Source organism: Streptomyces sp. NPDC059668, assembly GCF_042734135.1.
In the GTDB taxonomy this organism is placed as follows: domain Bacteria; phylum Actinomycetota; class Actinomycetes; order Streptomycetales; family Streptomycetaceae; genus Streptomyces.
Map to the genome: position 1 here is coordinate 3,850 of NZ_JBHWEL010000001.1, position 56,133 is coordinate 59,982.

General features: G+C 71.6%; 42 protein-coding genes, 2 pseudogenes and 1 riboswitch. Of the genes and pseudogenes, 20 read left to right on the forward strand and 24 right to left on the reverse strand.

Going from position 1 to position 56,133, the window contains the following annotated elements; translation table 11 throughout:
* Nucleotides 1–200: 200 nt before the first annotated feature.
* Entirely contained in the window at nucleotides 201–1,391 is a 1,191-nt protein-coding gene (locus ACFV2J_RS00030; protein ID WP_385083219.1) for an acyl-CoA dehydrogenase family protein, read from the reverse strand.
* A 76-nt stretch (nucleotides 1,392–1,467) separates the two neighbouring features.
* On the opposite strand from ACFV2J_RS00030, the gene ACFV2J_RS00035 reads away from it, so the two are divergent.
* The gene (locus tag ACFV2J_RS00035) at nucleotides 1,468–2,619 is read left to right on the forward strand and encodes a CaiB/BaiF CoA transferase family protein (protein WP_385436700.1); all 1,152 of its coding nucleotides are present in this window, start codon (nucleotides 1,468–1,470) and stop codon (nucleotides 2,617–2,619) included.
* Here ACFV2J_RS00035 and ACFV2J_RS00040 read toward each other — a convergent pair.
* Nucleotides 2,611–3,183 carry a TetR/AcrR family transcriptional regulator gene (locus ACFV2J_RS00040; RefSeq protein WP_385083215.1) on the reverse strand — a complete coding sequence of 191 codons (573 nt, stop codon included), beginning with the start codon at nucleotides 3,181–3,183 and terminating at the stop codon, nucleotides 2,611–2,613. The two genes, ACFV2J_RS00035 and ACFV2J_RS00040, sit on opposite strands and share 9 nt — an antisense overlap.
* A gap of 183 nt (nucleotides 3,184–3,366) precedes the next feature.
* Nucleotides 3,367–3,930: a PadR family transcriptional regulator gene (locus ACFV2J_RS00045; protein WP_385436702.1), complete on the reverse strand. Its 564-nt coding sequence runs from the start codon at nucleotides 3,928–3,930 to the stop codon at nucleotides 3,367–3,369.
* Nucleotides 3,931–4,013: 83 nt separating this feature from the next.
* Between ACFV2J_RS00045 and ACFV2J_RS00050 the strand changes: the two genes are divergently transcribed.
* Together ACFV2J_RS00050 and ACFV2J_RS00055 are read left to right on the forward strand one after the other, a co-directional pair.
* Nucleotides 4,014–4,415, forward strand: coding sequence for a nuclear transport factor 2 family protein (locus ACFV2J_RS00050; RefSeq protein WP_385083211.1), 402 nt, complete (start codon nucleotides 4,014–4,016; stop codon nucleotides 4,413–4,415).
* A 57-nt stretch (nucleotides 4,416–4,472) separates the two neighbouring features.
* The gene (locus tag ACFV2J_RS00055; RefSeq protein ID WP_385083209.1) at nucleotides 4,473–4,889 is read left to right on the forward strand and encodes a four-helix bundle copper-binding protein; all 417 of its coding nucleotides are present in this window, start codon (nucleotides 4,473–4,475) and stop codon (nucleotides 4,887–4,889) included.
* Here ACFV2J_RS00055 and ACFV2J_RS00060 read toward each other — a convergent pair.
* On the reverse strand, nucleotides 4,878–5,477 hold the full coding sequence (locus ACFV2J_RS00060) for a histidine phosphatase family protein (protein ID WP_385083208.1): 600 nt from the start codon (nucleotides 5,475–5,477) through the stop codon (nucleotides 4,878–4,880). The two genes, ACFV2J_RS00055 and ACFV2J_RS00060, sit on opposite strands and share 12 nt — an antisense overlap.
* Nucleotides 5,478–5,619: 142 nt before the next feature.
* Nucleotides 5,620–5,762, forward strand: a riboswitch (cobalamin riboswitch).
* Between the two features lie 36 nt (nucleotides 5,763–5,798).
* Here ACFV2J_RS00060 and ACFV2J_RS00065 point away from each other — a divergent pair.
* The 4 genes from ACFV2J_RS00065 (at nucleotide 5,799) to ACFV2J_RS00080 (ending at nucleotide 11,871) form a co-directional block, all read left to right on the forward strand.
* On the forward strand, nucleotides 5,799–6,020 hold the full coding sequence (locus tag ACFV2J_RS00065; RefSeq protein WP_385083207.1) for a CbtB-domain containing protein: 222 nt from the start codon (nucleotides 5,799–5,801) through the stop codon (nucleotides 6,018–6,020).
* A 125-nt stretch (nucleotides 6,021–6,145) separates the two neighbouring features.
* Nucleotides 6,146–7,336: an acyl-CoA dehydrogenase family protein gene (locus ACFV2J_RS00070; RefSeq protein WP_385083206.1), complete on the forward strand. Its 1,191-nt coding sequence runs from the start codon at nucleotides 6,146–6,148 to the stop codon at nucleotides 7,334–7,336.
* 592 nt (nucleotides 7,337–7,928) lie between these two features.
* On the forward strand, nucleotides 7,929–10,214 hold the full coding sequence (locus ACFV2J_RS00075; RefSeq protein WP_385083205.1) for a tetratricopeptide repeat protein: 2,286 nt from the start codon (nucleotides 7,929–7,931) through the stop codon (nucleotides 10,212–10,214).
* A gap of 91 nt (nucleotides 10,215–10,305) precedes the next feature.
* Complete coding sequence (locus tag ACFV2J_RS00080) at nucleotides 10,306–11,871, forward strand: phytoene desaturase family protein (RefSeq protein ID WP_385436706.1); 1,566 nt, start codon at nucleotides 10,306–10,308, stop codon at nucleotides 11,869–11,871.
* Between the two features lie 436 nt (nucleotides 11,872–12,307).
* Here ACFV2J_RS00080 and ACFV2J_RS00085 read toward each other — a convergent pair.
* From ACFV2J_RS00085 to ACFV2J_RS00100, 4 genes and pseudogenes are all read right to left on the reverse strand, one after another.
* Nucleotides 12,308–13,058, reverse strand: a pseudogene (locus tag ACFV2J_RS00085) (transposase).
* A 73-nt stretch (nucleotides 13,059–13,131) separates the two neighbouring features.
* On the reverse strand, nucleotides 13,132–13,647 hold the full coding sequence (locus ACFV2J_RS00090; RefSeq protein WP_385436708.1) for a hypothetical protein: 516 nt from the start codon (nucleotides 13,645–13,647) through the stop codon (nucleotides 13,132–13,134).
* 217 nt (nucleotides 13,648–13,864) lie between these two features.
* Nucleotides 13,865–14,710 (reverse strand): hypothetical protein, encoded by an 846-nt coding sequence (locus tag ACFV2J_RS00095; protein ID WP_385083201.1) that lies wholly within the window; start codon nucleotides 14,708–14,710, stop codon nucleotides 13,865–13,867.
* A gap of 94 nt (nucleotides 14,711–14,804) precedes the next feature.
* The gene (locus ACFV2J_RS00100) at nucleotides 14,805–15,242 is read right to left on the reverse strand and encodes a peptidase inhibitor family I36 protein (protein WP_385436710.1); all 438 of its coding nucleotides are present in this window, start codon (nucleotides 15,240–15,242) and stop codon (nucleotides 14,805–14,807) included.
* A gap of 466 nt (nucleotides 15,243–15,708) precedes the next feature.
* On the opposite strand from ACFV2J_RS00100, the gene ACFV2J_RS00105 reads away from it, so the two are divergent.
* Nucleotides 15,709–16,821, forward strand: coding sequence for an NAD(P)H-dependent flavin oxidoreductase (locus tag ACFV2J_RS00105; RefSeq protein WP_385083198.1), 1,113 nt, complete (start codon nucleotides 15,709–15,711; stop codon nucleotides 16,819–16,821).
* Nucleotides 16,818–18,374, forward strand: a complete 1,557-nt coding sequence (locus ACFV2J_RS00110) for an acyl-CoA synthetase (protein WP_385083197.1) — start codon at nucleotides 16,818–16,820, stop codon at nucleotides 18,372–18,374. The genes ACFV2J_RS00105 and ACFV2J_RS00110 overlap by 4 nt, the downstream gene beginning before the upstream one ends.
* A 174-nt stretch (nucleotides 18,375–18,548) precedes the next feature.
* Here ACFV2J_RS00110 and ACFV2J_RS00115 read toward each other — a convergent pair whose 3' ends face one another.
* Nucleotides 18,549–21,047 (reverse strand): penicillin acylase family protein, encoded by a 2,499-nt coding sequence (locus ACFV2J_RS00115; protein ID WP_385083196.1) that lies wholly within the window; start codon nucleotides 21,045–21,047, stop codon nucleotides 18,549–18,551.
* A 185-nt stretch (nucleotides 21,048–21,232) separates the two neighbouring features.
* On the opposite strand from ACFV2J_RS00115, the gene ACFV2J_RS00120 reads away from it, so the two are divergent.
* Nucleotides 21,233–22,735, forward strand: a complete 1,503-nt coding sequence (locus ACFV2J_RS00120; protein ID WP_385083194.1) for an acyl-CoA synthetase — start codon at nucleotides 21,233–21,235, stop codon at nucleotides 22,733–22,735.
* Nucleotides 22,736–22,773: 38 nt separating this feature from the next.
* Here the strand turns inward: ACFV2J_RS00120 and paaK are convergent, their stop codons facing one another.
* Together paaK and ACFV2J_RS00130 are read right to left on the reverse strand one after the other, a co-directional pair.
* Nucleotides 22,774–24,078, reverse strand: coding sequence for a phenylacetate--CoA ligase PaaK (paaK, locus tag ACFV2J_RS00125; protein WP_385083193.1), 1,305 nt, complete (start codon nucleotides 24,076–24,078; stop codon nucleotides 22,774–22,776).
* Nucleotides 24,079–24,292: 214 nt separating this feature from the next.
* Nucleotides 24,293–25,966, reverse strand: coding sequence for an acyl-CoA synthetase (locus tag ACFV2J_RS00130; protein ID WP_385083192.1), 1,674 nt, complete (start codon nucleotides 25,964–25,966; stop codon nucleotides 24,293–24,295).
* Between the two features lie 177 nt (nucleotides 25,967–26,143).
* On the opposite strand from ACFV2J_RS00130, the gene ACFV2J_RS00135 reads away from it, so the two are divergent.
* The 5 genes from ACFV2J_RS00135 to ACFV2J_RS00155 all read left to right on the forward strand — a co-directional run bounded on the left by ACFV2J_RS00135 (nucleotide 26,144) and on the right by ACFV2J_RS00155 (nucleotide 30,481).
* On the forward strand, nucleotides 26,144–26,944 hold the full coding sequence (locus tag ACFV2J_RS00135; protein WP_385083190.1) for a crotonase/enoyl-CoA hydratase family protein: 801 nt from the start codon (nucleotides 26,144–26,146) through the stop codon (nucleotides 26,942–26,944).
* A 50-nt stretch (nucleotides 26,945–26,994) separates the two neighbouring features.
* Nucleotides 26,995–27,936, forward strand: coding sequence for a Zn-ribbon domain-containing OB-fold protein (locus ACFV2J_RS00140; RefSeq protein ID WP_385083189.1), 942 nt, complete (start codon nucleotides 26,995–26,997; stop codon nucleotides 27,934–27,936).
* Nucleotides 27,937–28,992, forward strand: coding sequence for a thiolase domain-containing protein (locus ACFV2J_RS00145; RefSeq protein WP_385083188.1), 1,056 nt, complete (start codon nucleotides 27,937–27,939; stop codon nucleotides 28,990–28,992).
* Nucleotides 28,989–30,155: a thiolase domain-containing protein gene (locus tag ACFV2J_RS00150; RefSeq protein WP_385083186.1), complete on the forward strand. Its 1,167-nt coding sequence runs from the start codon at nucleotides 28,989–28,991 to the stop codon at nucleotides 30,153–30,155. The genes ACFV2J_RS00145 and ACFV2J_RS00150 overlap by 4 nt, the downstream gene beginning before the upstream one ends.
* 83 nt (nucleotides 30,156–30,238) lie before the next feature.
* Complete coding sequence (locus tag ACFV2J_RS00155; RefSeq protein WP_168526326.1) at nucleotides 30,239–30,481, forward strand: DUF397 domain-containing protein; 243 nt, start codon at nucleotides 30,239–30,241, stop codon at nucleotides 30,479–30,481.
* Between the two features lie 316 nt (nucleotides 30,482–30,797).
* On the opposite strand, the gene ACFV2J_RS00160 is transcribed toward ACFV2J_RS00155, so the two are convergent.
* The 8 genes from ACFV2J_RS00160 to ACFV2J_RS00195 all read right to left on the reverse strand — a co-directional run bounded on the left by ACFV2J_RS00160 (nucleotide 30,798) and on the right by ACFV2J_RS00195 (nucleotide 39,631).
* The gene (locus tag ACFV2J_RS00160) at nucleotides 30,798–31,688 is read right to left on the reverse strand and encodes a DUF6282 family protein (protein WP_385083185.1); all 891 of its coding nucleotides are present in this window, start codon (nucleotides 31,686–31,688) and stop codon (nucleotides 30,798–30,800) included.
* Entirely contained in the window at nucleotides 31,675–32,373 is a 699-nt protein-coding gene (locus ACFV2J_RS00165; protein WP_385083184.1) for an RraA family protein, read from the reverse strand. The genes ACFV2J_RS00160 and ACFV2J_RS00165 overlap by 14 nt, the downstream gene beginning before the upstream one ends.
* A complete protein-coding gene (locus ACFV2J_RS00170) occupies nucleotides 32,370–34,589 on the reverse strand; it encodes an isocitrate/isopropylmalate family dehydrogenase (RefSeq protein ID WP_385083182.1) in 2,220 nt (739 codons plus the stop codon). The genes ACFV2J_RS00165 and ACFV2J_RS00170 overlap by 4 nt, the downstream gene beginning before the upstream one ends.
* A complete protein-coding gene (locus ACFV2J_RS00175; RefSeq protein ID WP_385436717.1) occupies nucleotides 34,586–35,437 on the reverse strand; it encodes a hypothetical protein in 852 nt (283 codons plus the stop codon). Before ACFV2J_RS00175 ends, ACFV2J_RS00170 begins: the two co-directional genes overlap by 4 nt.
* Nucleotides 35,434–36,366, reverse strand: coding sequence for a hypothetical protein (locus ACFV2J_RS00180; RefSeq protein ID WP_385436719.1), 933 nt, complete (start codon nucleotides 36,364–36,366; stop codon nucleotides 35,434–35,436). Before ACFV2J_RS00180 ends, ACFV2J_RS00175 begins: the two co-directional genes overlap by 4 nt.
* A 297-nt stretch (nucleotides 36,367–36,663) precedes the next feature.
* Nucleotides 36,664–37,566, reverse strand: coding sequence for a LysR family transcriptional regulator (locus ACFV2J_RS00185; RefSeq protein WP_385436721.1), 903 nt, complete (start codon nucleotides 37,564–37,566; stop codon nucleotides 36,664–36,666).
* 181 nt (nucleotides 37,567–37,747) lie between these two features.
* Nucleotides 37,748–39,031, reverse strand: a complete 1,284-nt coding sequence (locus ACFV2J_RS00190) for a multidrug effflux MFS transporter (RefSeq protein WP_385084179.1) — start codon at nucleotides 39,029–39,031, stop codon at nucleotides 37,748–37,750.
* 402 nt (nucleotides 39,032–39,433) lie between these two features.
* Entirely contained in the window at nucleotides 39,434–39,631 is a 198-nt protein-coding gene (locus ACFV2J_RS00195; protein ID WP_356803959.1) for a 4-oxalocrotonate tautomerase family protein, read from the reverse strand.
* 747 nt (nucleotides 39,632–40,378) lie between these two features.
* On the opposite strand from ACFV2J_RS00195, the gene ACFV2J_RS00200 reads away from it, so the two are divergent.
* Both ACFV2J_RS00200 and ACFV2J_RS00205 read left to right on the forward strand, forming a co-directional pair.
* Entirely contained in the window at nucleotides 40,379–43,270 is a 2,892-nt protein-coding gene (locus ACFV2J_RS00200) for an ATP-binding protein (protein WP_385436724.1), read from the forward strand.
* A gap of 58 nt (nucleotides 43,271–43,328) precedes the next feature.
* Nucleotides 43,329–43,826, forward strand: coding sequence for a hypothetical protein (locus ACFV2J_RS00205; RefSeq protein ID WP_385436726.1), 498 nt, complete (start codon nucleotides 43,329–43,331; stop codon nucleotides 43,824–43,826).
* A 10-nt stretch (nucleotides 43,827–43,836) separates the two neighbouring features.
* On the opposite strand, the gene ACFV2J_RS00210 is transcribed toward ACFV2J_RS00205, so the two are convergent.
* The 3 genes from ACFV2J_RS00210 to ACFV2J_RS00220 all read right to left on the reverse strand — a co-directional run bounded on the left by ACFV2J_RS00210 (nucleotide 43,837) and on the right by ACFV2J_RS00220 (nucleotide 48,632).
* A complete protein-coding gene (locus tag ACFV2J_RS00210; protein WP_385095973.1) occupies nucleotides 43,837–44,856 on the reverse strand; it encodes an LLM class flavin-dependent oxidoreductase in 1,020 nt (339 codons plus the stop codon).
* Nucleotides 44,857–45,040: 184 nt separating this feature from the next.
* Complete coding sequence (locus ACFV2J_RS00215; RefSeq protein WP_385095976.1) at nucleotides 45,041–47,020, reverse strand: N-acetylmuramoyl-L-alanine amidase; 1,980 nt, start codon at nucleotides 47,018–47,020, stop codon at nucleotides 45,041–45,043.
* Between the two features lie 472 nt (nucleotides 47,021–47,492).
* On the reverse strand, nucleotides 47,493–48,632 hold the full coding sequence (locus ACFV2J_RS00220) for an aminoglycoside phosphotransferase family protein (RefSeq protein WP_385093130.1): 1,140 nt from the start codon (nucleotides 48,630–48,632) through the stop codon (nucleotides 47,493–47,495).
* Nucleotides 48,633–48,864: 232 nt separating this feature from the next.
* Here ACFV2J_RS00220 and ACFV2J_RS00225 point away from each other — a divergent pair, with 232 nt between their 5' ends.
* Nucleotides 48,865–50,364 carry a hypothetical protein gene (locus tag ACFV2J_RS00225; RefSeq protein WP_385093134.1) on the forward strand — a complete coding sequence of 500 codons (1,500 nt, stop codon included), beginning with the start codon at nucleotides 48,865–48,867 and terminating at the stop codon, nucleotides 50,362–50,364.
* A 75-nt stretch (nucleotides 50,365–50,439) separates the two neighbouring features.
* On the opposite strand, the gene ACFV2J_RS00230 is transcribed toward ACFV2J_RS00225, so the two are convergent.
* Entirely contained in the window at nucleotides 50,440–51,843 is a 1,404-nt protein-coding gene (locus ACFV2J_RS00230; RefSeq protein WP_385436729.1) for a PP2C family protein-serine/threonine phosphatase, read from the reverse strand.
* Nucleotides 51,844–52,137: 294 nt separating this feature from the next.
* The gene (locus tag ACFV2J_RS00235) at nucleotides 52,138–52,818 is read right to left on the reverse strand and encodes a TetR/AcrR family transcriptional regulator (protein ID WP_385093139.1); all 681 of its coding nucleotides are present in this window, start codon (nucleotides 52,816–52,818) and stop codon (nucleotides 52,138–52,140) included.
* Nucleotides 52,819–52,952: 134 nt separating this feature from the next.
* On the opposite strand from ACFV2J_RS00235, the gene ACFV2J_RS00240 reads away from it, so the two are divergent.
* On the forward strand, nucleotides 52,953–54,017 hold the full coding sequence (locus tag ACFV2J_RS00240) for a medium chain dehydrogenase/reductase family protein (RefSeq protein WP_385093142.1): 1,065 nt from the start codon (nucleotides 52,953–52,955) through the stop codon (nucleotides 54,015–54,017).
* Between the two features lie 191 nt (nucleotides 54,018–54,208).
* Nucleotides 54,209–56,133: pseudogene (locus ACFV2J_RS00245) on the forward strand (phosphocholine-specific phospholipase C); the annotation flags it as partial.

Sequence of the window (56,133 nt, forward strand, 5' to 3'; positions counted from 1 at the left end):
CAGAGAATGTCGCGCGGCCCGCCCCGCCCTGCTTGGCCCCCACCAAAAACCCGCAAACAGCACCGGCCCCCCCCGCCCCCCCCCCCCCCGGGGGGCCCCCCCCCCCCCCGCGGCCCCCCCCCCTGCGCGAGATCCTGCCGTGGCTGAAGGAGCGGGGGTACGCCTTCGGTTTCCCCGTGCGCTGACCGCGGGGCCCCCTGTCAGGGCCGGTGCGTCTCCTGGTCCTGGACCCTGAGGGTTCCCCGGTCGTTCTCCCGCAGTGACCGGCCGATGATCAGACGCTGGATCTGGTTGGTGCCCTCGAAGATCTGCATGACCTTGGCCTCGCGCATGTACCGCTCGACCGGGAAGTCGCGGGTGTAGCCGGCGCCCCCCAGTACCTGGACGGCGTCGGTGGTGACCTTCATGGCGTTGTCGGTGGCGATCAGCTTGGCGACGGACGCCTCGCAGCTGAACGGGAGCCCCTGGTCCTTGAGGCGCGCGGCGGCGAGCGTGGTGGCGCGAGAGGCCTGCACGGCCGCGGCCATGTCCGCGAGGACGAAGGCCAGCCCCTGGTGTTCGATGATGGGGCGGCCGAAGGTCTCCCGCTCGCGGGAGTAGCGCAGCGCGTGGTCCAGCGCTCCCTGGGCCAGGCCCGTGGCCACCGCCGCGATGCCCAGCCGGCCGCAGTCCAGACCGGCGAAGGCGATCGCGAGGCCCTGTCCCTCCTCGCCGATCCGGTACTCCACGGGAACGCGGGCGTTCTCGAAGCGCACGGTCGCGGTGGCCGAACCGGTCAGGCCCATCTTGTGCTCGGGCGGATCGGCGATGACACCGGGGGTGTCGGCCGGGACGAGGAAGCAGGAAATGGCCCGCGAGCCCGATTCGGACGTCCGCGCCATCACCGTGTAGAAGTCCGCGTGCCCGCCGTGCGTGGTCCACGCCTTGGCGCCGTCGAGCACATAGTGGTCGCCGTCCCTGACGGCCCGCGTGCGCATCGCCGCGGGGTCGGAGCCGGCGTGGGCCTCGGACAGGCAGTAGGCGCCGAGCAGCTCCCCGCCGAGCATGCCCGGCAGCCACTTGTCCTTCTGCTCCTCGGTGCCGAACGCGGCGAGAGCGAAGCAGGACAGCGCGTGCACCGAGACGCCGACCGCGACGCTGGCCCACACGGCGCCGATCTCCTCGACGACCTGGAGGTAGACCTCGTACGGCTGGCCGCCGCCGCCGTACCGCTCGTCGTACGGCAGGCTCAGCAGGCCGGCCCGGCCGAGGGTGCGGAAGACCTCGCGGGGGAACTTCTCCTCGGCCTCGGCCTCGGCCACCCGGGGGGCGAGCTCCTTCTCGGCGAGCTCGCGGGTCAGGCCGATCAGGTCGACGGCTTCCGGGGAGGGCAGCGTTCGGGTGGCTGGCATGGTGATTCCTCGGTCGCTCGGAGAATTATTGATACGGCGATCGATACAACAGTATCGTTTTTGGTACCGTATGGCCATGCAGTCCAGAGATGGATCCGCCGGCCCGCTCGCGGGCCTGCGCGTCCTGGAACTCGCGGGACTCGGGCCGGCTCCGCACGCGGCCATGGTGCTGGCCGACCTGGGCGCCGACGTGGTGCGGGTCGAGCGGCCGTCCGGCCGGGCGCTCAGTCTGGGCCCCGCCGGCGCGACCGACGCCGTCCAGCGCGGCCGCCGGTCGGTCTTCGCCGACCTCAAGAAACCCGCGGGACGGGCGCTGGTGCGAGGCCTCGCGGCGCGGGCCGACGTCCTCGTCGAGGGCCTGCGGCCGGGAGTCGCCGAGCGGCTCGGGGTCGGCCCGGACGACTGCCGTGGCGCGAACCCGCGGCTCGTCTACGCCCGGATCACCGGCTGGGGTCAGGACGGGCCGCTCGCCCGGGACCCCGGGCACGACCTGAACTACATCGGTCTCACCGGCGTCCTGCACGCGATGGGCCGGGGCGACGGGCCGCCGGCCCCGCCACTGAACCTCGTGGGGGACTTCGGCGGCGGGTCCATGCTGCTGGTCGTGGGTGTTCTGGCGGCACTCTGGGAGCGCACCCGGTCGGGCGCCGGGCAGGTCGTCGACGCCGCCATGGTCGACGGGACGGCGCTGCTGGGCCAGATGGCGTACGCGCTGCGCGGCATGGGGGAGTGGTCGGACGAGCGTTGTTCGAATCTGCTCGACGGGGCCGCGCCCTTCTACGACACCTATGCGTGCGGCGACGGCAAGTACGTGGCCGTCGCCGCCCTCGAACCGCAGTTCTTCGCGGCCCTGCTCGACGGGCTGGATCTCGTCCCCGCCGAGCTGCCCGCGCAGGGCGACCGGGACGGGTGGCCGGTGCTGCGGTCCCGGTTCGCGGGCAGGTTCGCCTCCCGCACGCGCGACGAGTGGGCGGACCACTTCACCGGGACGGACGCGTGCGTGACGCCCGTGCTCACCTTCGCCGAGGCGGGAGCGCACCCGCACATGGTGGCCCGGCGCACCCTGGTCGAGGTCGACGGCATCCTGCAGGCCGCCCCCGCGCCGCGTTTCTCCCGCACCCCCAGCAGACAGCCCTCGGCGCCCCGCGCGGCGGGCGCGGACACCGAGTCGGTGCTCCGTGACTGGGGCGTCGTGCTCTCGCCGCCGCCGGCGGTCCGGTCAGGGTGAGACGGCGTGCACGATGAGCGAGGCCAGCTCCGCGTAGGCCTCCGCGTCGCTCAGCCCGGTCCGGGCGGTCACCTCGCCACGCTGGATCTCCTGCATGGTGGCGGCCACGACCTCGCCCACGAACGCGGCGTGGACGTCACGGAACGCGCCCGCGGCGACGCCGTCCGCGATCAAGTGCCTGATCCGGCCGGCGGCGAGGCGTGTGTTGGCCTCGTACACCTCGCGGGCCGGTTCGAACTGCGCCATGTCGTCGAGGAATCGCCGGGACAGCGGTCGCAACTGCTCCGCGACCGCGTTCAGGTAGACCACCACGCGGTCGGCCGGCGCGGAGGTGTCCGCCACCTGCTTCTCGATGGTGCCGGCCGCCTCCCGGAAGTAGTGCTTCACCGCCTCCCGGACCAACTCCTGCTTACTGCCCGCGAGTTGGTAGAGCGTCGTCTTCGAACAGCGCAGCCGCTCGGTCAGCTCGTCGAGCGTGAACGAAGCGAACCCCTCCGCCGCCAGCAAGGCGACGAGCCGTTCGAGGAGGTCTGTCTGGCGCGCTGTTCGACGTGTGGACGGCATGACCTCAGCGTAACCGTTCGCCTCCGCGGGGCCGGATCCCGGCAGGCGGCCCCCGAACCGTCGCGCCACCCACGGGGCGGGAGGGCTCCTTCAGCGGCCCCGGCGGCCCCCGCGGTCCGACAGCCGCCGGCCCGGCGGCTCGCACCACTCCGCACCGCCGGCGCCCGATCCGGACCGCCTCACCTAGGGCCGCACCGCCGCCCGCCGTTCCAGGATGTCCAGGGCCCGCTCGGCCCACCGGATGTTCTCCTCCTCGAAGGAGCGCCCGCGCATCAGGGTGAGGTAGGGGCCCACACGTTCCGCACGGGTCAGGAACTCGTCCTCGGTGCGTCCGTCCAGCAGCCGTGCGCGCAGTCGTTCGTAGCGGGCGAGCTTGGCGCGGGCCCACTCCAGCCGTTCGGCGATCGCCGCCCGTACCGCCGTGTCGTCGCCCGCGTCGACGGACTGCACCTTCACCAGCAGTTCGTCGCGGATGGCGGTGGGTTTCGGAGGCTCCGCGGTGAACGCGCGCAGGGCGACGCGGCCCGCCGCGGTGAGGGAGAAGACCCGCTTGTTCGGACGCCGCTCCTGTCGCACCAGCCGAGCCTCGATGAGCCCCTCGGCCGCCATCCGCTCGAGTTCCCGGTAGAGCTGTTGCGGGGTCGCCATCCAGAAGTTGGCCACCGAGGCGTCGAACTCCTTGGCCAGGTCGTATCCCGACGCCTCACCCTCCAGGAGCGCGGCGAGGACCGCGTTGCGCAATGCCATGGGCCAAGGCTAGACGGCGTACACCCCCGCGACTAATCTGTTGCGCACCTATTCAATTAATTGACTATGAGAGCGGGACCCCGATGCACCCCTTCCGCAAGGCCGTGGAGGCCGGAGACCTCGCCGCGGTCGAGGAGCTGCTGGCCGACGACGTCGTGTTCACCAGCCCCGTCGCCTTCAAGCCCTACCCGGGCAAGGCCATCACCGCGGCCATCCTGCGCGGCGTCACCCGCGTCTTCACCGACTTCCGCTACGTACGGGAGATCGCGGGCGCGGACGGCCGCGACCACGCGCTGGTCTTCACGGCGAAGGTGGGCGACAAGGAGATCAACGGCTGCGACTTCCTGCACTTCGACGAGGACGGCAGGATCGACGACCTGATGGTCATGGTCCGCCCGCTCTCGGCTGCCCACGCGCTCTCCGAGGCGATGGGCGCGCAGTTCGAGCAGATCTCACGCGAGGCGGCGGAGGCGGCGGGCCGGTGACCCCGGGCCCGGCCGTCCGCGGGGTTTGACGCGCCCTCCGGGGGCTACCCGCGCCGGGTGACCACGACGAGGGCGAAGACGAAGGCGGGGCGGGCGACCGCACCGGCACCCGAGCAGGAACCGATCCGCTTCCTGGAGGACCGGTTCGACTGCGCGCAGGCCTGCGCCGAGTGCGCCCGCGCCTGTGCGCTGCGGGCGAGCTGCATCGATCCCGACGGGCCCGGGGTGCGGCAACTCGCCCGGCGCATGGGCCTGATGTGCGCCGAGGTGTGCGACGCGACCTGCCTGGTCCTGGACGGGCAGCACCACCGGGGCGAGGCCGGCATCCGTGTCCAGGTCGAGTGGTGCCGGTCCGTCTGCCGTGAGTGCGCGGACGTCTTCGACCGGTGTCCCGGTGCGCAGGCGAGTGCGCGGGCCTGCCGCGCGTGCGCCCAGGCCTGCACCGACTTCCTCGCGACGCTGCTACCCGCCTGAACCGCCCGCTTCCGCCGACGGGGCGAGCGGCCGTCCGACCCGTACGTTCCAGCGCCCCGAGCGGCCGCTGAACTCGGTGGCGGTCAGGGGCGGTACGTCGATCCGCCAGAACGACGACTCCGGCGCGCCCAACACCCGTACCACCAGGGCCCGTACGACCTCCGGCTCCACCACCGCGACGGTCCGGCCGGTCAACTCCGCGGCCTTGTCGAGGAAGCCCGCCACCCGGTCGCAGAACGCCCGCACCGACTCCCCGCCGTGCGGTGCCGCGCCGGGATCGGCCAGCCACTCGGCCACCGCCGCCGGTTCCTTAGAGCTCACCTCCTCCAGCGTCGCGCCGCGCCACCGGCCCACGTCGAGACCGGCCAGCGCGGGTACGTCCAGCACCGTGTCCAGGCCCAGCGCGTCGGCGGTCTCGCGGCACCGCACGCTGGGGGAGACCCACTGCCGCTCCGCCCCGGGGACCGCGCCCGCGGCGGCTCGTGCGAGCCGCAGGCCCGCGGCATCCACCCGGCCCCCTTCGTCGAAGCGGGCCTCCCGCAGCGCCGCGCCGATCGCGGCTGAGATCAAGATCACTCGGCTCGTCATACGTTCACTCTCGTGCGCTGTCGTGGTCGCCCGTGCCCAAGGCCCCTGCCGGAACAGGGAATCCGCGGCACTCCACCCGCCCCGCGGCGCAACCGCGGCCCTGTCAGGCGCCCTTGGCCGGGCGCCGGCCTCGCGGTACGGTCAGGATGATATTGACGACGGTTCGGCGGAAGTCCGGTGGGAGTCCGGCACGGTCGCGCCACTGTATGCCCAGCGCACGCCACCCCTCCCGGGGCGGCGGAGGTCGAGCAAGTCAGACCCGCGGCCGTCGTCCTGTGCATCACCGAGACGGGACGCGAGTTCCCCAGGAGGTACTGCCCCATGGCGCAGTCCGTCGCCCAGCCGACCGCCACCCCCACCGCCGTTCCCGCCAAGCTGCCGATCGGTGCGATCGCCCCCTGGGCGGCCTTCTTCGGCATCCTGATGCTGGTCCTGCTCTACTTCGTCGGCGCCGAACAGGGCGCCACCTCCGTCGTGTCCGGTGAGAACGTCCACGAGTGGGTGCACGACGCCCGCCACCTCCTCGGATTCCCCTGCCACTGACGGCTCGGACGGAAGGGGGCGCCCGCCGGGGCGCCCCCTTCCGCATGTCACCGCCATTCCCTATTTCTGGAACACGTTCTACGGTGTGCGCCGTCAGGTCCCGCCTTGGGGAGCCAGGAGGCGCCGTGCATCTCGAATACACGCCGGAGCAGCAGCGGTTGCGGACCGAACTGCGTGAGTACTTCGCCGAGCTGGTGCCCGACAACGCCTATGCCCGGTACGGCGATCCGGCGGCGCAGAAGCGGTTCTACCGTGACACGATCCGCCGCCTCGGCACGGACGGCCGGCTCGGGGCGGGCTGGCCCGAGGAGTACGGCGGCAGCGGGCTCACGCCCATGGAACAGTTCATCTTCTTCGACGAGGCCGCCCAGGCGGGTGTACCGCTGCCGCTGATGGCGCTGAACACCGTCGGCCCGACGATCATGCAGTTCGGCACGGAGGAACAGAAGGGGTACTTCCTGCCCAGGATCCTCTCCGGAGAGATCGACTTCGCGATCGGCTACAGCGAGCCCGACGCGGGCACCGATCTGGCGGCGCTGAAGACCCGGGCGGTACGCGAGGGCGACGAGACCACCGGCCACTACACGGTCAACGGGCAGAAGATCTGGACGACGAACGGCGACACCGCCGACTGGGTGTGGCTCGCCGTCCGCACCGACCCGGACGCCCCGCCCCACAAGGGCATCACCATGCTCCTCGTACCGACGTCGGACCCCGGTTACTCCTGCACCCTCATCAACACCCTCGCCTCGCACGACACCACCGCCAGCTACTACGAGAACATCCGCGTCCCCGCCTCCCGCCGGGTCGGTGAGGAGAACAAGGGCTGGCGGCTGATCACCAACCAGCTCAACCACGAGCGCGTCACCCTCGCCGCCCACGGCACGATGGCGATCCGCGCCCTGCACGACGTCCAGCACTGGGCGATGGAGACCAAGCTCGCCGACGGCCGCAGGGTGGTCGACCTCCCCTGGGTGCGCCGCAGGCTCGCGCAGACCCACACCAGGCTCGACGCCATGAAGCTCCTGAACTGGCGGATGGTGAACGCCGTCCAGGAAGGCACCCTCACCCCGCAGGACGCCTCCGCGGTCAAGGTGTACGGCTCGGAGGCGCGCCGGGACGCGTACGCCTGGCTCATGGAGATCGTCGCCGCACCGGGTGCCCTGAAGGAGGGCTCGGCGGGCGCGGTCCTGCACGGCGAACTGGAGCGCGGCTACCGGTCGGCGGTGATCTTCACCTTCGGGGGCGGGAACAACGAGATCCAGCGCGAGATCATCTCGTGGATCGGACTGGGGATGCCGCGGGTGCGGCGCTGACCTGCCGACGTGGAAGCCCGGCCCCGTACAGCGACCACCAGCGGGACGGGAGCGGAACGGGAGCGGAACGGGAGCGGAACGGGAGCGGGTCGGCCGGCTGAACGCGCCGAGCCGAACCAAGCCGCGCCGACCCGAGCCAAGCCGCGCCGAGCCAAGCCGAGACGTGTCGTGTCGTGTCGCGCCGCGCCGCGCCGGACAGGGCTTCCCGGCTGCCGGCTGCCGGTCCGTCGTCGATCCGCGGCCGGGCGGGCCGCTCCCGTCAGGACGCTCCGGTGCACGTCACCGGCGTGCGCCGGGCCCGGCCGGCGCGTGGTGCGGTCGGTGTACGCCGCTCTGCCGCCGTACGTCCACGAGAGGTACGGCGGACCGGCCCCGTCGCGCCTCGTGGTGACCCGGCGGCCGTGCGCCGGGGACACCGTCCCGCGCTGTGTTCCCGTACGTCCTCGCCGGTCACTCCTGTCCGCACACGTTCCGCGCGCTCGGGCACGGGCCCGTCCCGGCCCCGCCCGGCGTCGTACAAAGTCGGCAGATGACTCGCCATACTGGACGAGCCAGGGTGGGGGGCGAGCAGCGACGGGGGCGATCGCACGAGATGGCGGAGACCAGGCTGGTCCAGAGCCGGTACCGACTGCTCGATCTGATCGGGCGGGGAGGCATGGGCGAGGTGTGGCGGGCCCGCGACGAGTCGTTGGGGCGGCAGGTCGCCGTGAAGTGCCTCAAGCCCCTCGGCCCGCACCACGACCCGTCCTTCTCCGGCGTCCTGCGGGAGAGGTTCCGGCGCGAGGCCCGGGTGGCCGCCGCGCTTCAGCACCGCGGGGTGACCGTGGTGCACGACTTCGGCGAGTCCGACGGCGTGCTGTACCTGGTCATGGAACTTCTGGAGGGGTACAACCTCGGTCAGCTGCTGGAGGACAACAAGCAGCATCCGCTGCCGGTCGCCGATGTCGTCGACATCGCCGACCAGGTGTCGGCCGCACTCGCGTACACCCATCAGCAGGGCATCGTGCACCGGGACCTGAAACCTGCGAACATCATGCGGCTCGCCGACGGCACCGTGAAGATCTGCGACTTCGGCATCGCCAGGCTCGGCCACGACATCGGCTTCACGGCCCGGCTGACCGGGACCGGTATCGCGATGGGCACCCCGCACTACATGTCGCCGGAGCAGATCAGCGGTGCCGAGGTCGACCGGCGCAGCGATCTCTACTCCTTCGGATGTGTGCTCTACGAGATCGCCACCGGGGCACCGCCGTTCGACCTCGACGACGCGTGGGCGGTCCTCATCAGCCACCGCGACACCTCTCCCGAGCCTCCCCGCAGACACCGGGCAGAGCTGCCCGAGTACGTCGAGCGGATCATCCTGGACCTGCTGGCCAAGGAACCGGAGCGGCGGCCGCAGGACGCCCGTGAGCTCGGCCGCCGGATCAGCGAGGGCCGTACGACGCCCGTGCACGTGCCGACGGTCGTGTCCCCGGCCCTGCGCGGACCGGCGCCCGACCAGCGGAACCCGACACCCTTGCCGCAGCCGACACCCCAGCCCCAGTCGCAGCCTCCCCACGATCCGGTACTGCCCGCCTGGACACGGGGCATGACCACCGGCCGCAGGGCGACCGGTGCCGGGCTGCGCGTCACTTCGCCGGACGCGACGGCGGGACTGACCGGCGAGTGGACCGTACGCCCGGCGACGGCGGATTCCGGGCCGCCGTACCGCGCCGGACTCCCCACGCCGTCACCGGAGTTGCTCACCACCCTGGCGGGGCGGCACAACGCGGGACTCAGCCTGGGCCGGCTCGGCCGGTGGACCGAGGCGGGCGAGGTGCACCGCGCCGTCGCCGCCGAGCGGGAGCACCTCCTCGGACCCGACCACCCCGACACGCTCGCCAGCCGGTACGAGGTCGGCTTCACCCTCAGCCGCACCGGCCGGGCCGCCGACGCGCTCCAGGCGTACGCGCACGTCGCCGAGGCCAGGGAACGGGTCCTCGGACGCGACCACCCGGAGACCCTGGCCGCCCGACAGGAAACGGCCTACGTGCTGGGACAGTTGGGCCGCCACTTCGAGGCGCACCAGGCCTACACCTCCGTGCTCGCCGCCCGGGAACGCGCCATGGGCCCCGACCATCCGGACACCCTGCGCTGCCGCCACAATCTCGCCTTCAACCTGAGCAGGCTGGGCCGTCCCGAGGACTCGTACCGGATGGCGAGCGAGGTCGCGGAGGCCCGCACGCGGGTGCTCGGTCCGGCCCATCCCGACACCTTGCTCACCCGCTACGAAGTCGCCTACGCGCTGGGGCAGCTGTGCCGCTGGCCGGAGGCGCTGCGCACCTACCAGGAGGTGGCCGAGGCGCGGGCGCGGGCGCTGGGCCCCGACCACCCGGACACGCTGTCCGCCCGCTACGAGGTGGGCATCAGTCTCGGCCGGCTCGGTCGCAGCGAGCAGGCACTGGAGCTGTACCGCGAACTGATCGACGACCGCACCAGGGTGCACGGCCCCGCCCACCCCGAGACCCTGCGCGCCCGGCACGGACTCGGCGTGAACCTGGGCCGCATGGGGCGCTGGGAGGAGGCGCTCGCCGAGTCCCGCGACGTGGGCGCGATCCGCGAACGGGTCCTCGGCCCCGGCCACCCGGACACCCTCGTCAGCCGCCGCGAGGTCGCCGTCGGCCTCGGCTGGCTCGGCCGCTGGGCCGACGCCCTCACCGAGTACCGTGCCGTCGCCGTCGCCCGCGAACACGTCCTCGGCGAGAACCACCCCGACACCCTGGCCAGCCGGACCGACGAGGCGCACTGCCTGGAGCAGCTGGGGCGCGCCCAGGAGGCGGTGCGGCTCTACCGAAGGGTCGCCGGGGCGCGGCAGCGGCGGGCGGCCGAGGGGCACTGAGCCTCCCGGGGCGTGCCCGGCCGCCATCCGGGCGCCCGCCGGCTGCCGCCCACCTCTGGCAGACCTAGATCATCGCGTGCTACCAAGAACCATGCCTGTACACGAGGGATATGACGCCGTGATCGTCGGCGGGGGCCACAACGGACTCGTCGCCGCCGCCTATCTGGCCCGCGCCGGACGCTCCGTCCTGGTGCTGGAGCGCCTGGGGAACACCGGCGGCGCCGCCGTGTCCACCCGGCCGTTCGCCGGGGTCGACGCGCGACTGTCGCGCTACTCGTACCTGGTCAGCCTGCTGCCCCGGAAGATCGTCCGTGATCTGGGCCTCGACTTCCGGGTCCGCGGGCGCACCGTGTCCTCGTACACGCCCGTCGAGCGCGACGGGCGGCCCACCGGACTGCTCGTCGGCGGCGGCGAGCGGCGCACCCGCGAGGCGTTCCGGCGGCTGACCGGATCGGACCGCGAGTACGAGGCCTGGCAGCGCTTCTACGGCATGACCGGCCGGGTCGCCCAGCGGGTGTTCCCGACCCTCACCGAACCGCTGCCCACCCGCGACGAGCTGCGTGGCCGGATCGACGACGAGGAGGCCTGGCGGGTGCTCTTCGAGGAACCGGTCGGCGTCGCCGTCGAGGAGAACTTCAGTGATGACCTGGTGCGCGGCGTCGTCCTCACCGACGCGCTCATCGGCACCTTCGCCGACGCCCACGACCCCTCCCTGCGGCAGAACCGCTGCTTCCTCTACCACGTGATCGGCGGCGGCACCGGCGCCTGGGACGTGCCGGTCGGCGGCATGGGCGCGCTCACGGACGCCATCGCCGGAGCGGCGCGCGGCGCGGGCGCGGTGATCGCGACCGGCCACGAGGCGATCCGCGTCGAGACCGACGGCCGGACCGCGGAGGTCACCTACCGGACCGCGGACGGCGAGGGCGTCGTCGCCGCCCGGCACGTCCTGGTGAACGCCTCGCCGCAGGAGCTGGCGACCCTCACGGGCGAGGCGGCGCCGGCCCCGGCCGAAGGCGCGCAGCTCAAGGTGAACATGCTGCTCAAGCGACTGCCGAAGCTGCGCGACACCTCCGTCGACCCCCGGGAGGCGTTCTCCGGGACCTTCCATGTGGCCGAGGGGTACGAGCAGTTGGCGACCGCTCACGCGCAGGCCGCAGCCGGCCGGCTGCCCGACGCCCCGCCCTCCGAGATCTACTGCCACTCGCTCACCGACCCCAGCATCCTCGGCCCGGAGCTGGTCGAGCAGGGCTACCAGACACTCACGCTCTTCGGCCTGCACACCCCCGCGCGGCTCTTCACGCACGACAACGACGCCGTGCGCGCGGAGCTGTTGAAGTCCACCTTGGCGCAGCTGGACGCCCAGCTCGCCGAACCGCTCGCGGACTGCCTGGCCACCGACGCGGACGGCCGCCCGTGCATCGAGGCGAAGACCCCGCTCGACCTGGAACGCGACCTGCGGCTGCCCGGCGGCAACATCTTCCACCGCGACCTCGCCTTCCCGTACGTCCAAGAGGGCACGGGCCGTTGGGGCGTCGAGACGGCGCACGCCAACGTCCTGCTGTGCGGCGCGGGCGCGGTGCGCGGCGGCGGGGTGAGCGGGGTGCCGGGGCACAACGCGGCGAAGGCGGTGTTGGAGTCGCTGGGCCAGGGAGGCTGAGGATTGTCCCGTGACTACCGGTCGCGGTGAGATGGTCTAGATGTTGCCGGTGTGATCGCGTCGTCGGAGCCGTCTCCGATGTCTGCGTTCACGCAACTGAAGTCGCATCAGTTCGGCAGCTTGGTCACTGCGTTGCGCCCGAGGGCGCGGACCCCGTCCGCAAGGGCCGGCCTTGATGCCTGCCGCTGCAGGACGGGGTCCAGTCGGCCGCCGCGGGCGGGTGGCCCGATCGGATCCTGTGCCGGCTCGCCTCGCTGTTCCGGCCGACGTTCGAAACATGCGCGGTCCGGCCCGAAGCCCGATGTGGCCTGGACCGGAACGGCGGGTGGTCCAGAGCAGGTGCAACCGCCCTCGATCCCGATGCCGTCTAAGGGCTGTCCCGTAAATGATCTCTGAGCGGTTTCGGTTGTGGTCGCCCGCCGTGCGGGCCACTCTCCTACCCGGCGAGTGCGAGGTTGTGCATCCGTGCGATGCCGAGCATGGCGTGGTGGACACCGTCGCCTTTGAGGCGGCAGTCGCGGAGGATCTTCCAGGTTTTCACCCGGGCGAAGACGTGCTCGACGCGGGCCCGGACCTGCTTGTGGGAACGGTTGTGCTTCTCTTTCCAATCCGGAAGTTCAGTCTGGCCGGGCGCCCGACGGTGAGGGATGACCAGCCCGGTGCCCTGGTAGCCGCCGTCGGCGATTGTGGTCGTGTTGCCGACGGCAGCCTTGGCGCCGGATTCCTCCCAGCCGCGGGAGTCGTGCCGGTTACCCGGCAGCGGCCGGCCGACCACCACAACGAGGCGGGTGACCGCGTCGATGACGACCTGGTGGGCGGTTGAGTAGCGGTAGTTCTTGGACTCGGCCACGGTGTGGTCGCGGGTGGGCACGAGAGTGCCGTCCACGATGAGCACAGTGTCCCTGGCGAAGCGCTTGCGGGGCTGGAGCGCGAGCATGGGTCCGAGGTGGTCGATGATGCGGTCCGCCGCCGACTTCGAGACCCCGAACAGCGGAGCAAGCTGACGCATCGTCAAGTTTGTGCGCCAGGGCCCGGTCCTCCAGCGGAAGGCTCCACGGCCGACCCTTGCGGACCGAATCCGCGCCTTCCCGCCGCAAGACGGTCAGTAGCTTGCCAAAGTTGCGCGGGCTCAGCCCGGTGAACGGGGCTATGCAAGACGGCTCCGACGCCGTGATCACACCAGCCACACCAAGATCATCTCACGTGACTGAGCACCCGAGTTGGCATCGCACGCCAACTGAGGCCGTTGTCGCTCGGTTCTCAGGGCTCCACGCCGCAGCGTCGCGCAATCGCCTTCAGGCGTTCGAGTTCCCGTCGTGCTGCTGTCGGATGGGCGAGGTCGAGAGCCATCCCGGCGCGGGCCGAGATGTAGAGGATGTCCTGGCGGGTGGCGGCGTCCAGGCCGGGGGCGGTCTGGAGGCGGCGGCCCGTGACGCTCAGGTAGATCCCGATGCCATCGAGATCCTCACGCAGGTGCACAGGAAGCACCTGCCGCAGTTCGTCCTTGGCGTAGTCGCGCGCCTGCCGATCCGCCGCGCAGGGACCAGGCGCCACGGGAGCCCAGGGAAGGCCAGCTTCTCGGGCGTCGTCGTACATCTCCGCCACCAAGGCGCGTGCAGACGCGGGATCGCCCTCGGCGGCTGCCCCGCGGGCCGACTGCAACGTGGAGCGCAGTCGTACACGGACCTGAGCATCCTCGCCAGTCCGGGCGTTCAGATAGCCGGACCACACGTCGAACGCCTTGCTCAACTCGGCATCCAGCATGATCTTGTACACGTCCGGCACTCCGCCGCTCCTCCGTCGGGCCAGTCCCGGCATGGACGGCAGCGGACAGGATAGGACGGGAGCTGGGCGGGACGCCTGCGAATTACCCGGTGCGGGGTGCAGGAGCCACGCGTCAACTGAGATGCGTACTGCTGCCACCCCAAGTGCGCAGGTGCCGACTGAGCGGCTCCGTCTCATCTCACCAGCGCCAAAAGTTACGGCACAGCTCTTAGCCGATCGACCGCGCGTATTCCGCTACCTTCTCGTGCTCCACGGAAAGCTGGGAAAGGCGCCCCTTGTTCACCTCGATAGCTGCTTGCTGAATTCGGGATTCGGCACCCGACCAGACTCTCAGCAGATTCGTCTTCTCCTTGCACGAAAGGTCCGCCACAGCAACCTTCCGTTCCTCGTCGGGTGCGGTAGGTGTATCCAGGTCGAAGTCATGCGGAGGTGTCAGGGGGGATGAGTAGGAGAACCCTTCTGCTTTCATGCAGGAGGCCCACTGCTGCGTGGCTTTCAGAACCGACGAGTCGGACAATGATTTACGAAAACTATTGACGGCGATTTCGCGCGCCACCTCCGCCGCTTTGGTGGCGGGCCGCTGCTTCTCCCACGCGCGGACCGCCTCGGCGCGACATCCCCCTTCCGGCACTTTCTTCCCGTCGAAAGTGGATACCACACCATAGAGGACTGGGTAGGACGGGTCGGTGGAACGTACCGGCACGATCCGCGGAGACGGGGCTAGATGGTAACCGTACCTCTCCGCCTCGCTCGGATCGGAGATCCCGTAACGGCGATCGGACGCAGTGGGGGTTTCGGTGGCATCGGCAGCTGCCGGGTGGTAGTCGAGGTTGAATTGCTGCATGCAAGCACGAGTAAGGCCGTCCTTCGCCCTTGCTATCAGGCGTTCCTGGGTGGCGCTGTATTCATATCTCGCGATCGGGAGGGCGTGGGTGAGGTCCTTGACATCTCCGCTGTGGCCCTCAGTTTTGGCCTCGCGGGACGTGGTGGCATCGCGTGCATCACCCTTGGTGATCCCGCTGTCACTCTGGGAGCATGCGCTGACGAGCAGCATGCTCGAAAATGCCACACCGACGAGAGCGTGAGCCCCTCGCATATGTCTCCTCGCAGAAAAAGAGCCCTGGCCGAATGTGGCCAGGGCTTATCCATCAGAAATCGTAGCAGTCGCTCCTGGTGTAATCCCAACGGAAGGATGCGTCATTGTTGTACGTGTAGTGCAACTTGTCGGATATCGCATAGGCCGACAGGGTGTCACAGGCCCCGACGTAGCCGCTGTTGTAATAGACGGTGACGATTCCCGGGCTGTCGTTGAGGGCGCTTGCGGCGTTGTTCTTCACTGAGACGCCCTTGCCGGTGCCCGAGGTGAGGAAGGTGTAACCGGCCAGATCCGAAACGTTTGCGTCGAAGTAGGTGCTCGAGCCCGCCCGGTTGCTGTTGTAGAACAGGCGAATGCACCCGTTGTGGGCTCCGCTGGTATTGCAGCCGGTGCCGGCAGTCGCCGATGCGGCACCTGCTGTCGGGACGATCAGCGCGATCGCGGCGGCCAGTGGGACTGCGGAAGTCGAAATAACTCGGCGGATGTTCAATTCTACTCCATTTCCGATTGCTTCGAATCGGTAATGTACCACCGCCAAGATCAAGAAGCCACTCCCGGATCGTTTCTGTTCGGAGGGTGTTTCGGAAGGCTTGCGTCAATCTCGTCAAGGAATACCGAATTGACCGGCGGCTTTGCGATCTGGCATGAATTGCGGTCTCTGGGATCGGTCCCGGGACGGCTCCCAGCCCTGTCGTCGCGATCCGCGCCGCGTCCGCGGGCCGGGCCCGCGCTCGACTCCACCGTCGACCCGGCGCGTGCTGGCTGCGCTACGTGGTCGGCCCTGAACACGGGTCGGACGGCCCGTTTCCCGGGCGACGGACGCGGCCTCGGCTCCGCTGCGTGTCGGCTGGGCGCGTACACAGACACGCTGTGGTGTCTCGGATGGGTCCTATGCAATCTGACGGAGTATCAGAAAAGGCCTTCCCTCGGTCGGACGACTGCGGCATCCTGCGGCCATGCAGACGGAGCTGAGCAAGCAACTGGGGATCGAGCACGCCATCTTCGGCTTCACGCCGTTTCCCGCCGTCGCCGCGGCCATCAGCCGCGCGGGCGGTCTCGGCGTGCTCGGCGCGGTCCGCTACACCGCCCCCGACGACCTCAAGCGCGACCTCGACTGGATCGAGGCGCACGTCGACGGCAGGCCCTACGGCCTGGACGTGGTGATGCCGGCCAAGAAGGTCGAGGGGGTCTCCGAGGCGGACGTCGAGGCGATGATCCCCGAAGGGCACCGGCGGTTCGTCGCGGACACCCTCGCCAAGTACGGCGTTCCCGGCCTCGCCGAGGGGGAGGCGGTGGGCTGGCGCATCACGGGCTGGATGGAAGAGGTCGCGCGCACCCAGCTCGACGTCGCCTTCGACCACCCGATCAGGCTGCTGGCCAACGCACTCGGCTCACCGCCCGCCGACGTCGTGCGGCGCGCCCACGAACAGGGGGTGCTCGTCGCGGCCCTCGCGGGCAGCGCCCGGCATGCCCGTAAACACGCCGAGGCGGGTATCGACGTCGTCGTCGCGCAGGGCTACGAGGCGGGCGGCCACACCGGGGAGATCGCCTCGATGGTGCTCACGCCGGAGGTCGTGGACGCCGTCGACCCGCTGCCCGTCCTCGCGGCGGGCGGCATCGGCAGCGGACAGCAGGTGGCCGCCGCGCTCAGCCTCGGCGCCCAGGGCGTATGGCTGGGCTCCCTGTGGCTGACCGTCACCGAGGCCGACCTGCACTCACCGGCCGTGACCCGCAAGCTGCTGGCCGCCGGGTCCGGCGACACCGTCCGCTCGCGCGCGCTGACCGGCAAACCGGCCCGCCAGCTGCGCACCGAGTGGACCGACGCCTGGGACGACCCGCACGGCCCCGGCACCCTGCCCATGCCCCTGCAGGGGCTGCTGGTGGCCGAGGCCGTCTCCCGCATCCAGAAGTACGAGGTGGAGCCGCTGCTCGGGACGCCCGTCGGGCAGATCGTCGGCCGCATGAACAGCGAACGGAGCGTCCAGGCCGTCTTCGACGACCTGACCCGCGGTTTCGAGCAGGCCGTCGACCGCATCAACCGGATCGCCGGAAGGAGCGCCCGACCGTGACCACGTCGACCTCACCGAACGGCTTCTGGGCCCAGGCCACCGCCGACCCCGGGCGGACGGTCCTCGTCACCCCGGACGGGGACGAGTGGACCGCCGGCCGGCTGCACACCGCGGCCAACCAACTGGTGCGCGGACTGCGCGCCGCCGGGCTCGCACGCGGCGACGCCTTCGCCGTCGTCCTGCCCAACGGCGTCGAGTTCCTCGTCGCCTACCTCGCCGCGTCGCAGTCCGGCCTCTACCTCGTCCCCGTCAACCACCACCTCGTCGGCCCCGAGATCGCCTGGATCGTCTCGGACTCGGGCGCCAAGGTGCTCATCGCCCACGAACGGTTCGCCGACGCCGCCCGCCACGCCGCCGACGAGGCGGGACTGGCGCCCGCCCGCCGCTACAGCGTCGGCCCGGTCGAGGGCTTCCGGCCGTACGCCGAACTCCTCGCCGGACAGGACGGATCGGCGCCCGCCGACCGCACCCTCGGCTGGGTCATGAACTACACCTCCGGCACCACGGGCCGCCCCCGCGGCATCCGGCGGCCGCTGCCCGGCAAACTCCCCGAGGAGACCTACCTCGGCGGCTTCCTCGGCATCTTCGGCATCAAGCCCTTCGACGACAACGTCCACCTCGTCTGCTCACCGCTCTACCACACGGCCGTCCTCCAGTTCGCCGGCGCCTCCCTGCACATCGGCCACCGGCTGGTGCTGATGGACAAGTGGACGCCCGAGGAGATGCTCCGGGTCGTCGACACCCACCGGTGCACCCACACCCACATGGTCCCGACCCAGTTCCACCGGCTGCTGGCGCTCCCCGAAGGGGTTCGGGCCCGCTACGACGTGTCGTCGATGCGGCACGCCATCCACGGCGCCGCGCCCTGCCCGGACCATGTGAAGCGGGCCATGATCGAGTGGTGGGGCCACAGTGTCGAGGAGTACTACGCGGCCAGCGAGGGCGGGGGCGCCTTCGCGACGGCCGAGGACTGGCTGAAGAAGCCCGGCACCGTCGGCAAGGCCTGGCCCATCAGTGAACTCGCCGTCTTCGACGACGACGGCAGGCGGCTGCCGCCCGGTGAACTCGGCACCGTCTACATGAAGATGAGCACCGGCGGGTTCTCGTACCACAAGGACGAGAGCAAGACGCGGAAGAACCGCATCGGCGACTTCTTCACCGTCGGGGACCTCGGCTGCCTCGACGAGGACGGCTACCTCTTCCTCCGCGACCGCAAGATCGACATGATCATCTCCGGCGGCGTCAACATCTACCCGGCCGAGATCGAGGCCGCCCTGCTCGCCCACCCCGCCGTCGCCGACGCGGCGGCCTTCGGCATCCCGCACGACGACTGGGGCGAGGAGGTCAAGGCCGTCGTCGAGCCCGCGCCCGGACACACGCCGGGAGCGGACCTCGCCGCGGACGTCCTGCGTCACTGCGCGGAGCGTCTCGCCGGGTACAAGCGTCCCAAGAGCGTCGACTTCATCGACGCGATGCCGCGCGACCCGAACGGGAAGCTGTACAAACGGCGGCTGCGTGACCCGTACTGGGAGGGGCGTACCCGAGCCGACTGACCCGGCTGCTCGTGGTCCCCGCCCCGGTCGGGCGGGGACCACTGCGCCGCCGTCGTCCCGTCCCGCTCGATCGGGTCGCTTTCCCGGCGAACCGGGTCCACGGGGTCTCACCCGATCCGGTCCACGCGGGTCAGCGGCGCGCGGACGACCGACGTCGAGGGGACAGGACGGCCGTCAGCGGTGCCCGCCCACACGGATCACCCGCAGACCGGGCGAGGACAGGATGTCCCTCTCGCAGAACCGGGAGGTGACCCACCGCTCGCCGGAGAACAGCAGCGTCTGGTCGCTGTGGTGCGGCGAGGTCGGGTCGGACGACTGGGAGTACGTCAGGAGCGTACGGGCGACCGGGCAGCGGCCCCCGTCCCAGCCGACCGCCTGGATGTACGAGGATCCGGTGGTGACCTCGGTGTAGCCGCCGCCCTCGGGATCCCACACCGGCTCGACCTTGTCCCACACCCCCAGCGACTCCGTGCCGCCCGGCACCGGGATGCGCCTGCCGTCCCGCACGACGAACTGGTGGGCGCCGAGCGGGGAGTCGAGCGGGATGCCCGCCGTGCGCAGCTCGGTCACCGTGTCGGCGAGGGCGGTGGCGAACCCAGGAGCACCGGTGTCGAGCGTGTTCGGGGTGTGCACGGGATCCGCCGCCGAGAACGGAACCTTCCAGAGCCGCGCGGCCGGCACCAGGGCGGTCAGCCTGCGCCAGAAGCGGTCGAAGAGGAGCGCGCCCCGGCTGCCGGTGTCCATGGTGTGGTCCCACGCCGCGAGCGCACGGCACGCGGCGCTCACGTCGACGGACCCGCCGTCACCGCCCGTCGCCCGCCGGCCCGGCAGCGCGGCGCACGCCCGGGCCGCGTCGGCCGCGGCGAGGTCACCCACGGGGGCGCGGTTGGTGAACTGCTGGGCCAGCAGGTCCCGTTCGGTGAGACCGCCCTTCGCCGCCATCGCCGTGACGTCGTCGATCGCACCCCGGGTACGGACCGAGCGCGCGGTGCCGATCGTCCCGAAGACCCGCTCGTACCCGGTCACCGGCCGGTCCGCGTTGGCCAGCCAGGCACTGTCGTTGGAGTTCTCCGCGTAGGGAGCGTCCCGCAGGATGGGCATCCTCCCGGGCCCGAAGATGCCCGGCTGCACGGCGTCCGGGTCACTGCCCAACGCGCAGTCGCCGCGCGAGCCGTCGAGGACCGCGACCCCGGACGCCGGATAGGTGACCCGGCCGAGCGGTGTCGAGCAGCGCAGGGCCAGGTCGTCGGTGATCCGGGGGAGCACCTGGGACTGGGTGAACAGTGAGTGACCGCCCGAGTCGGCGGCGATCGTGTTCACCCAGGGCAGTCCCTGGGTGGTCCTGAGGACCCTGAGCATGTCGGCCGTGCTGCGGGCCCTGCTGAAGCCGAGAGAGGTGTCCGAGATCCGCAGGTTGGACGCGTTGGGGTCGTTGAGCGCGTACGCCGTCGTGGTGGTCCAGGGGAGCGGGAGCTGAGCGCCGAGCGAGGTGACGACGGGACCGTAACGGGTCCACCACTGGGTACGGGTGACGGGCGTGCCGTCCTTCACCGCGACGGTGACCGCCCGTCTCGTCATCCGCTCCGGCACGCCGTCCACCAGGTACGTCGTCGGATCGGCCGGATCCAGGGTCAGCTGATGGAGGTTGAGGGTGACGCCCGTCGCGACCGTGTGGCTCCACGCCACCCGCGCGTTGAAGCCGATCGACATCGTCGCCGAGCCGAGCAGCGAGCCGCCCGAGACGTTCAGCTCGCCGGGGATCGTCTGCTGCGACTGCCAGAAGCGGCGCCCGCCCTGCCAGGGGTAGTGCGGATTGCCGAGCAGCAGACCGCGGCCGTTCGCCGTCGTGGCGCCGCTGAAGGCGACCGCGTTGGAACCCATGTCGGCGCCGTCGAAGGCCTCCCGCGCGGCGCGGGCGAAGCTCTTCGCGGCCACGGCGCCGCCCAGCGGGGACGAGCCCGCGGACGCGGTCGCGACGGAGGGCGCGGCGGCCCTGCCCGGCGGCGCGGGTGCGGGGGCCCCGGTGGCGGTCGCGGTCGCCGTCGGCGGTCGCGCGTCCGTGATGCCGTCCACCGCGCGGCCCTGGCCGCCGAGCACAGCCAGCGCGTAGGTGCGCGCGGCCACGTCCACCTGAGTCACGGGGCGGACCCAGGCGGCGCCCCGGCAGGCCGGATCGGTGACGCGGTTCTGGGCGAGCCAGGCGTTGTAGCCCGCGGCCCACCCGCGCATCAGGTCCCCGACCTGCCGGCTCGGTCCGCGTGGCGCGGGCCGAGCGAGCAGTTTCTCCACCGTGCCGGCCTCGCGCACACCGCGGAAGTACAGGTCGCTGGAGAGGTTCCCGGTCGCCGACGACAGCGAGCCGTCGGGTGCCGCGGCGGGGCCGAAGAAGCGGGAGCGTTCGCCGCGTACGGTCACGAAGCCGTCGGCGAGGGTGCACACCTGGTCGGCGGCCTGCGCCCAGCCGGTGCCGAAGCCGAGGTTCGTGTAGTCCTTGGCCAGGATGTGCGGAATGCCGTACTCGGTGTAGCGGATAACGGCGGACAGACCACCGGACGACGGACGGGACGGAGAGTGCTGCCGGCCCTGGCCGTCCGCGGCGGCGGCCGGCAGCGCGGCCGTGGCGACGAGCAGGGCGGCGGCCAGGACGGCGAACCGTCCGGGGCGGGTGCGCATGGTGCCTCCCGACATCAGTGAGGGAAGGGGCGGTTGAGCGTAACAACGGCCACAGACGTTTGACCGGGTGTCAGCGCGTCCCACGGCGGGGTGGAGCGTCTTCGCGTCAAACGCGCCGGACGCTTGACCGCGCTCACGGACCGGAACGAGGATCACGCCAGAGCAGGCGGACGAAGGAGCAGGTCATGACGGTGGGACGAAGCGTCACGGTCGACGGGGTGCTGCGACGCAGCGCCCGGCGGACCCCGGAGCGCGTCGCGGTCCACTACCGCGACCGCTCGTGGACCTACGCCGAACTCGACGAGGCCGTCTCCCGCGCGGCCCAGGTCCTGCGCTCCGCGGGACTGGCGGCCGGCGACCGCGTCGGCGCCTACGGTCACAACTCGGACGCGTACCTGATCGGGTTCCTGGCCTGCGCCCGGGCCGGACTGGTGCACGTACCGGTCAACCAGAACCTGACCGGTGACGACCTGGCGTACATCGTCGGCCAGGCCGGCTGCGGACTCGTCCTGGCCGATCCGGACCTGGCCGGAAACCTGCCCGAGGGAACACGCGTCCTGCCCCTGCGGGACGACGGCGACTCGCTGCTCGCGCGCCTGGCCGAGACCCCGCCCTACGACGGTCCGGAGCCGCGCGGCGAGGACCTGACGCAGCTGCTGTACACGTCGGGCACCACCGCGCTCCCCAAGGGCGCGATGATGACGCACCGCGCGCTGGTGCACGAGTACCTGAGCGCGATCGCCGCCCTCGACCTCCAGGCCGGCGACCTGCCCGTGCACGCGCTGCCGCTCTACCACTCGGCGCAGATGCACGTCTTCCTGCTGCCGTATCTCGCCGTGGGCGCCGTGAACGTGATCCTCGACGCGCCCGACGCCGACACGATCCTCGGCCTGGTCGAGGCGGGACGCGCGGACAGTCTGTTCGCCCCGCCCACCGTGTGGATCGGGCTGTCCAACCGGCCCGACTTCGCGACCCGGGACCTGAGCGGCCTGCGCAAGGCGTACTACGGGGCGTCGATCATGCCGGTACCCGTCCTGGAGCGGCTGCGGGAACGACTGCCGAAGCTGGCGTTCTACAACTGCTTCGGCCAGAGCGAGATCGGCCCGCTGGCGATGGTCCTCGGCCCCCAGGAGCACAAGGGCCGGATGGACTCCTGCGGACGGCCGGTGCTGTTCGTGGAGGCGCGGGTCGTCGACGAGTCGGGCAAGGAGGTGGCCGACGGGGAGCGGGGCGAGATCGTCTACCGCTCACCGCAGTTGTGCGAGGGCTACTGGGACAGGCCGGAGGAGACCGCCGAGGCCTTCCGCGACGGCTGGTTCCACTCCGGGGACCTCGCGGTCCAGGACGGTGACGGGTTCTTCACCGTCGTGGACCGGGTGAAGGACGTCATCAACTCCGGTGGCGTGCTGATCGCTTCACGTCAGGTGGAGGACGCGCTCTACACGCACGAGGCGGTCGCCGAGGTGGCCGTGATCGGCCTGCCCGACGAGCGGTGGATCGAGGCGGTCACGGCGGTCGTCGTCGCGCGCGGCGAGATCAGCGGGGATGAACTCGTCGCGCACGCACGGGAGAAGCTCGCCCACTTCAAGGCTCCCAAGCGGGTGCTGTTCGTGGACGAGCTGCCGCGCAACGCGAGCGGGAAGATCCTCAAGCGGGAACTGAGGGACCGGTTCGCGGCGGACTCGTAGACCGCGCCGGACGCCGCCCGCCCGACGGCGGACCCGGTTCAGCGCTCCCGCAGGTCGACGATCCGCCGGATCTTCCCCACGGACCGCTCCAGCGACTCCGGCTCGACGACCTCGACGGTGACCGACACCCCGATCCCGTCCTTCACGGCCGCCGTGATGGAGTGGGCGGCCGCTTCGCGGAGTTCGGGGGTGGCGCCGGGCCGTGCCTCGGCCCGTACGGTGAGCGCGTCCAGACGACCCTCGCGGGTCAGCCGGAGCTGGAAGTGCGGCGCGACGCCCGGTGTGCGCAGCACGATCTCCTCGATCTGGGTCGGGAAGAGGTTGACCCCGCGCAGGATCACCATGTCGTCGCTGCGGCCGGTGATCTTCTCCATCCGCCGGAAGACGCGGGCGGTGCCGGGCAGCAGCCGGGTCAGGTCCCGCGTCCGGTAGCGGATCACGGGCATGGCCTCCTTGGTGAGCGAGGTGAACACCAGCTCGCCCTCGGCGCCGTCCGGCAGCACCTCGCCGGTGATCGGGTCGACGACCTCCGGGTAGAAGTGGTCCTCCCAGATGTGCAGCCCGTCCTTGGTCTCCACGCACTCCTGGGCGACGCCCGGGCCCACCACCTCCGACAGGCCGTAGATGTCCACGGCGTCGATCGCGAACCGCTCCTCGATCTCGCGCCGCATCGCCTCCGTCCACGGCTCAGCGCCGAAGACGCCCACCCGGAGCGAGGTGCCACGCGGGTCGACACCCTGCCGCTCGAACTCGTCGAGCAGGGTGAGCATGTACGAGGGGGTCACCATGATGACGTCGGGGCGCAGGTCCTGGATGAGCTGGACCTGGCGTGCGGTCATGCCGCCGGACGCGGGGATGACCGTACAGCCGAGCCGTTCGGCGCCGTAGTGCGCGCCGAGACCGCCGGTGAACAGACCGTAGCCGTACGCCACATGCACCTTGTCGCCCGGCCGGCCGCCCGCCGCCCGGATCGAACGGGCGACCATGTCGGACCACATGGAGAGGTCGTTGTCCGTGTAGCCGACGACCGTGGGGCGCCCGGTGGTCCCGCTCGACGCGTGGAGGCGGCGGATCCGCTCCTGGGGCACGGCGAACATCCCGTACGGATAGTTCTCGCGCAGGTCCGCCTTCGTCGTGAACGGGAAACGCGCCAGGTCGGACAGGGAGCGGCAGTCGTCCGGCCGTACGCCCGCCTTGTCGAAGGACTCCCGGTAGAAGGGCACGTTCTCGTACGCGTGCCGCAACGACGCCCGCAGCCGCTCCTCCTGCAACGCCCGCAGCGCGTCGGCGTCCAGCCGCTCTCCCGCGTCCAGCAGGTCCTTCGACACCGTGGAATCCGCCATGGGGACTCCTCCCTCACCAACCGTACCAATCCGGGCGACCGATCATTCGGTCGAGCTGTTCGGGATCAGTAATTCAGGCTGGTCCGTCTCGTGCAAGGGGTCGGCGTCCAGTTTCTTGGAGAGTCCGAGCCCAGATCCGAGGCCGAGCCGGAGCCGAGTCGGAGCCGGGCCGGGGTCCGTGCGCGGCGTGCGGGAGGTGAGGGCGGTGCGGGGCTCAGCCCCCGGCCTCCGCCGCCACCGAGCGGGCCCAACGGTAGTCGGCCTTGCCGCTCGGGGACCGCTGGATGGTGTCCGTGATGACCAGCTGCCGGGGGATCTTGTAGCCGGCGAGGTGGTCCCGGACGTGGGCCTGGATGTCCTCCAGGGACGGCCGGCGCGCGCCCTCGCGCAGTTGCACGACCGCCGCGACGTGGTTGCCCCACTTCTCGTCCGGCACCCCGGCGACGAGGGCGTCGTACACGTCCGGATGGGACTTGAGGGCCTGCTCGACCTCCTCCGGGTAGACCTTCTCGCCCCCGGTGTTGATGCACTGGGAGCCGCGGCCGAGGACGGTGACGACGCCCTCCTCGTCGACGGTCGCCATGTCGCCGAGCAGGACCCATCGTTCGCCGTCCTTGTGGAAGAAGGTCTCGGCGGTCTTCCGGGGATCGTTGTAGTAGCCGAGCGGTACATGGCCGCGCTGTGCGATGCGTCCCGGCTCACCGGGGGTGACCGGTTCGTGGGTGGCCGGATCCACCACCTGGGTACGGGAGTTGACACGTACACGGAAGCCTCTGGCGGGCCCCGAGTCCGCGGTGGCCGTGCCGTTGAACCCGGACTCCGACGAGCCGAAGTTGTTGAGCAGCATCACGTTCGGGACCAGGGCCTGGAACTGCGCGCGCACCGTCTCCGACATGATGGCGCCCGAGGACGACACGCTGAACATCGAGGAGCAGTCCGTGCCCTTCATGGGCCCCTTCAGCGCGTCGATCAGCGGGCGCAGCATGGCGTCCCCGACCAGGGACACGCTGGTGACCCGCTCCCGCTCGATCGTCCGCAGGACCTCCTCGGGCACGAACTTGCGGTGGATCACCACCCGTTGGCCGAAGTTGAACCCGATGAAGGCGGTCAGCGTCGAGGTGCCGTGCATCAGCGGGGGAGTGGGGAAGAACGTGATGCCCTCGCCGCCCGCCGCGACCCGCTCGGCGAGCTCCTCCGGCTTCGCGACCGGCTCGCCCGTCGGGGCGCCGCCGCCCAGGCCCGCGAAGAACAGGTCTTCCTGCCGCCACATGACACCCTTGGGCATCCCGGTCGTGCCGCCGGTGTAGATGATGAACTGGTCGTCCGCCGAGCGCGGCGCGAATCCCCGCCCGGGGGACCCGGCGGCCTCCGCGTCCGTGAAGTCCACGACGGCGGGGGCGGGAGCCGAGGGGCCGGGACGGACGGGCGCGGGAGCGGCCGGCGCGTCACCCGTCGCGGAGCCGTGCGCGAGGGGGCCCACGCGCACGAGATGGCGCAGGGCGCGGGCCCGCGGGAGCGCCGCCGTCACCCGGTCGGCGAACTCCGCGTCGAAGACCAGGGCCACCAGATCCGCGTCCTGGTAGAGGTAGGCCAATTCCTCTTCCACGTAGCGGTAGTTGACGTTGACGGGCACGATCCGCGCCTTCAGGCAGGCCAGCACGGTCTGCACGTACTCGACGCCGTTGTACAGGTGCAGCCCGAGGTGCTCGCCGGGGCGTACGCCGCTGTCGATGAGGTGATGGGCGATGCGGTTCGCCGACGAGTCCAGTTGCGCGTACGTCAGCCGGCGCTCCGCGCCCGACCCGGGATGGTCGAGGTAGACCAGCGCCTCGCGGTCGGGGACCACGTCGACGACCGACTCGAACAGGTCGGCAAGGTTGTACTCCACCGCTCCTCCTGACGCCGAACGTCCGGGGCCGCCCCTCGGCTCGACGGTCATCAGAGCAAAGCCCGCCACAACAGGGAAGGGCCCGCGCAGAAGAAATCTGACTGTCTGTCAGAAAACCCTTGTACTGACTCCGCGCCTCCTGCAACCTGTTCTCGTTCCTGCGACGGGAGGACGGCAATGGGTGGGACGGAACACCTCACCGTGCGGCGCGAGGGCGCCACGCTGGTGCTCACGCTCGACAGGCCCGAGGCGAAGAACGCGCTCTCGCTGCCGATGCTGGTCGGCCTGTACGACGGCTGGACCGAGGCCGACGCGGACGACGGGATCCGCTCGATCGTCCTCACCGGTGCGGGCGGTGCCTTCTGCGCGGGCATGGACCTCAAGGCCCTGGCCGGAAAGGGCATGGCGGGCGAGCAGTACCGCGACCGGCTGAAAGCCGACCCCGATCTGCACTGGAAGGCGATGCTGCGCCACCACCGTCCCCGCAAACCGGTGATCGCCGCCGTCGAGGGAGCCTGCGTCGCGGGCGGCACCGAGATCCTCCAGGGCACCGACATCCGTGTCGCGGGGGAGTCGGCGCTCTTCGGCCTCTTCGAGGTCAGGCGCGGGCTGTTCCCGATCGGCGGCTCCACCGTCCGTCTGCCACGCCAGATCCCGCGCACACACGCCCTGGAGATGCTCCTGACCGGGCGCCCCTACTCGGCCGCGGAAGCCGCCCGCATCGGTCTCGTCGGCCGGGTCGTGCCGGACGGAACGGCGCTCACCGAGGCCCTGGAGATCGCCGAACGGGTCAACGCCTGCGGCCCCCTCGCCGTCGAGGCCGTCAAGGCGTCCGTGTACGAGACCGCCGGGATGACCGAGACCGAGGGCCTCGCCGCCGAACTCGCGCGCGGCTGGCCGATCTTCGACACCGCCGACGCCAAGGAGGGTTCCCGGGCCTTCACCGAGAAGCGCCCGCCCGTCTACCGGCGCGCCTGACCCCCGAGCCCCCGCCCGGGCGCGCCTGACCTCCGAAGGAGACATCCGGGATGCCCGAAGTCCTCAAAGCCCCCCTCGTCGTCGAGTTCCCCTTCACCCGCTCGCTCGGCCCCGTGCAGAGCGCGTTCCTCACCGGGCTGCGCGAGCGGGTGGTCCTCGGCGTACGGACCACCGACGGCAGGACGCTCGTCCCGCCCGTGGAGTACGACCCCGTCACCGCCGAGGAACTCCGTGACCTGGTCGAGGTCGCCCCCACCGGCACCGTCACCACCTGGGCCTGGAACCACGCCCCGCGCCGGGGCCAGCCGCTCGGCACGCCCTTCGCCTGGGTCCTGGTCAGGCTCGACGGCGCCGACACCGCCCTGCTGCACGCCCTGGACGCTCCCGGCCCCGACGCCGTGCGCACCGGGATGCGGGTGCGCGTCCGCTGGGCCGGCGAACGCTCCGGTGCCATCACGGACATCGCCTGCTTCGAACCGTACGACGGCGATCCGGGCCGACCCGGCGGTCACGACGGCCGGTTCGCCGACATGGTGACCGGCATCGTCGCCCCCGCCCGCCTCGACTACGTGTACACGCCCGGCCGCGCCCAGAGCGCCTACATCGAGGCCCTCTCCGAGCGGCGCACCGTGGGGGAGCGCTGCCCGCTGTGCCGCAAGGTGTACGTCCCGCCCCGGGGCGCGTGCCCCACCTGCGGGGTCGCCACCGCCGAGCAGGTCGAGGTGGGACCGCGCGGCACGGTCACCACGTACTGCATCGTCAACATCAAGGCCAGGAACCTCGACATCGAAGTGCCCTACGTCTACGCCCACATCGCCCTCGACGGCGCCGACCTCGCCCTGCACGGCCGGATCGGCGGCATCCCCTACGACCAGGTGCGGATGGGGCTGCGGGTGGAGCCGGTGTGGACACGGGACGGCCGCCACCCCGACCACTACCGGCCGTCCGGCGAACCCGACGCGGACTACGAGACGTACAAGGAGCTGTTGTAGATGCGGCCCATCAGGGACGTCGCCGTGGTCGCCTTCGGGCAGACCGACCACCGGCGCACCAGCGACGAGCTCTCCGAGGTGGAGATGCTCATGCCGGTCCTGCACGAGGTACTGGACCGGACCGGCCTGAAGACCAGCGACATCGACTTCACCTGCTCCGGTTCGACGGACTACCTCGCGGGCCGCGCCTTCTCCTTCACCATGGCGCTCGACGGGGTGGGCGCCTGGCCGCCGATCTCCGAGTCGCACGTGGAGATGGACGGGGCGTGGGCCCTGTACGAGGCCTGGACGAAGCTGCTGACCGGTGACGCCGACACCGCCCTCGTCTACGCGTACGGGAAGTCGTCGCCCGGCTCCGTACGGGACGTCCTGACCCGGCAGCTCGACCCGTACTACGTCGCCCCGCTGTGGCCCGACTCCGTCGCGCTCGCCGCACTCCAGGCGCGGGCGCTCATCGACGCGGGTGACACCGACGAACCCGCGCTCGCCGCTGTCGCGTCCCGCAGCCGTACCTCGGCCTCCTCCAACTCCCACGCACAGCTGCGGGGTTCGGTGGACCAGGGCGACTACCTCGTACGTCCGCTGCGGACCGGTGACTGCCCGCCGGTCGGGGACGGCGCCGCCGCGGTGATCCTCGCGGCCGGCGAGCGGGCCCGCGAGCTGTGCGAGCGGCCCGCCTGGATCCGCGGCATCGACCACCGCATCGAGGCCCATGGTCTCGGCGTACGCGATCTGACCGACTCCCCGTCCACCCGCCTCGCCGCCGAGCGCGCCGGGGCCTTCGAACGGCCCGTCGACACCGCGGAGCTGCACGCCCCCTTCACCTCCCAGGAGGTGGTCCTGCGCAAGGCGCTGCGGCTCGCCGGCGACGTGGACGTCAACCCCTCCGGCGGAGCGCTCGCGGCCAACCCGGTCATGGTCGCCGGGCTCGTCCGCATCGGGGAGGCCGCCGCGCGCATCCACCGGGGCACCTCCGACCGGGCGCTCGCCCACGCCACCTCGGGGCCCTGCCTCCAACAGAACCTGGTCGCCGTACTCGAAGGGGATCCGCGATGAGCAAGGAGCCCGTGGCCGTCGTAGGCGTCGGCCAGACCAAGCACGTGGCGGCCCGGCGGGACGTGTCGATCGCCGGCCTGGTCCGCGAGGCGGCCCGACGGGCCCTGGACGACGCGGAGTTGACGTGGTCCGACGTCGACGCCGTCGTCATCGGCAAGGCGCCGGACTTCTTCGAGGGCGTCATGATGCCGGAGCTGTACCTCGCCGACGCGCTCGGCGCCGTCGGCAAGCCGATGCTGCGCGTGCACACGGCCGGCTCCGTCGGCGGCTCGACCGCCCTGGTCGCCACCAACCTCGTCGCGGGCCGCGTCCACGGCACCGTCCTGACCGTGGCCTACGAGAAACAGTCCGAGTCGAACGCCATGTGGGGCCTGTCCCTGCCTGTCCCCTTCCAGCAGCCGCTGCTGGCCGGCGCGGGCGGTTTCTTCGCGCCGCACGTCCGCGCGTACATGCGGCGGACGGGTGCCCCCGACACCGTCGGCTCCCTGGTCGCCTACAAGGACCGCCGCAACGCGCTCAAGAACCCCTACGCGCACCTCCACGAGCACGACATCACCCTGGAGAAGGTCCAGGCTTCCCCGATGCTCTGGGACCCGATCCGCTACTCGGAGACCTGCCCGTCCTCGGACGGCGCCTGCGCCATGATCCTCACCGACCGCGCGGGCGCGGCCCGTTCACCCCGCCCGCCCGCGTGGCTGCACGGCGGCGCGATGCGCAGCGAGCCCACCCTGTTCGCCGGCAAGGACTGCGTGTCACCGCGGGCGGGCAAGGACTGCGCGGCCGACGTCTACCGGCAGGCGGGCATCGCGGACCCGCGCCGGGACATCGACGCCGTGGAAATGTACGTACCTTTCTCCTGGTACGAACCCATGTGGCTGGAGAACCTCGGCTTCGCCGACGAGGGCGAGGGCTGGAAACTCACCGAATCCGGGGTGACCGAGCTCGACGGGGACCTGCCCGTCAACATGTCGGGCGGTGTGCTCTCCACCAATCCGATCGGCGCCTCCGGGATGATCCGCTTCGCGGAAGCCGCGCTCCAGGTACGCGGACAGGCGGGAGAACACCAGGTGGAAGGGGCTCGCAGGGTACTGGGACACGCCTACGGAGGCGGCTCCCAGTTCTTCTCGATGTGGCTCGTCGGGGCCGAGCCGCCCAGCTCCTGAAAGCGTCCCCCTCACGTGGCCTGTCCGCCACCGGAACCGATCGCTAGGCTGGCGGCGGACGACGAACCGGGAGGAGCACGGACGTGGCCGAGAGCACCATCGAGCAACACCCGCTCGCGGGCTGGGACAAGCCTGAGCTGGACCTGAGCAAGGCCGAATGGCAGTCCAGCAGCCGAGGGCGAGGTGACGTCCAGATCGCCTTTGTCGAGGGCTTCATCGCGATGCGCAACAGCGGCCGCGCCGAGAGCCCTTCCTTGATCTTCACACCCGCCGAGTGGGGCGCGTTCGTGTCGGGCGCCCGCGAGGGCGAGTTCGACCTGACCTGAGCGGACACCCGGCACAAGGAGAACGAACACGCGAGCGGTGACCCCGTCCCCCGGCCGGTGCCGACCCGCACCGGACCCGGGAGACGGCCGGCACCTCCGCGCCTGACCGGGAACGGCCGCCGCCCGCGAAGGGCCGTTCCCCGCGGGGCCCTTCGACCGGGCGCGCCCGCACCGGGGGCGACACGCTCCGGCCTGTCGACCCCGCCACCGGCCGCCCGGCCACTCTCGCGTCGTCAGGTTCCGGTCGCGTCCGGCACCGGCAGGCGGTGGGGGCGGCGGCCTCCCGCCCACATGTGGGGCAGGACCGGGGACGCGGTCACAGGCCGAGCATCCGCAGGGGCTCGGTGCGGGTGATCTCCGTGATCCGTTCAGGAGTCAACTCGGCCCGGCGGAAGGACGACCGGCTCCACTCCAGCCATGGCCCGATGTCCATCTGGGACGGCTGGCCGAGGTCGGAGCTGTAGACGACCCTCGGGAGGAGGGACAGGACGTCGGCGAAGTCGGTCGGGTCCTGGTATTCGAGGAGCCGGGTGAGCGCGGTCTGCTCCGTCCATACCTGCTCGGCGGCGGCCACCTCCACGAGATCCTTGCAGGTCAGCCCGGTCATCGGATTGGCGGGCTGGTTGAGCATCAGGCGTGGCAGGTCCAGCCGTACGGCCTCGTCGACCAGGAGTCGCACCTCGTGGGCGTCGGCGTGGCCGGTGGAGACGACCACCGGCAGATCCCGTGCGGCGCGCAGGACCTCGCGGACCTCCGTGCGCAGCACCCGGCTGTCGTCGGCGACGGTGAGCGGGCGCAGGCCCCCGGCGAGGAGCGGATGGGAGGGGGTGCGGGTCAGCCGGCTGCGGTGGGTGCGGCCGGTGACCGTGGGCAGATGGACGATCAGGCGCAGTCCGCTGTCCTCGCCGTGCTGGATGACGGCCTGTTCCACGGAGCGCGCGTCGAATCCGCCCGCCAGGGCGTTGAGGACGATCGAGCCGGAGACGGGCAACCCCTGTTGGCGGGCCTCCCATGCCTGGGCCGCGGTCGAGCCGAGGTGGTTCTTGAGGACGACCCAACCCCCGTGCCGGGCGTAGAGCGCACCGGCGGTGACGGCGGTGTGGCGGCGCAGATACGCGTCCGGACCCACGTGGTAGTGGACGTCGATGAAGTCGGCGTGCGGTAAGGGCGAGGGACTGGGCAGCCCGGGGGCTTCAGTGGTCGTCATGGTCACCCTTGTCCTCCCACGGACGCGCGTAGCCGAAGTGGGCGCGCGCCTCGTCCAGCCGGCCGCCGCCCAGCGCCGCGGCCCGGATACGGGACTCCGTACGCTCCACGGCCTCGGCGCGGCGGACGACCTCCTCGACGAGTCCGGCCGGGATGCGTAGCGCGCCGTTGTCGTCGGCGACGATCCAGTCGCCTGGGCGGACGCGCGTACCCGCGATGTCGACCTCGGCGCCGGTACGGTCCAGCACCACCCGGTTCTTGCCGCTGACCATCGTCACACCGGTGCTGAACAGCGGGTACCCGGCGGTGCGGCTCTCCTTCACGTCGCGTACCGAGCCGTGCACGACCGTTCCGCGGACGCCGCGGCGCAGCGCGACGGAACTGAGGAGGGAGCCCCAGTTGGTGCACGTGCGGCTGCCACCGTTGTCCACGACGACGACCGAACCGGATGGCACCTCGTCGAGGTAGTCGGCCGCGTTGCGAAAGCCGGTGTCGTCGTCCACGGCGCGGTAGCGGACGGTGAAGGCGGGTCCGCAGGCCATGCTGCCGGGGGTGCGCGCCGCGATGCCGGGCAGCACGCCGGGAGGGAGGCGCAGGCTGTCCATGGCGTCCGAGAGGGCGGCCGTGTCCAGCCCGGACACGCGTTCGCGCAGCGCTTCGGTTTCCGCGGGAGCGGCGGTGGTCATGCGGATTCCTCCGTGAACGGGTGGGAGCGGCCGGTGAGGTGCCGGGTGACGGACCATGCCGCGAACTCGGTGTAGTAGGTGGTGACTTCGGGCCCGCGATGGGGGACGGTCGACGTGTAGGCGCGCTCGCCGGTCTCGTCGTGGACGACGCAGGTGATGGTGACGGTTCCGGTGTAGGTCGTACGGCCCCCGTCCTGCCGGACGCCGGAGAGGGAGACCCTGAGCGAGCCCGAGCCCTCGCCGCTCCGGCGCGCGCGGGTCAGTTCGGCCGCGAGGACGCCCCCGGTGAGCCGGTCGTCGATGTCCGTGACGAGGCCGCGCTCGTCGAGCCGGAGCGCCAGCTCCTGGACGGCGGTGCGGTCCCGGTCGGTGACGATGTGGTCGGCGAGCGCCGTGTCCAGGCGCTCGGCCAGGGCGTCGGCGGATTCGGGCGGGCAGCCGAGCCGGATGTCGACGTACGGGTAGTGCCAGCGATACGCGGGTTTGACCGGTACACCGCTGTCCCGTACGAGTTCGTCGACGAGGGCCGCCGCGTCCGCTTCGATGAGGCCGAGCGTGCGGCGGAAGACGGCGGTCACCTCGGGCGGGTCGGGGAGGTGCGACAGGCCGTCGCGCAGCACGGACTCCAGCATCGGAAGGCATTCACGCGGCGGGCCGGGGAGCATGATCACGGTGCTGTCCTGGGCCTCGGTCCGGCAGCCCCAGGCAGAACCGTTGGGGTTGGGCAGCAGTTCGGCGCCCTCGGCGAACAGCGCCTGACGGCGGTTGTCGTCGTGGACGGTGACGCCGAACCGGGTGAGGCGGTCCACGACCCCCTGCCACGCCTCCTCGCGGTGTTCGAGCGGGCGTCCCAGCGCGCGGGCGACGGCACCGCGGGTCACGTCGTCCGAGGTGGGGCCGAGGCCGCCCATCACCACGATCACGTCGTCGCGGCCCAGGGAGGGGCGGATGGCGTCGGCGATGCCGGCCTCGTCGTCGCCGACGGTGTGGCGGACGCGGACCGGGATGCCGCGCTCGGCGAGCATCCGCGAGGCGACCCGGGCGTTGGAGTCGTCCAGATCACCGCGCAGCAGCTCGTCCCCGATGGTGACGACGGCTGAGGTCGGGGCGCACGGGACCTCGCGGCAGGCGTTCATGACCGCCTGGGCCGCCTCGGTGGTGGTGGCGCCGCCGCCCAGGTCGTAGGTGACCCGGTCGCGCCGGCGGGTGACATGGCGGACGGCGTCCCGGAGGCCACGCGCCTCGTGCTCGAAGCCGAGGTGCTCCAGCAGCAGGCCGATGGTGAGGAACGCCGCGACGGGATTGGCGCGCCCGTGTCCGGCCATCGCGGGGGCACTGCCGTGCACCGGCTCGAAGTAGTTGCCGGCCTCACCGATGTTGGCGCTGGGCGCCAGGCCGAGTCCGCCCATCACGCCGCCGCCGAGGTCGGAGAGGATGTCGCCGAACATGTTCTCGGCGACGATCACGCCGAAGCGCTCCGGGCGGCGCGCCATCCACAGGGCGACCGCGTCGACGTTGAGGACCTCGAAGGGGATCTCCGGGTAGTCGGCGGCGATCGCCTCCAGCCGTTCCAGGACGTACGCGCTGCTGTGCCGCAGGACGTTGGGCTTGTCGGCGAGGGTGACCCGTTCGTAGCCGTGGCCGCGGGCGGTCTCGAAGGCGAAGCGCAGGATGCGGTCCAGGCCGTGCGAGGTCTGCAGCCGGACGCTGGCCGTGGCGTCCTGGCGGCCGCCGCGGCGGACGTTGGGGTGGTCGGCGACCAGGGGCCACATCTCGTCCGGTACGTGGTTCCAGTCCAGGCCTGCGTACAGGCCCTCGGTGTTCTCCCGGACCACGCAGAAGCGGTACGGGGTGCCACCGCCGAGGTAGTTCTCCACCGGCCGCAGATTGGCGAACAGGTCGAGACGCTGGCGGAGTTGGATGATGGGCGAGATGTACTGCGGGGCGGCCGCGCGCAGTTCGGGAGCCAGCTCGGCGAGGGCCTCGCGGCGTGGCTTGCTGGTGGTGGCGCCGAGCAGCACGGCGTCGCTGCGGCCGATCAGGTCCCAGGTGCGGTCGGGGACGGGATTGCCCTCGGTCCGCCAGTACTCCCATCCGATGTGACCGAATTCGAGGTCGACGGGCAGACCGAGTGCCCCGATCACCGGCAGCGCGGCGTCCAGGACCTCCGGTCCGATTCCGTCGCCGGGCAGGACTGCGACGGTCTTGCGGTTCATGAGTGTTCAGCTTTCAGGAAGCGGGCGATGGTGTCGCGGGTGAGGGCCGGCCGGTCGGCGTGGGGGCGCATTCCGGCCTGCGGCACGCCCGTCAGGTGGTGCCGCGGGCCGGGGCCGGTGGCCAGGTGCTTGCGCTGGACGAGGAGCGACCGTTCGCCGTACACGTGCAGGAGGTCGCCCGGGAAGTCCCGTACCGCGTCACGGAGATCGGCCCCGTGCAGCAGCCGCAGGCCGGCGGACAGCCGCCGGCCCGCCGACTCGTCTTCAGGATCAGCGGGTTGGCCGGCATCGGGCCCGGTGCGCGGAAGGGTGGCGGCGCCGGGTCGCGGCCCCGGGCCGCGGACGGCCTCTTCGAGGAGTCGCAGCGCCGAGGGAAGGCCCTGGGCCTGGACGGCGGCGGCGATCCGTTCCAGTTTCGTGTCCAGCTCGTCGTCGGCGACGGTGGGGCCGGAGAGCAGCAGCACTTTGGCGTGACGGGTCCACTCGTGCGTGAGCAGGGCCTGGACGACGGCGCCACCCAGGGCGTTGCCGACCAGCAGGTCGGGGGCCACGGTCGGAGACGGGCCGTGCGCACCGTCGGCGTGCGGTGCGAGGTGGCGTCCCCAGCGGCCCACGAGGGCTTTGAGGTCGTCACCGTCGCGCAGTAAGGACAGGGTGTCGTAGACCGTGATCCGGTGTCCCGAGGTGAGCAGCGGTTCGGCGACCTGGTGGAAGAACGAGCCGTGGTCCCAGCGGGGCAGGACGGGCGCGAGGACGACCGCGTGGCGCGGTGCGTCGGCGTCGCCCAGCACGGCGAGGGCCGGGGCCGGCGCGGCGGTGAGCGCCGGCCCCGGGGGATACGAGGTCACCGGGCGCCCGCCGCGGTCAGTTCGCGGGCGGCCGAGAAGGTGTCGCCGATCCGGTCCACGGGGAGCTTGGCGCGTTCCTCGACGGAGAGGTCGAAGTGCCCCAGGACCAGGTCGGGCAGTGGCAGCGAGGGCGTGGCTTCCGCGATCCGGGACTCCATGAGGTGGGCGAGGCTGAGGATCCGGCCGAGGTCGTACGCGTCGGTGTCGGCGCGCCGGCCGAGGTAGGCCAGCCACTGCTCGGTCACCAGGTTTCCCGGGCCCTTGCCCATGCCCAGGATGGAGGAGTCGATCCAGGTGGCTCCCGCGTCGACGGCCGCGATGGCGTTGGCCAGCGCGAGGCCGAGGTTGTTGTGTGCGTGCAGACCGATGGCCGCGTCGGTCACCGAGCGGACCAGGGTGACCAGTTGGGTCACTTCGCGGGGCAGCATGCTGCCGTTGGAGTCGGCCAGGTAGACCACGTCGGCGCCGGCGTCGCCGGACAGCGCGGCGAGTTCGACCAGCCGGCGCCGGTCCAGCTGACTGACGCGGGTGATGTTGACGGTGGTGGTGAAGCCCAGGCCGTCGGCCTGGGAGAGCAGGGCGAGTCCGTGCTCCGGCGCGCCGGAGGGCAGGCAGAACCGGATGAGGCGGACGCCGGCCTCGTACATGCGCGGCAGGTCGTCCTCGGTGATGTTCTTCGGGTGCAGGATCATGCAGAGACGGTCGGGGGAGACGACCTCGGCGACCGCGCGTATGTAGTCGTCGGCGCCCACGCCGGTGCGGCCGATCCCGGGCTTGGGTTTGAACGAGCCGTTGCGGTAGCCGATCTCGACCCACTGCATGCCGGCGGCGACGCTCTCACGCGCGTGGTGGAGTGCGTAGTCCAGCGGGAAGTCGAAGTTGTTGCGGTAGCCCCCGTCGCGCAGCGTCACATCAAGATTGACGATCATTACCCCTCCATGTATGGCGCATGCAGTTGGCGGGGTGACAGGCGCGTGTGAATCCGTCGCGACATGACGCGACGGATTGTCTGGGATTCGACACGCTGTTATTCCGGTGGGATTTTCCGCAAGCGGCATCCCACATCACATCACCCCGTTGGCGAACTTCACGGTTCAACTGCCCATACTTTTCAGCCGGAAAGCGCATCGGCGAGGCGTGGGCCGGAAGTTCGTCTGCTCATAACGTATCGCATGTCTTCAAGTGAAGATCAACGGGCGGGTAAAGAGTTCGCCATGTCCAATCGCTCAGTTCTCTCCCGCGACTTTCCGCCGAACCCGTGCGCTCGCCGCCGTCAGCAACTCCAGGCGTGCCGGGTCGGCGTTTTCCCGAACGGCGAGCGACATGCGGATGGTGAGGGGCTCTCCGACGAGCGGAAGCAGGGAGATCCGGCGGGAGGACACCGTGCCGGCCGCTGTCGGGTACATCAGGGTCCAGCCGGCCGCGCCCGCGCCGATCTCGGCGAGGGTGTCCTGGAGCCGGGTGGAGGGCGGGCCGAGAACCGGCTCGAAACCCGCTGCGCGGCAGGCGGCGACGACGGTGTCGAAGAGCACCGCGTTCTCCCCGCGGGAGGCGATGCGCAGGGGCAGCCCGGCCAGATCGGCCAGTTCCAGGCGGTGGCGTGCGGCCAGCGCGTGCGAGGCGGGCAGCGCGACCAGCAACGGATCGTGCCAGAGGTCGAGAAGTCGCAGGCCAGGGGCGTGTTCGAGGCCGCGGACGAAGGCCGCGTCCAGCCGTCCGGCACCTACCCCTTCCAGGCGCGTGCGGGCGTCGAGGGTCTGGAACTCGAAGAGGGTGCCGGCACCGCGGTCGGGCAGCGCGTCCAGGAAGTCGTCCAGGCGGGGTCCCAGGGCGGAACTGATGCCGACGCGGAAGGCGGCGGCGCTCCGCGTGGTGAGCCGTTGTGCCGTGGCGGCGAAGGAGTCCCGCGCCTTCAGCAGTTCGCGGCCCTCGGGCAGCAGGGCGTGGCCGACCGGGGTGAGGGTCACGGTGCGACCGGAACGGTCGAAGAGCTGGGCGCCCAGCTCCCGCTCCAGCCGGCGCACCTGCTGGCTGACCGCGGGCTGGCCTATGTGCAGCCGTTCGGCCGCCCTGCCGAAATGCAGCTCCTCGGCGACGGTGACGAAGTACTGGATCTGACGCAGTTCCAAGGGATCCCCCACCCATCAGGGCGATCCCAATTATTGAACGGTGAAACGTTCCTGCTCGCGGGATCGCCGCGGGAGAATCCTCGCACACCCGTCGACGGCACCCGCCACCGGGCGGGTTCGCTCTCGCGGTCGTGCGATCTCATTCACCGGGGCAGGAATTTATTCACTGCCCGGATTCCCTTCAGTCGACGGCAACTCCCCGCAGATCACCGGCCTCCGTGCCGGCGCCGCGGAATTCGCCGTCACGCCTTTGCGGAGCGGAGGACTGCCGCGCCGCCCGCGAAAGGAACAAAGCGAAGGCGGCCGTTCCCAGAACCGCGGCGGCCATGACGAACCAGCCCAGGGCGGAGAGATCGCCCGCCGGCAGTCGGCTGGAGAGGAAGATTCCCAAGGAGGCGGCCAGCAACTGGAGGGCGCCCATCAGGCCGGACGCCGATCCCGCCGTCGAGCGGAAAGCCGTCACCCCCGCACTCATCGACAACGGCAGCAGGAAGCCGTTGCCGAAGGTCATCACCGGCATGAACACCAGGACCAGCAGACCCCAGGGCTTGCCGGCCCCGCTCAGCCCCAGACCGAGCATCATCAGCGCACCGGCGAGAAAGAATCCGTGGCCCGTCCACAGCAGTCGGTCGACAGGCCGCGTGCGGACCAGGGCGCGCGAGGTCAGGTTGCCCGCGACGTACGCGATCGAGACGGTGATGTAGCAGTAACTGGTGGTCTGGGTGGCCAGGCCCATCTTCTCGAAGACGAGCGGGGAGGCGGCCAGGTAGCCGAAGTAACCGCCGTACGCCACCGCCAGGTTGATCGTGTACGCCCAGAACAGTGGACGGGTCAGCAGCTTCGGGTAGCCCCTCAGCGTGGTGCCGAGGTGCTTGCTGCGCCGCTCCGGCGGCAGGCTCTCGGGGATCGAGGTGATCATCACGACCAGCGTCACCAGGCCGAGCAGGGCGGTCACCACGAACGCCGCGCGCCAGGAGACGTACGTGGTCAGATAACCGCCCACCAGGGGAGCGACGGAAGGGGAGACACCCACGATCGGCATGACCGTGGCGAACATCCGGGCCGCGTCCCTCTCCTCGTACAGGTCGCTGATCACGGCCCGGCCGAGCACCATCCCCGACCCGGCGCCCAGCGCCTGGAGGAGCCGGCCGGCGCCGAACACCTCGACCGTGGGCGCCACCGCGCACACCAGCGAGGCCACGACGAACAGGCCGAGCCCGGAGACGATGACGCCCTTGCGGCCGTACGCGTCCGAGACCGGCCCGTAGACCGCCTGGGAGACCGCGATGCCGATCATGAACGCGCTGAACGTCCATTGCACGGACGCGACCGGGGTGTGAAAGGCGTGCGCGGTGGCCGGTACACCCGGCAGATTGATGTCGGAGGCGAACAGTCCACCGGCGTTCAGTGAGCACAGAACGGCGAGCAGGAGCGCGTAGGGCGTGCGTGTCGATGCGGTCTTCATGACGGACGACTTCCTTGGTCAAGAGTGGCCGGGGGCCCGACCCGCCCAGAGGGGACCGGAGCCCGGGTGATCTCCGCCCGGCCGTCCGGCCCGATGGGGGGCGGGAGCCGTCCTGCCGAGGACGTCCAGCGGGCGGCCCGGACCGCCGGTGGCCGCGGCGGTGATCCGCTCCCTGTCCGTCCGCGGCGACCGCTGCTGCCCCTCGACCGGCACCGGCACGGCGGCGCTGATCAGGTACGCGGACGGCCGGGTCTCCCGCCGGATCCGGTGGGAGACCCCCTCGCAGGTGACGCCGGGAGGGTCCGGCCCTCCGCCCAGAAGGCGCCGCCCCGGAAGCGGCGGTTGTGTGTGCGGGACTAGTGGGAGAGTCCTTTCACCGATGGGCCGACGGGTCGGGTGGGGTCAGCGCTTGGCGGCTCGGGCCGCGAGCGTCTCGCCGGCGATCGACCAGCTGTCGGTGCCGATCTCCTGCACCGTCACCCACACGCTCTCCGGCTTGCTGCCGGTGGCCCGGACATACGCGTCGGTCAGGTCACGGACCAGCTGGGCCTTCTGCTCGGCGGTCTTGCCGGGGGTCTGCTGCACGTGGATGAGAGGCATGGTGTTCTCCGCTGGCTCGAGGCTGAACTGATCCCGTACGGTCCGGGGCCTCAAGGCCGGGGAACCGCCGCGGATCCAGTCCAGCACCGGGCCGTGGGCCGTCCAAGACGCAATCCGCTCTGGCACCGATCACGAATCGTGATGCGTCCCGGATCGTGATGCGTCCCGGATCGTCGGATCGCCCGGACCCTGATCCGTCCTCGAGGACGGGCGGTTCCGACGGTCCGGGACGGCGATCAAGCGCGGATCGGAGATCCCCGTGCCGGCCCGGGCCCCGCTCGCGACCGGCGGAAGCCCTTGCCGTGACCGGCGGAAGTCCTTGCCGTGACAGGATTCCCGGGTCGGGTCCCGGCATCGGGGAGCGCGCCATGGCCGGCCGTGCGACGCTCGACGACGTCATGTCCGTCGCGGGGGGAGATGCCCGTCATGGCCGCGCGGGACGCCACGGGCAAGGGGACGGCCCCGGTCCTGGGGCGGCCGGAAGGCGGCACCCGCGAGGGACAGTCTCACGTGAACACGCGCTGCTCGCAGAAGTGTTCGTCAACCGCCGCAGCGGCGTGCGCGGGGTCCGTCACCCTCACGGGCAGGGAAGTCCGCGCCCGCGGCGGGCAATTGACGAAAGATCCGCTTGTCAGCGGCCGGAAGGGCTCCCTGGACGGCCCTGTCGGCGTACGCTGAGGTGCCTGGAGGTCACGGTGCGCACCCGCTCCCCGCGCGGGACGCACCACCGTGGCCAGGGGGTGGAGGATGGGACAGCGCAGCGTACGCAGCAGAAGGACTCTCTTCGAACGGGAGAGTGAACTCGCCGCTGTCGAGGAGGCGTTGGGCGAGCTCGCCGGCCTGCGCAAGGACGGGTCCGAAGCGCCCGAGCGGCCCCGCGGCGCGCTCATGGCCTTCGCCGGCAGCGCAGGGATCGGCAAGACCACCCTCCTCGCCGAGGTACGGCGGCGCTCCGCGGCCAAGGGCTGCACGGTCCTGTCGGCACGCGGCGGCGAGCAGGAACAGCGCGTCGCCTTCCACGTCGCCCGCCAGCTCCTCCAGCCGCATCTCGCCGGGTTCGCGGAGGCCGAACTCCGTGCCTCCCTCGGGAGCTGGTACGCCATCGTCGGACCCGCGCTCGGTCTGTGCGCCGCCTCGGAGGGGGCTCCGCCCGACCAGCAGGGCCTGCGGGCCGGACTCGACTGGGTCCTCACCCATCTCGCCGTGCAGCGTGCCCCGATGGTGCTCGTCCTCGACGACGCGCACTGGGCCGACCCCGAGTCACTGAGCTGGCTCGCCGCCTTCGCACCCCGCGCCGAGGAGCTCCCGATGCTGCTCGTCGTCGGCTACCGTCCCGACGAACTCCCCGATCACGCCGAGTCGTTCAGGGTCCTGCCGGGGCGCGCGGGCCAGCGTCCCGTCGACCTCGAACCGCTCAGCGCCGCCGCCGTCGCCCGGCTGGTGCGCGAGGACCTCGGCGCCCAGGCCGACGACGCGTTCTGCCGCGAGTGCTGGGCGGTCACGGCGGGCAACCCCTTCGAGGCGGTGGAACTGACCGCGAAGGTGCGCGACCGCGGGCTGGACCCGACGGAGGCCGGCGCGCACCTGCTGCGCGACCTCGCCGCCGCCGTCAAGGGCAGCGGCCTGATCGCCCGCCTCGAACGTCTGGGCACCTCCACCGTCCGTTTCGCCTGGGCCTGCGCGGTGCTCGGCACGGAGATCTCCCCGCCCCTCGCCGCGGCGGTCGCGGGACTCGGCTCCGAGGAGGCCGCCGACGCGGCGGACGCCCTGCGCGGCGCCCGCATCCTCACCGGCGCCGACACCCTGGAGTTCGTGCACCCGCTGGTCGCCACCGCCGTCTACCGCGCCATCCCCGGCGGTGTCCGCGTGGCCCTGCACGGCCAGGCCGCGTGGTGCGTGATCAACGAGGGCCTGGGTCCCTCCGCCGCCGCCCGCCACCTCATGGAGAGCCACCCCGACGGGGACGTCTGGGTCGTGCAGCAACTGCGCGCCGCCGCCCGCGAGACCCAGCGTGCCGGCGCCCCCGACGCGGCCCGCCGCTACCTCGCCCGCGCCCTGCGCGAACCGCCCCCCTTCGAGGAGCGCGCCGCCGTCCTGTACGAACTCGGCTGCGCCTCCCTGCTCACCGAACCGGCGACCACCGTCAACCATCTCAGGGCCGCCCTCGAGGAACCCATCACCGACCCCGAGTTGCGCCACAACGTCGTCTACCGGCTCTCCCAGGTCCTCGCCCACAGCGACCGGCTCGCCGAGGCCTCCGAGACGCTCGCCCGGGAGAGCCGGATGACCGCGGACGCCCGGGTACGGCTGCGCATGCAGTCCGAGCAGTTCATGTGGGACGCCTTCCGGGCCGACGAGCCCGACTCGCCCGCCCGCTCACGCCGGCTGACCCGCCTCGCCGACCGCCTGGGCGGCCGCGACCTCACCGAGCGCTATGTCATCGGGCTGCGCGCCTGGGACGCCACGCTGCGCGGCGAACCCGCCCACGTCGCACTGGAGCACGCCGAGCGCGCCCTCGCCGGAGGCCTCGGCTGGGCCGAGGCCGACCGCGGCTTCGAAGTGCCCATCCTGGTCGCCCTCACCTTCATGTACGCGGACCGCCCGGGCCGCACCGAGGAACTGTTCGCCGCGGGCATCGCCGACTTCGAGAGCCAGGGCTGGCACGGCGCCCACCTCTCCTTCGGCTACACGATCCTCGCGTACGTCCGCTACCGCCGCGGCCGGCTCGCCGAGGCCGAGGACTTCGTCCGCGCCGGCCTCCGGCTCGCCGAGCGCGTCGGGCCCGGCACCCCCGTCCACTGGTACGCCGTCGCCACCCTCGTCGAGATCCTGCTGGCCCGCGGCCGGGTCGCCGAGGCCACCCGGACCGCCGAGGAGTACGCGTTCGGGGCACCCTTCCCCGCCGCCGTGACCTTCCCCGACGCCCAGATCGTGTACGGCCAGCTGCTGCTCGCCCGCGGCCTCACCAAGGACGCCGCCGCCGAGCTGGCGGCCGCCGGCCGCCGCCTCGACCCACGTGGCATCCGCAACCCCTCCTGGTGTCCCTGGCAGCTCCACCTGGCCCGGGCCGAGAGCCACGACGCACCGGACCGCGCCGTCGCCACGGCACTCGAAGCGGTCCAGCGCGCCCGCCAGTACGGTGCCCCCTCGGCCGTCGGCCAGGCACTGCGGGCCGCCGCCGAGGTCTCCTCGGGCTCGACCCGCGTCAAACTCCTCGAAGAGTCCGTGAGCCACCTGGAGCGCTCCCCGGCCGCCTACGAACTCGCGTGCGCCCTGGTCGCCCTGGGGACCGGGCTGCGCCGCGCGGGCCGCCCCAAGGAAGCCGCCGAACACCTCTACCGAGGGCTCGACGCGGCCGTGCAGTGCGGTGCCGACGGGCTCGTAGAGGAGGCACGTGACGAGCTGGCGGCCGCCGGACTGCGCCCGCGCAGACTGCACAGCACCGAGACGGACACCCTCACCGCCCGGGAACGCACCGCGGCCCTGCTCACCGCCCGGGGCCGCACCCCGGGCCAGGTCGCGGAGGAACTGCACATCGACGAGCAGTCCGTCGCCCGGCTGCTGTCGGGGGTCTACCGGAAGGTCGGTACGGACCGTACGGGACTCGCCGCCGCACTGGGCGAGAAGCCGTCCGCTTAGCCCCGCACGGGCGACGCCCCCGGGACCCGGCGTGCGGTCGGACACGTACCATTGCGGCATGTCCTTCCTCCGCCGCCGCAGCGCCACGCCCGCCGGTCCCGACTTCGACGTCCTGGCCATGGACCCGGGCGACTGGCCGGGCAACCTCGGCGCGGGCCTGCTGCCCGCTCCCGACGGCAGCTGCCAGGGTGTCTTCCTGCGCTACGACCTCTTCGGCGGGCGCGGCCCGGCGATGATCATCGGCAATCTGCCGGAGGGTTCGCCCGCCAGGGAGGTCGAGGAGGGAGAGGTCCCCTTCGAGGTCGCCCAGCTCCTCCTGGCGCTGGAGAACGACGAGGAGGTCACCGTCACCGGGATCGAGGACATGCCGGTGATGCAGGGTGACAACCTCCTCATCGTGCGCCGTCTCAAGCTCTCCGAGACCCGGATCTCCTGCGTGCAGTTCGACCGCAGCGACAACGTGCTGGTGACCATCGCCGCCTGGGACCGTCCCATCACCGACGACCTGTACGCGCTGCTCAAGCCGCTGCCGCCGGAGCTCTTCCAGCAGGGCTGAGCCGCCCCGTTCAGCCGGCCGGTTTCCAGCCCAGCGCCGGGCCGAGCCCGCGGGTGATGTCCGTGAGGATCTGGACGTAGTCCTCGTGGGCGAAGGTGAAGGGCAGCGCGAACGCGACCTCGTCGACCTCGCGGAAAGCCGCGTGGGCGTAGAGCCGTTCGGCGATCTCGGCGGAGGTGCCGACCAGGTCGGGCGCGAACATCATCCGGGCCGGACCCTGCGGGGCCGCGGTACGCGGTGTGCGCTCCCGCGCGTACTCCTCGTACTTCCTGCGCTGCTCGGGCGTGGCGCTGTCGGTGGGGATCACGACGAGGCCCTGGGAGACGCGGGCCCGGTCGCGGTCGGGGTGGTGGGCACGGAAGGTCCGGATGTGCGACAGCTGCACCTCGGCGAAGTCCTCCGACTCCTCCGCCTTGACGACGCTGCTGGTCAGGAGGTTCATCCCGTGCTCTCCCGCCCATCGCGCCGACCGCAGACTGCCCCCGCCGTACCACATGCGGCGGCCGAGGCCGGGCGCCTGCGGCTGGACGCGGTCGGAGAACACCTCGAAGCCCTCGACGCCGCTGAAATCGGTGGCGGGGTTGCCGCGCACGAAGTCCAGCAGCCGCTCCACGCGGCCGTGGCCGAAGTCCTCCGCCTCCGCGGTGTCGGGGTAGAGCGCGTGCCTGACCTGGTCGAAGTGCATCGGCGGGCCGACGCTGACACCCGGATTGAGGCGGCCCCCGGACAGCAGGTCGACGGTCGCCAGGTCCTCGGCCAGCCGCAGGGGGTTCTCCCAGCCCACCGGGATGACCGCGGTGCCGAGCTCGATCCGGCTGGTGCGCTGCGAGGCCGCGGCCAGGACGGCGACGGGGGAGGAGATGCCGTACTGCAGATGCCGGTGACGCACCCACGCGCTGTCGAAGCCCAGCCGCTCACCCAGTTCGATGATCTCCAGCGTCGACTCGTGGCCCCGCCGGGGGTCGGCCTCGTCGAACAACCCGATGGTCAGGAACCCCAGCTTGCGCAGGGGGGTCGAGGTCTGTGGCACGGGGCTCCTCCATCGTTGACGGCATCTCTGTCGAACGCCAGTTCACCGTGTGATGCTCGGCGATCATCAGAGCAACACGGCGGTCATGGTGAGGAATTCCGCCGGCGGACGGGGAGACGGCGCAGGGGCCGGGTCCGCCGTACGCGGATCCGGCCCCCGAGGGCGAACGGCCACTGCCGCGGTGCTAGAAGTGCGCGCGCGTCACGTCCACATCCGCCGCCCGTACGAACTCGATGCGGTGCCCGAACTGGATCTCGTAGTACATGTCCTTGCCGATGACGACCTTGTGCGACGTCGTGTCGAAGGTCGGCGAGTAGAAGTACTCGCCCGGCACCTTGTCCCCGACCACGTACTTCTGTCCCGCGAGGAGCTTGTACGACAGCGGGGAGACCGCCTGGACCGGGACACCCGCCGGGTACGCCCCCTTCTCCGGGTAGGCCCGCCCGTACACGGGGATGTCCTTGAGACCCGGCTTCGGCGTGACGACCTGCCCGGACCCGGTCACCGCCGTCGGGTGGGCCTTGGGGTTCTTGAACCAGGCCTTCTGGCCCAGGTACCAGATCGCCGTCCAGTCCCCGTCGACACCGGCGACCGCGTACTGCTGACCGGTGGAGACACGCGAGGCGACGTCGTTCACGTCGATGGTGGAGTCGCCGCCGCCCGGCCGCAGCCCGACGTCCTTGACCAGCGGTGCGGTGTCGGACGGCAGGGTGTGCAGGCGCACCTCGCTGGACCCGTGGGCGGCGCAGGCCTGGCCGCTGGTGACGCATCCGGTGTACTGGGGCTTGTTCGACGCGAAGTCCGGCAGCACCATGACCACGCCGCCGCCCGCCTTCGTCCGGTGGTACAGGGGGTGGTCGAGCAGCGCGAAGTAGTGCTCCCAGTCCCAGTAGGGACCCGGGTCCGTGTGCATCCCGGGGATCGTGGACGTCGTCGGACCGGGGACGTTGTCGTGGCCCAGGATGTGCTGCCGGTCCAGCGGCACGTTGTACTTCTTGGCGAGGTACTGCACGAGCCGTGCCGAGGCGCGGTACATCTCCTCCGTGTACCAGGCGTCCGGCGAGGCGAGGAAGCCCTCGTGCTCCAGGCCGATCGACTTGGCGTTGACGTACCAGTTGCCCGCGTGCCAGGCCACGTCCTTGGCCTTCACGTGCTGGGCGATGTGCCCGTCGGTCGAGCGCAGGGTGTAGTTCCACGACACATAGGTCGGGTCCTGGACGAGGTTGAGCACGCCGTCCCAGGCGCCCTCGGTGTCGTGGATGACGATGTACTTGATGCTCTGCGACGAGGGCCGGTTCCCGAGGTCGTGGTTTCCGTAGTCGCCGTCGCCGAACTCCGAGTACGGAGCCGGGATCCACTCGCAGGACACGGTCGTGGGGCATTCCGTGCCGGCGGTGGAGAGCGTCCGCAGTCCGGCCCGCTGCAGTTGCGCCGTGTCGGGGCCGATGGCGGGCTGGGCGGCGAGCTTCATCTGCTGGCCGGAGTCCGTGGTGCGCTCGGCACCCGCGCGGATCACCCCGTAGACGTCGTTCGCGTACGCCGCCGCGGTCGCGCTGTCGTCGGCGCCGGAGAAGCGGGCCACCGCGGCGTACCAGTCGGCCGCGTTCCCGCTCAGCGGTTCGCCGAGGTCCTTCTGGGTGGCGGCCAGCAGCGCGGCGCCGCCCTCGACGTTCGCGACCGCGTCCGTGCGCAGGCGCTCGGCCGACAGCCCGGTGAGTTCGGCCGCCTTCGTCAAGGTCTTGAGGCGGGCGGGGAGTTGTGAGTTCTCCGGGACCTTCGTCGTGGGGACCACGGGCGCGCGGGAGCTGTCGCCACGGGCGTCCTCGGTGCCCTCGCTGTGATGCGGTGCCCTGGCGATCGCCGTCCGGGCGTCGGTGAGGTGCATGGGGCCGTAGCCGCCGCCGACGCTGGGCGCGCCGGCGTGCGCGTCCCAGCGGGACTGCAGATAGGAGACGCCCAGGAGGACGCTCAACGGCACGTGGTACTCGGCGGCCGCGCCGGTGAAGGCCCGCTGCAGCCGTGCGGAGGAGTCCTGGTCGCCGCCGGCCGCCGGGGCCGCGCCGAGCAACGGGAACACCAGCGCCGCCGAGACGAGGACGCCCGCGGCTCTGCGCGCACGTCTGTGCGCGGCGGTGGCCTCGGGGTCGATGAGAGATCCTCGCAAAGCAGCCTCCTGGGACGGTCGGGCGCGGTGGGGCGTGCGGGGCCGAACGAGGTCAGTCGTATCGGCTCCCCGACGATCCGTCAATCATGCCCAGGGGATGTCGATTTCCCATGTCAGCGCGGGTCGAATGGGTTTTCGTGGCGGCGGCGCGACGGCCTGCGAGGCGTCAGTGGAGTGGACCAGTGGCTCGATCGGGTGAAGTTCTCGACGGATCGGCGTGGTCCGGTTCGGGCGCGAGTCCCGCTGTGCCCGCGCCGCCGGCGCGCACGGTCCTGCGGTGCGCGCCGACGGGGTACCGGGGTACGGGCGTACGGGGTTCGGACGTCCAGGACGAAGGTCCGCGGAGCGCCGTGGTCTCCACGGCGAAGGTCCGCGGTGCGCCGATGTAGCTGACGCACCGCGGACCTTCGTGCCCCGTCCCCCCCGGCGGGTGCAGACCGCAGCCCCCTCTGCGGGTGCCGACCCCCGCCCCTCAGCGGGTGCCGACCGCCGCCCTGACGGCCCGGCGGGCCATCTGGCAGTCGTCGTGCAGCCGTCGCAGCAGCAGACGTTGTTCCTCGCCGGACGGCAGGGCGCCCGGGTGGGCCGGTCCCGGCGTCGTCGGGGCCGCGTCGTGCATCGAGCGCTGCACCGCCGTCTCGTACGTACGGATCTCCCGGGTCAGTACGAGCATCAGGTTCACCAGGAAGGCGTCACGCGCCGCCAGGCCCCCGGACTGCGCGAGCTGACTGATCTGACGGCGCGCCACGGGAGCGTCGCCGAGGACCGCCCACAGCGTCGCCAGGTCGTAGCCCGGCAGGTACCAGCCCGCGTGCTCCCAGTCCACCAGCACTGGACCGGCCGGTGAGAGCAGGATGTTCGACAGCAGCGCGTCCCCGTGACAGAACTGGCCCATGCCCTGACGGCCCGCCGAGTGGGCGATGCCGTGCAGCAGCTTCTGCAGATCGCCCATGTCCCGGTCGGTGAGCAGACCCAGTTCATGGAAACGGGAGATCCGCTCCGCGTAGTCCAGCGGGGCGTCGAACGTCCCCGCCGGCGGCCGCCACGCGTTCAGCCGGCAGACCGCGCCCAGCGCCGCGCGGATGTCCGCGCGGGGCGGCGCCTCGGCCGGGTGCCGCTGGAGCGCGGCCACCCGGCCCGGCATCCGCTCGATCACCAGCGTGCAGTTGTCCGGGTCCGCCGCGATCAGCCGGGGCACCCGGACCGGCGGCCGGTGCCGCACGAACGACCGGTATGCGGCTATTTCGTGCCTGATCCGCTCGGCCCAGATGGGCGAGTGGTCCAGTAAGCATTTGGCGACGGCCGTACTGCGCCCGGTCGTGCCGACCAGGAGCACGGAGCGTCCGCTGCGGCGCAGCACCTGGACCGGGGCGAACTCGGGACAGATCCGGTGCACCGACGCGATCGCCGTGCGCAGCTGCGCGCCCTGAGGGCCGGACAAGTCGAGTCTCCCGCTGAGCGGTTGGGTGCCGATCCCCGGAACGCGCCGTGTCCTGGCCGCTCCGAGCACGGGGGCCGCCGGTCGCGCGGGGTCGAGGTAGGGACCGCTGCCCGCCGGACGGGGATGCAGCGGCCGGGGCGGAGCGGACACGGAGGACGATGCTGTGTACATGGGCGAAACAGATCCCTTCGTGTGCCTGCAAGTTGCCGCGCCGCCCGTCCCGGCCGTCCGGGTGCACCCTGGGGGAATGTCCCTGGCAACCGGGTCGGGGTGGCGCATTCCTACCTGACACCGGGCGCCCAGTGGCACACCATCTGGCGCACCCTGGCGAACCCTGGCGAATAGTCGCTCAGCAACTGACAGAGGGTTACTGTCAACTCAGCCGAGAACCTGGGGGCTTGATGTGAACGGACAACCCAACGCTCGTCTGTCGGACCTGTTCGGCCTCGCCGGCTGGTCCAAGGGCGAACTCGCGAGGCTGGTCAACAGACAGGCGGCGGCCATGGGCCACCCCCAGCTGGCGACCGACACCTCACGGGTGCGGCGCTGGATCGACGTGGGAGAGATCCCGCGCGATCCGGTCCCCCGCGTGCTGGCGGCTCTGTTCACCGAGCGTCTCGGCCGTGTCGTGACCATCGAGGACCTCGGTCTGGTCCGGCACGGGCGTGTGGGGAAACGGCCGGGCGGCGGGAATGTGGAACATCCCGACGGAATGCCGTGGGCGCCCGAGCGGACTGCTGCGGTCCTCACCGAATTCACGGGAATGGACCTCATGCTCAACCGACGCGGCTTGGTGGGCGCGGGTGCCGCGCTCGCCGCGGGATCCGCACTCAGCAGTGCCATGCACGATTGGCTGCACACCGATCCGGCCCTGGTGGCCGACGCTCCTGACACCGACAATCCCCTGCACGCCGACCCCGCCGGGTTCGACCGCTACGAGGCCGCCCCCATCGGGTCGCAGGAGATCGAGGAACTGGAGCGCTCGGTCGAGGTGTTCCGGGCCTGGGACGCGGCCCGCGGCGGCGGGCTGCAACGCAAGGCGGTGGTGGGCCAGCTCAACGAGGTGGGAGGCATCCTCTCCTACCGGCATCCCGACCATCTGCAGCGGCGCCTGTGGGGCGTCGCCGCCAATCTCGCCGTCCTAGCGGGCTGGATGTCGCACGACGTCGGCCTGGAGCCCACGGCCCAGAAGTACTTCGTCATCGCCGCCCACGCGGCCCGGGAAGGCGGTGACCGGCCCCGGGCCGGGGAGGCGCTCTCCCGCGCCGCGCGTCAGATGGTGCACCTGGGCCGGCCGGACGACGCCCTGGACCTGATGAAGCTCGCCAAGTCGGGCTCGGGGTCCGAGACGCTGCCGCGCACCAGGGCGATGCTCTACACCATCGAGGCCTGGGCACAGGCGTCGATGGGCAAGGGGCAGGCCATGCGGCGCACCCTGGGCGAGGCGGAGGACCTCTTCGTCTCGGACCGGGGTGACGTGCCGCCGCCGAGCTGGATGCAGATGTTCGACGAGGCGGACATGCACGGCATGCAGGCCCTGGCCTACCGGACACTCGCGGAGCACGACGCGGCCGCGGCGGCCACGGCGCAGCGCCACGCCAAGGAGGCGCTGCATCTGCGGGAGAACAGCCGGCAGCGGTCGCAGATCTTCGACTGGCTGTCACTGGCCTCGGCGTGCTTCATCGCCGACGATCCCGAACAGGCGGACCGCTACGCCCGGCTGGCGCTGGTGTCGATGGGGGCGAACTCCTCCCACCGCACCTGGGACCGGCTGCGCGAGATGTACCGGCTCACCGCTCAGTACTCCGGCTACCCGAAGATCCACGAACTGCGTGAGGAGATCCAACTCGCTCTTCCCAAACCGGCGCTGAGGCCGAGGCGCGGAGGAGACGCACAGATCTGAACCCACCTGTGCGAGGAGATCCGGTGAGCTTGCCCCGCGGTCCGGATGCGGTGTCCGGCGTGGTCCCCAGACCGCTCAGCCGCCGACCCTGGCGACGAGCAGGCAGGCGTCGTCCTCGCGCCGCGTCTCGCCGAACTCCTCGACCATCATCCGTACGCAGTCCTGGGCCGTGCCGGCCCGGCCGAAGAGCGGGGCCAGGTCGAGCAGCCTCTTGACGGCAGCCGCTCCGTGGCACCGGGGGACCAGTCCGTCGGTGTGCAGGAGCAGCAGGTCGCCGTCCTCCAGGGTCACTTCGGCCTGCCCGTACGCGGCACCCGAGGTCGCGCCGAGCAGCACGCCGTGCGGTGGTGCCAGCATGCGCCCCGTCCCGTTGCGGAACAGCAAGGGGGCGGGGTGTCCCGCCTGCGCCCAGGTGAGGGTACGGGTCTCGGGGCGGTAGCGGCAGCAGACGGCGCTGCCGAGAACCGGCTGTACCGAGGCGTCGACCAACCGGTCGAGCCAGGACATGAGTTGGCCCGGCTGGGTGCCCGCCATGGCCATCCCGCGCAGGGCGCCCAGCAGCATCGCCATGCCGGAGGCGACGGTGACGCCGTGCCCGGTCAGGTCGCCGACGCTCAACAGGGTTTCGCCGTCCGGAAGCTCCAGCGCGTCGTACCAGTCCCCGCCGACCAGCGCGGCGGCCGAGGAAGGGAGATAGTGGGCGGCCAGGTCCAGCGCCCCGGGGCCCCGTCGGGTGAGCCGCAGGCTGCCCTGCCACGGCGGCAGGACGGCCTCCTGGAGCTCGACGGCGAGCCGGTGCTCGTTCTGCGCGAAGCGCCGGTCGTGCCGCAGCGAGTCACGGGTCTCGGTCACGGTCCGCTGGCTCTGCCGCAGTTCGCTGACGTCGCGCAGCACCGCCCACATCGCGGCGGTACTGCCGTCGGTGTCGAGCACGGGCTCACCCATGATGTGCACGGTCCGCACTCCGCCGTCCGGGCGCACGACGCGGAACTCTCCGTCGATCGGCTTCGCGTCGATGAGGCAGTCGGTGACCATCGACGTCAGCATCGGCCGGTCCTCGTCGAACACCAGCGAGGGCAGCTCGTCGAGGGTGAGCGGGGGAGCGGCGGGGTCGCGGCCCAGGATCTGGTAGAGCTCCACGGACCAACTGGCCGCGTCCGTCAGCAGGTTCCACTCGGCGCTTCCCACTCGGCTGAGCAGGGAGCCCTCCTCGGTCGCGGCGGGCGGCTCCACGGGCTCCGGTGGTGGGCCCTCCCGCAGCTGTGCCAGATGCTGGTCCAGGTCGTCGAGCTGGTGCATCGCCAGGTCGCACAGCGCGCGCTGCCAGCGACCCTGGGCGTCCCCGCCGTCGACGGGCGCGTCACGTCGTACGGCGTCCATCTCGCCGCGCAGTCGCCGTGTCTGCGAGATCAGCGCGTCGACCGCGCCGCGCCGGGGCGGCTGCGCGGCGGGGCGGTCCGCAGAGAGATGGGGCGACATGACGCACTCCGATGAGGGGACGGTACGACCAGAGCTGGGAGGAAGGACCGTTACGACTGTTGCACAGCCCGCGACGCCCTGTAAGGGATTTGGCAACACACGATCCGGTGGTGCTTCTGGCATATGCCGCAGTCCATTCGGAGAGGTCGCCCAGGATCGATGAGGTACGTACACGGCTCACTCAAGTCGTAGACCGTGTACGTGACTTGACGGTTCGCGAGGGTGGCCGGAGCGATTCCTCAGTCGTGTGTTCGAGGGTCATGTGTGCGGGTCATGTCCAAGGCATGTTCGCATTCAGAGGCCGTGGGTGAACTCCGCCGCCTCCGCCTCGTAGAAGGGGCCCGGGTCGATGCCCATGGAGGCGAAGTTGTCCTCGATCTCCAGGCTCGCCAGACCGTGCAGACGTGCCCAGAGCATCATGGCCCGTGAGGCGACCGCGGGCGGCACGTCGTCGACTCCGCGGCGACGCATCCACTCCTCGACCTGGTCCCGCGAACCCCCGGGAACGGTCGCGTCCGGCGCCGTCACCGCGTTCGCCACGTTCAGTACGACGTTCATGGCGCGCTGGGCCGCCTCGACCAGACGGGTGGAATGGGCGTCGTACCCCTTGAAGGGGGCCCGGAACAGCAGCCGGTAGCGGTGCGGCTCGGTCCGTGCCCAGTCGCGGTAGGCCCGCACGACCGCGGTCAGGCGTTCGGCCCCGTCCCGCGCGGGTGCGCCGGCGGCGCGGGCGAGGGTGGCCGCCAGCGACTCGTAGGCGTCGACGACCAGCTCGGTGAGCAGGCTGTCCCGGTTGGCGAAGTAGCGGTAGAGCGCCGGTCCCGTCATGCCCAGCTGTTTGGCGACGGCGTTGAGCGACAGCGCCTCCGGCCCGCCGTCGGCCAGCTGGCGCAGCGCCGCCGCCTTCACCTCCTCCCGCACCTGCGCGCGGAACCGGTCGCGCGGGCCCGGTCCTGTCCTGCTCTGCGTGGTCACGTCATCGCCTCTTCTGTCGCTCGTCGGAACGGGACTTGACGTACCCAGTGTAGAGGGGCAAGCTTTAGTTAGAACCTATAACGCAAGCATGAGTCTCTAACGAACATTCCCGCCGAACTGAGGAGCCGACCGTCATGGACACCCACACCGCCGCGAACCTGATGACCGAAGTCGTCCTGCCGGGTGTCGTGGAGCCCTCCGGCCTGCAGATCCGCACGCGTCCGGCGCCGGAGCCGGCGACCGGTGAGGTCCTGCTCGCGCTGGAGGCCTCCGGGGTCTCGTTCGCCGAGCAGCAGATGCGCCGGGGCAAGTACTACGATCAGCCGCCCTTCCCCTTCGTGCCCGGTTACGACCTCGTCGGCGTCGTGCTCGGGGTCGGCGCGGGTGTCGACGCGTCGCTCGTCGGCCGCCGCTTCGCCGCGCTGACCAAGGTGGGCGGCTGGGCCAGCCGGGTCGTGCTGCCCGTGGCCGACCTGGTCGAGGTGCCCGGCGGACTCGACCCCGCCGACGCCGAGACGGTCGTCGTCAACGGCATCACCGCCTGGCAGATGCTGCACCGCGTCGCCGGGGTCCGGGCCGGCGCGACCGTCCTCGTGCACGGGGCGAACGGCGGAGTGGGGTCCACCCTCGTCCAGCTCGCCTGCCACGCGGGAATCCGCGTCATCGGCACCGCGTCGCCCCGCCACCACGACGCGGTCCGCGCGCTCGGCGCCACCCCGCTCGACTACCGGGCCGGCGATCTGCCCGCCCGCGTGCGGGAGTTGGCGCCCGAAGGGGTCGACGCGGTCTTCGACCACGTCGGCGGGGACGGCATCGTCGACTCCTTCCGGCTGCTGGCCCGCGGCGGCACGCTCGTGTCGTACGGCACCGCCTCGACCCGGGACGTCGGCGGATCCTCGAAACTGCCGGTGCTCAAGCTCGTCGGCCGGCTCCTCCTGCGGAAGGTGCTGCCCAACGGCCGGCGCACGCACTTCTACAACATCTGGGCGGGCAAGCGCCGCGCCGCGGCCTTCCAGGACCGGCTGCGCACCGACCTCGGGCAGGTGTTCGCGCTGCTCGCGGAGGGCGCCATCACCGCACAGGTCGCGGCCCGCATCCCGCTCGGCCGGGCCGCGGAGGCCGTCCGCCTCGCCGAGTCCGGCACCGTCACCGGCAAGGTCGTCCTCGTCCCGGACTCCCGGACCGGCCCGGAGTCGTGAGGTGCGGGCGGCCGCGCCGTACGTCCGGCCGCCCGGCGTCCGTGCGGTGCCCGCCGGAGCCCGGCGCGGACCGTCACGGTTCGGCCGCTGTTCACCCGCAACTCACCGCACGGGTATGGATCTCGGCGATCACCGCGTGCACGCTGGCGCGCGGTGTGCCGCAGGGGCACGCCAGTGACGAGGGCGGGCGAATGACACCGATCAGCCGAAGAGGTTTCGTGGGGCTCGGGGCATCCGTGGCGGCCGGCACCGCGCTGGGCCTCGGCTCACGTCCGGCGACGGCCGCCGGCGCGGCGAGCGGCACGATCACGGACGTACGGCACGTCGTCATCCTCATGCAGGAGAACCGCAGTTTCGACCACTACTTCGGCCGTCTCAAGGGCGTCCGTGGATTCGGCGACCGCAGCGGCATCACGCTGTCCGGCGGATATCCCGTCTTCAACCAGCCCAACGGCGGGGGCCGGCAGTACCCGTGGAAACTGAGCTCCACACCGGCCGCGGGCGGCAAGGACGGTGAGACCCTCGCGCAGTGCAACGGCGACCTCCCGCACTCCTGGTCCTCGCAGCACTCCGCGTGGAACAAGGGACGCCTCGACAACTGGGTCTCGGGCGTCGGCAACGTCCGGTCGCTCGGCTACCTGGACCGCTCCGACATCCCCTTCCACTACGCGCTCGCCGACGCCTACACGATCTGCGACGCCTACTTCTGCTCCACGCTCAGCGCCACCGGGCCCAACCGCACCTACCTCTGGTCCGGCAAGGTCGACGGGTCCAGCTTCGACGGCGGCGACGAGTCGGGCCTGACCTGGCAGAACTACGCGGAGGCGCTCCAGACGGCCGGAGTGACCTGGAAGGTCTACCAGAACGCGCAGGACAACTACGGCGACAACGCCTGCGCCTACTTCAAGAAGTTCGCGGCGGCCAAGGCCGGCGACCCGCTGTACGACCGGGGCATGGCCTCGGTACCGAGGGCCACCGGTTCCACCCCCGACGACATCGCCGCCGCCATCAGGGCCGACGTGCTCGCGGGCACCCTGCCCCAGGTGTCCTGGGTGGTCGCCAACCAGGCCTTCTCCGAGCACCCGTACGCCCCGCCCGGGGACGGCGCCCACTTCGTCGACCTGGTGTACAAGGCCCTCGCGGCCGACCCCGACGTCTTCGACTCCACCGTCCTCTTCCTCAACTACGACGAGAACGACGGCTTCTTCGACCACGTGCCGCCGCCGGTCCCGCCCGCGAACACGGCGGGAGAGTTCCTCGGGGGCACTCCGTACGGTCTCGGATTCCGCGTCCCGATGGTGGTCGTCTCGCCCTGGACGCGCGGCGGCTGGGTCTCGTCGGAGGTCTTCGACCACACGTCCGTGCTGCGCTTCCTGGAGACCTGGACGACCTCGCTGGGCAAACCCGCCGCCTGCCCGAACATCAGCGCGTGGCGGCGCAAGGTCACCGGCGACCTGACCGGTGTCTTCGACTTCGCCCACCCCGTGTACGGCGCCGTCGCGCTTCCCGCCACGAGTGTCATCGGCATCGCCACCTGCGGTCCCCTGCCCAACCCGGTCCCCACCACCAACGCCCTGCCCGTCCAGGAGCCGGGCACCCGGCCCGCCCGCGCCCTGCCCTACCAGCCGAACGGCTACCTGGACCACCTGGAGTTCGGTTCGAGCGGCAAGATCCTCGCCTGGTTCGCCATGGCCAACCAGGGCACCCCGGCCAGGAGCGCCGCGCACTTCTCGATCCACCCCAACGCCTACCGCGACACCACGCCCTGGCAGTACACGGTCGACGCGGGAGGCACCGCCTCCGACTACTTCAACATCGGCTCGGGGTACGGCGACGGGAAGTACGACCTCACCATGACCGGGCCCAACCGCTTCCTGCGCCGGTTCCGGGGCGACGCGACGCAGGCGGGCAAGTCGGCCGAGGTGAGCACCCGTTACGCCACCGAGCCCGGGACTGGGAAGACGGCCGTCTACTTCAGGATGGCCAACTCCTCCGCCACGGCCGTGAGGTTCACCATCACCGCGAACCAGTACCGGGGGGGCGGGGCCCCGGCGGATCAAGGCGGGCCCGGGCGCGCGGGGCGGGGCGTCGAGAAACCCCGCCGCCCCCCCGGCAC

Coding starts and splice junctions, on each gene's coding strand:
- ACFV2J_RS00030 (WP_385083219.1), bottom strand. CDS start 1,391: ATGCCAGCCACCCGAACGCTGCCCTCCCCGGAAGCCGTCGACCTGATC.
- ACFV2J_RS00035 (WP_385436700.1), top strand. CDS start 1,468: ATGCAGTCCAGAGATGGATCCGCCGGCCCGCTCGCGGGCCTGCGCGTC.
- ACFV2J_RS00040 (WP_385083215.1), bottom strand. CDS start 3,183: ATGCCGTCCACACGTCGAACAGCGCGCCAGACAGACCTCCTCGAACGG.
- ACFV2J_RS00045 (WP_385436702.1), bottom strand. CDS start 3,930: ATGGCATTGCGCAACGCGGTCCTCGCCGCGCTCCTGGAGGGTGAGGCG.
- ACFV2J_RS00050 (WP_385083211.1), top strand. CDS start 4,014: ATGCACCCCTTCCGCAAGGCCGTGGAGGCCGGAGACCTCGCCGCGGTC.
- ACFV2J_RS00060 (WP_385083208.1), bottom strand. CDS start 5,477: ATGACGAGCCGAGTGATCTTGATCTCAGCCGCGATCGGCGCGGCGCTG.
- ACFV2J_RS00065 (WP_385083207.1), top strand. CDS start 5,799: ATGGCGCAGTCCGTCGCCCAGCCGACCGCCACCCCCACCGCCGTTCCC.
- ACFV2J_RS00075 (WP_385083205.1), top strand. CDS start 7,929: ATGGCGGAGACCAGGCTGGTCCAGAGCCGGTACCGACTGCTCGATCTG.
- ACFV2J_RS00080 (WP_385436706.1), top strand. CDS start 10,306: ATGCCTGTACACGAGGGATATGACGCCGTGATCGTCGGCGGGGGCCAC.
- ACFV2J_RS00095 (WP_385083201.1), bottom strand. CDS start 14,710: ATGCTGCTCGTCAGCGCATGCTCCCAGAGTGACAGCGGGATCACCAAG.
- ACFV2J_RS00105 (WP_385083198.1), top strand. CDS start 15,709: ATGCAGACGGAGCTGAGCAAGCAACTGGGGATCGAGCACGCCATCTTC.
- ACFV2J_RS00115 (WP_385083196.1), bottom strand. CDS start 21,047: ATGCGCACCCGCCCCGGACGGTTCGCCGTCCTGGCCGCCGCCCTGCTC.
- ACFV2J_RS00120 (WP_385083194.1), top strand. CDS start 21,233: ATGACGGTGGGACGAAGCGTCACGGTCGACGGGGTGCTGCGACGCAGC.
- paaK (WP_385083193.1), bottom strand. CDS start 24,078: ATGGCGGATTCCACGGTGTCGAAGGACCTGCTGGACGCGGGAGAGCGG.
- ACFV2J_RS00135 (WP_385083190.1), top strand. CDS start 26,144: ATGGGTGGGACGGAACACCTCACCGTGCGGCGCGAGGGCGCCACGCTG.
- ACFV2J_RS00140 (WP_385083189.1), top strand. CDS start 26,995: ATGCCCGAAGTCCTCAAAGCCCCCCTCGTCGTCGAGTTCCCCTTCACC.
- ACFV2J_RS00145 (WP_385083188.1), top strand. CDS start 27,937: ATGCGGCCCATCAGGGACGTCGCCGTGGTCGCCTTCGGGCAGACCGAC.
- ACFV2J_RS00150 (WP_385083186.1), top strand. CDS start 28,989: ATGAGCAAGGAGCCCGTGGCCGTCGTAGGCGTCGGCCAGACCAAGCAC.
- ACFV2J_RS00160 (WP_385083185.1), bottom strand. CDS start 31,688: ATGACGACCACTGAAGCCCCCGGGCTGCCCAGTCCCTCGCCCTTACCG.
- ACFV2J_RS00165 (WP_385083184.1), bottom strand. CDS start 32,373: ATGACCACCGCCGCTCCCGCGGAAACCGAAGCGCTGCGCGAACGCGTG.
- ACFV2J_RS00170 (WP_385083182.1), bottom strand. CDS start 34,589: ATGAACCGCAAGACCGTCGCAGTCCTGCCCGGCGACGGAATCGGACCG.
- ACFV2J_RS00180 (WP_385436719.1), bottom strand. CDS start 36,366: ATGATCGTCAATCTTGATGTGACGCTGCGCGACGGGGGCTACCGCAAC.
- ACFV2J_RS00190 (WP_385084179.1), bottom strand. CDS start 39,031: ATGAAGACCGCATCGACACGCACGCCCTACGCGCTCCTGCTCGCCGTT.
- ACFV2J_RS00195 (WP_356803959.1), bottom strand. CDS start 39,631: ATGCCTCTCATCCACGTGCAGCAGACCCCCGGCAAGACCGCCGAGCAG.
- ACFV2J_RS00200 (WP_385436724.1), top strand. CDS start 40,379: ATGGGACAGCGCAGCGTACGCAGCAGAAGGACTCTCTTCGAACGGGAG.
- ACFV2J_RS00205 (WP_385436726.1), top strand. CDS start 43,329: ATGTCCTTCCTCCGCCGCCGCAGCGCCACGCCCGCCGGTCCCGACTTC.
- ACFV2J_RS00220 (WP_385093130.1), bottom strand. CDS start 48,632: ATGTACACAGCATCGTCCTCCGTGTCCGCTCCGCCCCGGCCGCTGCAT.
- ACFV2J_RS00230 (WP_385436729.1), bottom strand. CDS start 51,843: ATGTCGCCCCATCTCTCTGCGGACCGCCCCGCCGCGCAGCCGCCCCGG.
- ACFV2J_RS00240 (WP_385093142.1), top strand. CDS start 52,953: ATGGACACCCACACCGCCGCGAACCTGATGACCGAAGTCGTCCTGCCG.